General features: G+C 67.9%; 46 protein-coding genes and 1 pseudogene (2 of these 47 only partly in view). 29 read left to right on the top strand and 18 right to left on the bottom strand.

From position 1 onward, the window contains the following. Window positions 1-835 carry the 3' portion of an SPFH domain-containing protein gene (locus tag G6N67_RS30395; protein WP_036441676.1) on the top strand. Its footprint begins 395 nt before the window's first position, so 835 of the gene's 1,230 nt are visible here — the last part of the coding sequence; its start codon lies beyond the left edge, outside the window; its stop codon occupies window positions 833-835. A gap of 15 nt (window positions 836-850) precedes the next feature. Here G6N67_RS30395 and G6N67_RS30400 read toward each other — a convergent pair whose 3' ends face one another. Then, window positions 851-1,603 (bottom strand): TVP38/TMEM64 family protein, encoded by a 753-nt coding sequence (locus G6N67_RS30400; RefSeq protein WP_036441680.1) that lies wholly within the window; start codon window positions 1,601-1,603, stop codon window positions 851-853. Window positions 1,604-1,752: 149 nt separating this feature from the next. On the opposite strand from G6N67_RS30400, the gene mutA reads away from it, so the two are divergent. From mutA to G6N67_RS30455, 11 genes are all read left to right on the top strand, one after another. Continuing rightward, window positions 1,753-3,615, top strand: a complete 1,863-nt coding sequence (gene mutA, locus G6N67_RS30405; protein ID WP_179976764.1) for a methylmalonyl-CoA mutase small subunit — start codon at window positions 1,753-1,755, stop codon at window positions 3,613-3,615. A gap of 1 nt (window position 3,616) precedes the next feature. Beyond that, entirely contained in the window at window positions 3,617-5,866 is a 2,250-nt protein-coding gene (scpA, locus tag G6N67_RS30410; protein ID WP_036441682.1) for a methylmalonyl-CoA mutase, read from the top strand. Continuing rightward, window positions 5,866-6,855, top strand: a complete 990-nt coding sequence (meaB, locus tag G6N67_RS30415) for a methylmalonyl Co-A mutase-associated GTPase MeaB (protein ID WP_036441685.1) — start codon at window positions 5,866-5,868, stop codon at window positions 6,853-6,855. Before scpA ends, meaB begins: the two co-directional genes overlap by 1 nt. 5 nt (window positions 6,856-6,860) lie before the next feature. After that, entirely contained in the window at window positions 6,861-7,193 is a 333-nt protein-coding gene (locus tag G6N67_RS30420; protein ID WP_230023798.1) for a DUF4333 domain-containing protein, read from the top strand. 74 nt (window positions 7,194-7,267) lie between these two features. Beyond that, window positions 7,268-8,536: an esterase/beta-lactamase LipL gene (lipL, locus tag G6N67_RS30425; protein WP_036441691.1), complete on the top strand. Its 1,269-nt coding sequence runs from the start codon at window positions 7,268-7,270 to the stop codon at window positions 8,534-8,536. Between the two features lie 900 nt (window positions 8,537-9,436). Beyond that, entirely contained in the window at window positions 9,437-15,712 is a 6,276-nt protein-coding gene (pks2, locus tag G6N67_RS30430) for a sulfolipid-1 biosynthesis phthioceranic/hydroxyphthioceranic acid synthase (RefSeq protein ID WP_036441694.1), read from the top strand. Window positions 15,713-15,740: 28 nt separating this feature from the next. Further along, window positions 15,741-17,192, top strand: a complete 1,452-nt coding sequence (locus G6N67_RS30435) for a condensation domain-containing protein (protein ID WP_036441697.1) — start codon at window positions 15,741-15,743, stop codon at window positions 17,190-17,192. Between the two features lie 3 nt (window positions 17,193-17,195). Continuing rightward, on the top strand, window positions 17,196-18,611 hold the full coding sequence (locus G6N67_RS30440; protein ID WP_036441700.1) for a condensation domain-containing protein: 1,416 nt from the start codon (window positions 17,196-17,198) through the stop codon (window positions 18,609-18,611). Between the two features lie 2 nt (window positions 18,612-18,613). After that, window positions 18,614-19,963 (top strand): WS/DGAT/MGAT family O-acyltransferase, encoded by a 1,350-nt coding sequence (locus tag G6N67_RS30445; protein ID WP_235684073.1) that lies wholly within the window; start codon window positions 18,614-18,616, stop codon window positions 19,961-19,963. 100 nt (window positions 19,964-20,063) lie between these two features. Next, window positions 20,064-21,812 carry an AMP-binding protein gene (locus G6N67_RS30450; RefSeq protein WP_036441706.1) on the top strand — a complete coding sequence of 583 codons (1,749 nt, stop codon included), beginning with the start codon at window positions 20,064-20,066 and terminating at the stop codon, window positions 21,810-21,812. Between the two features lie 2 nt (window positions 21,813-21,814). Further along, window positions 21,815-23,098, top strand: coding sequence for an Rv1490 family membrane protein (locus G6N67_RS30455; protein WP_131524854.1), 1,284 nt, complete (start codon window positions 21,815-21,817; stop codon window positions 23,096-23,098). A 16-nt stretch (window positions 23,099-23,114) separates the two neighbouring features. On the opposite strand, the gene G6N67_RS30460 is transcribed toward G6N67_RS30455, so the two are convergent. Together G6N67_RS30460 and G6N67_RS30465 are read right to left on the bottom strand one after the other, a co-directional pair. Then, a complete protein-coding gene (locus G6N67_RS30460; protein ID WP_163642345.1) occupies window positions 23,115-23,543 on the bottom strand; it encodes a hypothetical protein in 429 nt (142 codons plus the stop codon). A 50-nt stretch (window positions 23,544-23,593) separates the two neighbouring features. After that, window positions 23,594-24,304, bottom strand: a complete 711-nt coding sequence (locus G6N67_RS30465) for a GAP family protein (RefSeq protein ID WP_036442274.1) — start codon at window positions 24,302-24,304, stop codon at window positions 23,594-23,596. Between the two features lie 99 nt (window positions 24,305-24,403). Here G6N67_RS30465 and G6N67_RS30470 point away from each other — a divergent pair, with 99 nt between their 5' ends. After that, window positions 24,404-25,732 (top strand): non-ribosomal peptide synthetase family protein, encoded by a 1,329-nt coding sequence (locus G6N67_RS30470; protein WP_229478293.1) that lies wholly within the window; start codon window positions 24,404-24,406, stop codon window positions 25,730-25,732. A gap of 11 nt (window positions 25,733-25,743) precedes the next feature. Here G6N67_RS30470 and G6N67_RS30475 read toward each other — a convergent pair whose 3' ends face one another. The 3 genes from G6N67_RS30475 to G6N67_RS30485 form a co-directional block, all read right to left on the bottom strand. After that, window positions 25,744-28,818 (bottom strand): MMPL/RND family transporter, encoded by a 3,075-nt coding sequence (locus G6N67_RS30475; RefSeq protein WP_063835199.1) that lies wholly within the window; start codon window positions 28,816-28,818, stop codon window positions 25,744-25,746. A gap of 179 nt (window positions 28,819-28,997) precedes the next feature. After that, a complete protein-coding gene (locus G6N67_RS30480) occupies window positions 28,998-29,732 on the bottom strand; it encodes a hypothetical protein (protein ID WP_036441711.1) in 735 nt (244 codons plus the stop codon). A gap of 45 nt (window positions 29,733-29,777) precedes the next feature. After that, window positions 29,778-30,134 carry a transcriptional regulator gene (locus G6N67_RS30485; RefSeq protein WP_036442280.1) on the bottom strand — a complete coding sequence of 119 codons (357 nt, stop codon included), beginning with the start codon at window positions 30,132-30,134 and terminating at the stop codon, window positions 29,778-29,780. A 135-nt stretch (window positions 30,135-30,269) separates the two neighbouring features. Here G6N67_RS30485 and G6N67_RS30490 point away from each other — a divergent pair, with 135 nt between their 5' ends. Then, on the top strand, window positions 30,270-30,863 hold the full coding sequence (locus tag G6N67_RS30490) for a hypothetical protein (protein ID WP_131524855.1): 594 nt from the start codon (window positions 30,270-30,272) through the stop codon (window positions 30,861-30,863). 6 nt (window positions 30,864-30,869) lie between these two features. On the opposite strand, the gene G6N67_RS30495 is transcribed toward G6N67_RS30490, so the two are convergent. Then, window positions 30,870-32,273, bottom strand: coding sequence for a type II NADH:quinone oxidoreductase NdhA (locus tag G6N67_RS30495; RefSeq protein WP_036442284.1), 1,404 nt, complete (start codon window positions 32,271-32,273; stop codon window positions 30,870-30,872). A 338-nt stretch (window positions 32,274-32,611) separates the two neighbouring features. Between G6N67_RS30495 and ileS the strand changes: the two genes are divergently transcribed. After that, window positions 32,612-35,734 carry an isoleucine--tRNA ligase gene (ileS, locus tag G6N67_RS30500; protein ID WP_036441713.1) on the top strand — a complete coding sequence of 1,041 codons (3,123 nt, stop codon included), beginning with the start codon at window positions 32,612-32,614 and terminating at the stop codon, window positions 35,732-35,734. Between the two features lie 69 nt (window positions 35,735-35,803). Here ileS and G6N67_RS30505 read toward each other — a convergent pair whose 3' ends face one another. Beyond that, window positions 35,804-36,031 carry an RNA-binding S4 domain-containing protein gene (locus G6N67_RS30505; RefSeq protein ID WP_036441716.1) on the bottom strand — a complete coding sequence of 76 codons (228 nt, stop codon included), beginning with the start codon at window positions 36,029-36,031 and terminating at the stop codon, window positions 35,804-35,806. 68 nt (window positions 36,032-36,099) lie between these two features. Here G6N67_RS30505 and G6N67_RS30510 point away from each other — a divergent pair, with 68 nt between their 5' ends. Continuing rightward, window positions 36,100-37,425, top strand: a complete 1,326-nt coding sequence (locus G6N67_RS30510) for a DNA polymerase IV (protein ID WP_051579262.1) — start codon at window positions 36,100-36,102, stop codon at window positions 37,423-37,425. Here G6N67_RS30510 and G6N67_RS30515 read toward each other — a convergent pair. Both G6N67_RS30515 and G6N67_RS30520 read right to left on the bottom strand, forming a co-directional pair. Beyond that, complete coding sequence (locus tag G6N67_RS30515) at window positions 37,407-37,868, bottom strand: hypothetical protein (RefSeq protein WP_036442286.1); 462 nt, start codon at window positions 37,866-37,868, stop codon at window positions 37,407-37,409. The genes G6N67_RS30510 and G6N67_RS30515 overlap by 19 nt on opposite strands. Before the next feature lie 22 nt (window positions 37,869-37,890). Then, window positions 37,891-38,847 (bottom strand): asparaginase, encoded by a 957-nt coding sequence (locus G6N67_RS30520; RefSeq protein ID WP_036442288.1) that lies wholly within the window; start codon window positions 38,845-38,847, stop codon window positions 37,891-37,893. A 57-nt stretch (window positions 38,848-38,904) separates the two neighbouring features. Here G6N67_RS30520 and lspA point away from each other — a divergent pair, with 57 nt between their 5' ends. From lspA to dnaE, 7 genes are all read left to right on the top strand, one after another. After that, the gene (gene lspA / locus G6N67_RS30525; RefSeq protein WP_036441723.1) at window positions 38,905-39,600 is read left to right on the top strand and encodes a signal peptidase II; all 696 of its coding nucleotides are present in this window, start codon (window positions 38,905-38,907) and stop codon (window positions 39,598-39,600) included. 14 nt (window positions 39,601-39,614) lie between these two features. Further along, window positions 39,615-40,523 carry an RluA family pseudouridine synthase gene (locus G6N67_RS30530; protein ID WP_179976765.1) on the top strand — a complete coding sequence of 303 codons (909 nt, stop codon included), beginning with the start codon at window positions 39,615-39,617 and terminating at the stop codon, window positions 40,521-40,523. 26 nt (window positions 40,524-40,549) lie between these two features. Further along, window positions 40,550-41,458 (top strand): EamA family transporter RarD, encoded by a 909-nt coding sequence (gene rarD, locus G6N67_RS30535; protein ID WP_179976884.1) that lies wholly within the window; start codon window positions 40,550-40,552, stop codon window positions 41,456-41,458. A 30-nt stretch (window positions 41,459-41,488) separates the two neighbouring features. Continuing rightward, window positions 41,489-41,866 carry a YciI family protein gene (locus G6N67_RS30540; RefSeq protein ID WP_036441732.1) on the top strand — a complete coding sequence of 126 codons (378 nt, stop codon included), beginning with the start codon at window positions 41,489-41,491 and terminating at the stop codon, window positions 41,864-41,866. A 59-nt stretch (window positions 41,867-41,925) separates the two neighbouring features. Beyond that, a complete protein-coding gene (locus G6N67_RS30545) occupies window positions 41,926-43,089 on the top strand; it encodes an RNA polymerase sigma factor (protein WP_036442289.1) in 1,164 nt (387 codons plus the stop codon). Between the two features lie 58 nt (window positions 43,090-43,147). Further along, complete coding sequence (locus tag G6N67_RS30550; protein ID WP_036441735.1) at window positions 43,148-43,795, top strand: TetR/AcrR family transcriptional regulator; 648 nt, start codon at window positions 43,148-43,150, stop codon at window positions 43,793-43,795. A 69-nt stretch (window positions 43,796-43,864) separates the two neighbouring features. Beyond that, a complete protein-coding gene (gene dnaE / locus G6N67_RS30555) occupies window positions 43,865-47,410 on the top strand; it encodes a DNA polymerase III subunit alpha (protein WP_036441738.1) in 3,546 nt (1,181 codons plus the stop codon). 14 nt (window positions 47,411-47,424) lie between these two features. Here dnaE and G6N67_RS30560 read toward each other — a convergent pair. Then, window positions 47,425-47,856: pseudogene (locus G6N67_RS30560) on the bottom strand (PPOX class F420-dependent oxidoreductase); the annotation flags it as partial. 54 nt (window positions 47,857-47,910) lie between these two features. Between G6N67_RS30560 and G6N67_RS30565 the strand changes: the two are divergent. Next, the gene (locus G6N67_RS30565; protein WP_036441743.1) at window positions 47,911-48,300 is read left to right on the top strand and encodes a MerR family transcriptional regulator; all 390 of its coding nucleotides are present in this window, start codon (window positions 47,911-47,913) and stop codon (window positions 48,298-48,300) included. Here the strand turns inward: G6N67_RS30565 and G6N67_RS30570 are convergent. From G6N67_RS30570 to G6N67_RS30585, 4 genes are all read right to left on the bottom strand, one after another. Further along, the gene (locus G6N67_RS30570) at window positions 48,279-49,217 is read right to left on the bottom strand and encodes an LLM class flavin-dependent oxidoreductase (protein ID WP_036441746.1); all 939 of its coding nucleotides are present in this window, start codon (window positions 49,215-49,217) and stop codon (window positions 48,279-48,281) included. The genes G6N67_RS30565 and G6N67_RS30570 overlap by 22 nt on opposite strands. Before the next feature lie 61 nt (window positions 49,218-49,278). Continuing rightward, window positions 49,279-50,112 (bottom strand): class I SAM-dependent methyltransferase, encoded by an 834-nt coding sequence (locus G6N67_RS30575; RefSeq protein ID WP_036442291.1) that lies wholly within the window; start codon window positions 50,110-50,112, stop codon window positions 49,279-49,281. An 88-nt stretch (window positions 50,113-50,200) separates the two neighbouring features. Further along, complete coding sequence (locus G6N67_RS30580; protein WP_051579263.1) at window positions 50,201-51,526, bottom strand: MFS transporter; 1,326 nt, start codon at window positions 51,524-51,526, stop codon at window positions 50,201-50,203. Window positions 51,527-51,549: 23 nt separating this feature from the next. Beyond that, on the bottom strand, window positions 51,550-52,350 hold the full coding sequence (locus G6N67_RS30585; protein ID WP_036441752.1) for an IclR family transcriptional regulator: 801 nt from the start codon (window positions 52,348-52,350) through the stop codon (window positions 51,550-51,552). A 58-nt stretch (window positions 52,351-52,408) separates the two neighbouring features. On the opposite strand from G6N67_RS30585, the gene G6N67_RS30590 reads away from it, so the two are divergent. The 3 genes from G6N67_RS30590 (at window position 52,409) to G6N67_RS30600 (ending at window position 55,029) form a co-directional block, all read left to right on the top strand. After that, window positions 52,409-53,602: a mandelate racemase/muconate lactonizing enzyme family protein gene (locus G6N67_RS30590; protein WP_051579264.1), complete on the top strand. Its 1,194-nt coding sequence runs from the start codon at window positions 52,409-52,411 to the stop codon at window positions 53,600-53,602. A gap of 3 nt (window positions 53,603-53,605) precedes the next feature. Then, the gene (locus G6N67_RS30595; protein WP_036441755.1) at window positions 53,606-54,517 is read left to right on the top strand and encodes a dihydrodipicolinate synthase family protein; all 912 of its coding nucleotides are present in this window, start codon (window positions 53,606-53,608) and stop codon (window positions 54,515-54,517) included. Between the two features lie 107 nt (window positions 54,518-54,624). After that, complete coding sequence (locus G6N67_RS30600) at window positions 54,625-55,029, top strand: SRPBCC family protein (RefSeq protein ID WP_036441758.1); 405 nt, start codon at window positions 54,625-54,627, stop codon at window positions 55,027-55,029. Here the strand turns inward: G6N67_RS30600 and G6N67_RS30605 are convergent. Continuing rightward, a complete protein-coding gene (locus G6N67_RS30605) occupies window positions 55,023-55,253 on the bottom strand; it encodes a hypothetical protein (protein ID WP_036441760.1) in 231 nt (76 codons plus the stop codon). The two genes, G6N67_RS30600 and G6N67_RS30605, sit on opposite strands and share 7 nt — an antisense overlap. Before the next feature lie 80 nt (window positions 55,254-55,333). Next, window positions 55,334-55,774, bottom strand: coding sequence for a lipoprotein LpqH (locus G6N67_RS30610; protein ID WP_051579265.1), 441 nt, complete (start codon window positions 55,772-55,774; stop codon window positions 55,334-55,336). Window positions 55,775-55,871: 97 nt separating this feature from the next. Between G6N67_RS30610 and G6N67_RS30615 the strand changes: the two genes are divergently transcribed. Both G6N67_RS30615 and ilvA read left to right on the top strand, forming a co-directional pair. Continuing rightward, complete coding sequence (locus G6N67_RS30615; protein ID WP_036441762.1) at window positions 55,872-56,309, top strand: nitroreductase family deazaflavin-dependent oxidoreductase; 438 nt, start codon at window positions 55,872-55,874, stop codon at window positions 56,307-56,309. A 28-nt stretch (window positions 56,310-56,337) separates the two neighbouring features. Then, the gene (ilvA, locus tag G6N67_RS30620) at window positions 56,338-57,615 is read left to right on the top strand and encodes a threonine ammonia-lyase IlvA (protein WP_036441765.1); all 1,278 of its coding nucleotides are present in this window, start codon (window positions 56,338-56,340) and stop codon (window positions 57,613-57,615) included. Here ilvA and treZ read toward each other — a convergent pair. After that, window positions 57,603-57,671: the end of a malto-oligosyltrehalose trehalohydrolase gene (treZ, locus tag G6N67_RS30625; RefSeq protein WP_036441768.1), read on the bottom strand. 1,665 nt of this gene lie beyond the right edge of the window; the window shows 69 of its 1,734 coding nt (coding positions 1,666-1,734); the start codon falls outside the window, past its right edge — the gene reads right to left on this strand; the stop codon is at window positions 57,603-57,605. The two genes, ilvA and treZ, sit on opposite strands and share 13 nt — an antisense overlap.

Genomic DNA, 57,671 nt, shown 5'->3' on the forward strand with positions numbered 1-57,671 from the left:
GCAGACGCTGACGTCGCGTGACTCGATCAACGCCCAGTTGCGTGGCGTGCTCGACGAGGCCACCGGCAGGTGGGGCCTGCGGGTCGCGCGCGTCGAACTGCGCAGCATCGACCCGCCGCCGTCGATCCAGGAGTCGATGGAAAAGCAGATGAAGGCCGACCGCGACAAGCGTGCCATGATCCTGACCGCAGAGGGTGTGCGCGAGTCGTCCATCAAGCAGGCCGAAGGTCAGAAGCAGTCGCAGATCCTGGCCGCAGAGGGCGCCAAGCAGGCCGCGATCCTGGCCGCCGAGGCCGACCGGCAGTCCCGCATGCTGCGGGCCCAGGGTGAACGTGCGGCGCAGTACCTGCAGGCGCAAGGCCAGGCCAAGGCCATCGAGAAGACCTTCGCCGCGATCAAGGCCGGCCGCCCGACCCCGGAGATGCTGGCCTACCAGTATCTGCAGACCCTGCCGCAGATGGCCAAGGGCGAGGCCAACAAGGTGTGGCTGGTGCCCAGCGACTTCGGTGCGGCGTTGCAGGGGTTCACCAAGTTGCTCGGGGCACCGGGAGAAGACGGCGTGTTCCGGTACACGCCGTCGCCCGTCGAGGAGGACTTGCCGAAGCCCGAGGACGACAGCGACGAGGTCGCCGAGTGGTTCTCCACCGAGACCGATCCGGCCATCGCTCAGGCCGTGGCGAAGGCCGAGGCTGAGGCGCGGTCGACGACCCCGCCGCTGGGCGCGCCGCAGGCACAGCAGCCGCTCGGTACCGGTGTTCCGGTACCACCGGCACAGCCACCGCTGGGCAGCGCGATACCGCCCGAGCAGTGGCCGGGTGGCGCGCACCGCGCATAGCGCGGTCGCGTCGGTCTAGCAGTCCAGCGGCGCGGGCGCCTCGTCCCGGCCGTTGGCGGCCGCGGCCGCGCGGCGCTTGTCACGGCGGTGCAAGCGCTCCTCGTACACCAGGCCCGCGATGCCGAGCGCGGCCGTGCAGGCCGACACCACGAACAGCGACGGACTGATGTTGCCGGTCAGCGCATCGCCCAGGATGACGACGGCGGCCGTGCCCGGCAACAGCCCGATCACGGTCGCGACGGTGTAGGGAACCAGTCGCACCGACGACGCGCCTGCCGCGTAGTTCAGAACCGAGAACGGAACCGCCGGAATCAGTCGCATCGAGATGACCACCGGCCAGCCGCGCTGGCGCAGCCGGGCGTCGAGGGTGTCGACGCGTGGGTGGCGCACGAGCCGGCTCAGCTGCCAGCCCGCGGCGCGGATCAGCAACAACGCGATGACCGCGCTGCCGGTGCTGGCCACCACGGCGATGCCCACGCCGAGTGCCGGGCCGAACAGCAGACCCGCAGCGAGCGTGAATGCCGTGCGGGGAAACGGGAACACCGTCACCAGGAGGTGAGCGCCGAGGAATGCCAGCGGAAACCACGGGCCTACCGACGTGGCCCAGTCGCGCAATTGCATGGCAGTCGGCAACGGCACGAGAAGCGCGATTGCGACGAGAATCACAATGGCGGCCAGGATCGCGATGATGCGGCGTGGTGGCAGCTGCGATGCCGTCGCGATTACCGCAGCGCGTACGGTGCGCAGGGTGCTGACGACGGGTTTCACGTTTATCCAGACTACGGGGCCCGGTCCGACAAAGCCGTTCATGTGCCCGTCTGGGGCGCCGTGAGTCGGGTGCCCGGCGGCCGACCCCGTGATGGCGATCATTTAGCCTGAGGGTCGAGTAGGTAGGTCACACGCTGCGATAACAGGAGATGCGGGTGTCGTTACAGGGGTCCAGTGCGGTCGAGTCCGACCGCGAGAAGTGGCGGACGGCAGTCGCCGGGGTATTGGCCAAGAGCACTCGGCGAGATCCCGCGGATCTGCCCGCAGAGCCTGAGCGGCTCCTGGATTCGGCCACCTACGAGGGTTTTCCCATCCGGCCGCTGTACACGAGCCTTGACGCACACCCCGAGCAGGCGCTTCCGGGCCAGTGGCCCTACGTGCGGGGTGGCGACGCGCTGCGTGACGTGAAGTCCGGCTGGAAGGTCGCCGAGGCTTTCCCGATCGTGCCCGGCGCGGGCGTCGAGATCGTCAACGGCGCAATGTTGGTCGCGCTCACGGAAGGTGTGAGCGCTCTTGCGTTGCGGGTCGGTGGCGACGACGGAGTTTCCGCGGCCGAGCTGGACCGGGTTTTCGACGGGGTCTTCCTCGATCTGGTGCCCGTGATCTTCAGCAGCGCGGGAGCCGACTATCCCGCCACCGTGGACGCAGTACTGGCGCTGCTGGGCAACCTCGATGCCGATCAGCGCTCGCGCCTGTCGGTGGACCTGGGAGCCGACCCGGTCACCGCGCCGCTGTCGGGTTTGCCTGCGGCCGAGGTATCCGACGTGGTGGCCGCCGCGGCGAAACTGACCGGCTATGCGGGCCGGGTACGGGCGATCACGGTCGACGGGCCTGCGTTCCACAACGCGGGAGCGAGCGCAGCGTGGGAGCTGGCCGGCGCGATCGCCGCGGCCGTCGACTATCTGCGGGTGCTCACCGAGGGCGGCATCGCAGGCCCGGACGCCCTGCGGCAGATCAGCTTCCGGTTCGCCACCGACGACGATCAGTTCATGAGCATCGCGAAACTGCGTGCCGGACGCCAACTGTGGGCCAGGGTCGCCGACGTCGTGGGTGCGCCCGAAGCCGGCGCGGCCACGGTGCACGCCGTGACCTCCCTGCCCATGATGGCGCAGCGCGATCCGTGGGTGAACATGCTGCGGACCACGCTCGCTGCCTTCTCAGCAGGGGTCGGGGGCGCCGACACCGTGCTGGTGCATCCGTTCGACGTCGCGATCCCGGGCGGACTCGACGGTACGTCGGTCAGTTTCGCGCGGCGCATCGCCCGCAACACCCAGCTGCTGTTGTTGGAGGAGTCGCACATCGGGCAGGTGCTGGATCCGGCGGGCGGGTCGTGGTTCGTCGAGGATCTGACCACGCAGCTCGCGCGGCAGGCCTGGTCGCACTTCCAGGACATCGAATCGCGTGGCGGCTTCGTGGCGGCCCGCGATTACGTGGCAGCGCAGATCGCCGAGGTGGGCCAGCGGCGCGCCGACGACATCGCGCACCGGCGCACGTCGATCACGGGCGTCAACGAGTACCCGAATCTCGCCGAACAGCCGTTACCCCAGACGCATTCGGCTGCCGCGGTCGCGCGCTACGCCGCCGGTTTCGAAGCGCTGCGGGACCGCTCCGATGCGTACCTGGCCGGGACCGGGGCGCGGCCCCGCGTGCTGCTGCTGCCGCTGGGGCCGCTCGCCGAGCACAACATCCGCACGACGTTCGCGTCGAACCTGTTGGCCTCGGGGGGAATCGAGGCGATCAACCCCGGCACGGTAGACGCGTCGGGTATCGCGGCCGCCGTCGCCGAGGCGGGCTCGCCGAGTGTCGCGGTGCTGTGCGGCACCGACGCCCGCTACGGCACCGAGGCAGCGGCCGTCGTCGCGGCCGCGCGGGCCGCCGGGGTCGGCCAGGTGCTTCTCGCCGGCCCGGAAAAGGCCGTGGCGGACGCTGATTCGAAACCTGACGGGTATCTGACCGCGAAGATCAACGCGGTGGAAGCGTTGTCCAACCTGCTCACCGGACTGGGGGCCTGACATGACCGCAACAACCGGCATCGGAAGTTTCGCCGACGTACCCCTGCAGGACAACGGCGCCGGAGACCCGGTCGCACCGGCCGCGGTCGACGCACACGTCGCGGCGGCCGCCGCGGCCCACGGCTACAGCCCGGACCAATTGACGTGGACCACACCGGAAGGCATCGACGTCAAGCCCGTCTATGTCGCGGCCGACCGGGCCGCGGCAGCCGATGCCGGCTACGCGCTCGACAGCTTCCCCGGCGCACCGCCGTTCGTCCGCGGGCCCTATCCCACGATGTACGTCAACCAGCCGTGGACCATCCGGCAGTACGCGGGTTTCTCGACGGCCGCCGAATCCAATGCGTTCTACCGGCGCAACCTCGCGGCAGGTCAGAAGGGCCTGTCGGTGGCGTTCGACCTGGCAACCCACCGTGGCTACGACTCCGACCATCCGCGTGTCCAGGGCGACGTCGGAATGGCCGGTGTGGCAATCGATTCCATCCTCGACATGCGCCAGCTGTTCGACGGCATCGACCTGTCGGCGGTTTCGGTATCGATGACCATGAACGGCGCGGTGCTGCCGATCCTGGCGTTGTACGTGGTGGCCGCCGAGGAGCAGGGCGTGCCGCCCGAGAAGCTGGCCGGGACCATCCAGAACGACATCCTCAAAGAGTTCATGGTCCGCAACACCTACATCTACCCGCCCAAGGCGTCGATGCGGATCATCTCCGACATCTTCGGTTACACCAGCACCAAGATGCCGAAGTTCAACTCGATCTCGATCTCCGGCTACCACATCCAGGAAGCCGGTGCGACAGCCGATTTGGAGCTCGCCTACACCCTGGCCGACGGCGTCGAGTACATCAAGGCCGGCCTGGACGCGGGTCTGGACATCGACAAGTTCGCGCCGCGGCTGTCCTTCTTCTGGGGCATCGGCATGAACTTCTTCATGGAGGTCGCCAAGCTGCGGGCCGGACGGCTGCTGTGGAGCGAGCTGGTGGCCGAATTCGCGCCGAAGAGCGACAAATCGCTGTCGCTGCGCACCCACTCGCAGACCTCGGGGTGGTCGCTGACCGCGCAGGACGTGTTCAACAACGTGGCCCGCACGTGCATCGAGGCGATGGCCGCCACGCAGGGCCACACCCAGTCGCTGCACACCAACGCCCTCGACGAGGCGCTCGCGCTGCCCACCGACTTCTCGGCCCGCATCGCCCGCAACACCCAGCTGCTCCTGCAGCAGGAGTCCGGCACCACCCGCCCGATCGACCCGTGGGGCGGCTCGTACTACGTCGAATGGCTGACGCACCAGCTCGCCGAGCGGGCGCGGGCCCACATCAAGGAAGTCGCCGAACACGGCGGCATGGCGCAGGCCATCAGCGACGGCATCCCGAAGCTGCGGATCGAAGAGGCCGCCGCGCGCACCCAGGCGCGCATCGACTCCGGTGCGCAGACCGTGATCGGCGTCAACAAGTACCAGGTCGACGAGGACCAGGAGATCGAGGTTCTCAAGGTCGAGAACAGCCGGGTACGGGCCGAGCAGCTCGCCAAGCTGCAGCAGCTGCGGGCCGATCGCGACGAGGCTGCCACGCAGGCTGCGCTGGCCGAACTGAGCCGCGCGGCAGAGGCATCGGGTCCGGCCGGTGAAGACGGGCTGGGCAACAACCTGCTCGCGCTGGCCATCAACGCCGCCCGGGCCAAGGCCACCGTCGGGGAGATCTCCGATGCGCTGGAGAAGGTGTACGGCCGCCACGAGGCCGAGATCCGCACCATCGCGGGCGTCTACCGCGACGAGGTAGGAAGTAGCGGCAACGTGAGCACCGCAACGGAATTGGTGGAGAAGTTCGCCGAGGCGGACGGGCGCCGGCCGCGCATCCTGGTGGCCAAGATGGGCCAGGACGGGCACGACCGCGGCCAGAAGGTGATCGCCACGGCATTCGCCGACATCGGTTTCGACGTCGACGTGGGCTCGCTGTTCTCCACGCCAGAGGAGGTGGCGCGCCAGGCCGCCGACAACGACGTGCACGTGGTGGGGGTGTCGTCGCTGGCCGCCGGGCACCTCACGCTCGTGCCCGCGCTGCGCGACGCGCTCGCCGAGGTGGGCCGGCCCGACATCATGATCGTGGTGGGCGGCGTGATCCCGCCGGGCGACTTCGACGAGTTGTATGAGGCAGGCGCGACCGCGATCTTCCCGCCCGGCACCGTGATCGCCGAGGCCGCCATCGGGCTGTTGCGCAAGCTCGCCGACCGGCTCGGGTACCAGCTGAGCTAGTGGCACCCACCGTCGGAGAACTCGCCGCGGGGATCCGGGCCGGCGACCGTGCGGCGCTGGCCCGCGCGATCACGCTGGTCGAGTCGACCAGGGCGGATCACCGTGATCAGGCCCAGCAACTGCTGCTCGAGCTCATGCCCGACGCGGGCAGAGCGCAGCACGTCGGCATCACGGGCGTGCCGGGCGTGGGGAAGTCCACCACGATCGAAGCGCTCGGGATGTACCTCATCGAGCGGGGCCACCGGGTGGCGGTGCTCGCGGTCGACCCGTCGTCCACGCGGACCGGCGGGTCGATCCTCGGCGACAAGACGCGCATGGCCCGGCTGGCGGTGCACCCCGATGCCTACATCAGGCCGTCGCCGACCTCGGGCACCCTGGGCGGCGTGGCCAAGGCCACCCGGGAGACCGTCGTGCTGCTTGAGGCGGCGGGCTACGACGTGATCCTGGTCGAGACGGTCGGGGTGGGGCAGTCCGAGGTCACGGTGTCGAACATGGTGGACACCTTCGTATTTCTCACACTCGCCCGTACGGGCGACCAGTTGCAGGGCATCAAGAAGGGTGTGCTCGAGCTCGCCGATGTCATCGTGGTGAACAAGGCCGACGGCGAGCACGCGCTGGAGGCCAAGAAGGCCGCGCGGGAGCTGACGGGTGCGATCCGGCTCATCTATCCGCGGGAAACACTTTGGCGCCCACCGGTTCTCACCATGAGTGCGCTGGCGGGCCATGGCCTTGAAGAGCTGTGGGACACGGTGCTCAAGCATCGCAAGGTGCTCACCGAGGCGGGGGAGTTCGAGGCCAGGCGCCGCGCTCAGCAGGTCGACTGGACCTGGTCGATGGTGCGGGACACCGTGCTCGACCGGGTGCTGTCGCACCCTGCGGTCCGCAGCATCCGGGACGACGTGGAACGCCAGGTTCGCGAAGGTGAACTGACGCCTGCCCTGGCGGCACAGCAGCTTCTCGATGCGGCAACCGAAAGGGACGACGGATGACGAATATGACGGCCAGAGTGCTGTGCGGTGCGGCCGGAACGGCCCTGACCGCGGTACTGCTCGCGGGTTGCGGCGGAGCGGCCAAGGTCGACAACGCGACCGTGGTGAGCAAGACGGACCTGCAGAAACAGGCCAAGGAGAAGCTGCAGGCCGCGGCGAAGAAGAAGGCCAAGTCCGTCGTGTGCGAGGACGGCATCGAAGGCACCGTCGGTGCGACCCAGAAGTGCGTGCTGACCGGCACAGACGGCAAGAAGTGGGCCGTCACGGCCACGGTCACCGCGGTCAAGGACGGCAAGGCGACCATCGATTTCAAGACCGCCAAGGATCCCATCCAGTGACGTTCGGGCCGAGCGGGCCTAACGGATAGGTAACACATGGAAAATTTGCCGGGGTTCCAGGTAAATTCGACTGTGTGACGTATGTGCACACGCGGGATCGCAACGGGGCGGTCCCACATCGCGTTCAGGGCGCGGCCGACGAGAACTTCGCCTGCACCGTCCGCGCGTTTGCGCAGCTGTTTCCCGGGCGACGCTTCGGCGGTGGTGCGCTGGCCATCTACCAGGACGGCGACCCCGTCGTCGACGTCTGGACCGGATATTCCGACCGGGCGGGCACCGAGTACTGGACGGCCGATACCGGTGCGATGGTCTTCTCGGCGACCAAGGGAATGGCCTCGACCATCATCCATCGGCTGGTGGACCGTGGCCTGCTGGATTACGACACGCCCGTGTGTGCGTACTGGCCCGAGTTCGGCGAGAACGGCAAGGCCGGCATCACGGTCCGGCAGGTCATGGCGCACGAGGCCGGGCTGTCCCAACTCAACGGTGTCAGCAAGGCCGAACTGCTCGACCACCGGCTCATGGAACGGCGGATCGCGGCGGCGCCGGTCAACTCGCTGTTGTTCGGCAGGTCGGCCTATCACGCACTGACGTACGGGTGGCTGCTGTCCGGCCTGGCCCGGGCCGTCACGGGTCAGGACATGCGCGAGCTGTTCCGCACCGAACTGGCGAACCCGTTGCGCACCGACGGCATTCACCTCGGGCGCCCGCCCGCCGGCGCACCGACCCGGGCCGCCGAGATCCTCGGTCCGCAGCGGCGCTGGCCGAACCAGATCTTCGATTTCGTGGCCCCCAGGATCGCGGCCCTGCCCTTTTCGGGCGCGTTCGGTTCGATGTACTTCCCCGGCGTGATGTCGCTCGTACAGGGCGATACGCCGTTCCTCGACTCGGAGATCCCCGCGGCCAACGGGGTGGCCACCGCGCGGGCGCTCGCCCGGATGTACGGCGCGATCGCCAACCACGGGCAGTTCCGCGGCGCCGAGTTCCTGTCGGAGCGCACGGTGGCCGGCCTCACCGGTCGCCCGCATCTGCGCCCCGATCGGAATCTGGTGGTGCCGTTGGCTTTCCATCTCGGCTATCACGCGGTGCCGTTCGGCGTGATGCCCGGTTTCGGTCATGTCGGCCTCGGCGGCTCGGTCGGCTGGGCCGATCCGGCGAGTGGGCTGGCCATCGGCTTCGTGCACAACCGGCTGTTGACTCCGATGGTGTTCGACATGGCGGCGTTCGTCGCGCTCAATGCCGTGATCCGCAACGACGTGGCCCGCGCCCGCAGGCGCGGTTACGCCCCGGTGCCCGATCTCGGGGCAGCACCGTACGAACTGTCCAAGCCGGTCGCCGGCTAGTCCCGCCCCGGACAACGCAACTCGTCGGGCACTGCCGGAGTGATTTATCTCACTCGCGCGCCGGCCTGGGTGCTGGATGACAGATGGCTCCGTGCAGATTCCCTGTTGAGGGGTGCGATTTGCCGTGCCCGTAAATTGCCTGTCTCGGTGCGTTCACGCAATCGTGGTGGTGGCGCGCTGCTGCCGACTCGTCGCGATGGTGGTAGGGCGGACGGGCCGTGACGCCGACGTTGCCGGGACGGGCCGTTCGCGTCGCGTCGGCACAGGTCATTTGCGACCGCAATGAGCCGGCGGGGGTTGCGGGCGCAAAACGTGAATATAGTTTGTCAGGTTAATGAAATAGCCATTCAGCGCTATTTCCCGAAACTTCGAGACAGTTTTGGAAATGTTTGCGCGGTAGCTGCTGGCAAACTTTCTGTGCCGTTGCTATGGGGTCGCTGAGGCCTATGTGGGAATGGTCGTTCAAACGGTTTGGATTCAAGGTGGGAGAAACCCCGCAACGCCATCCGGTTGGTGTAGGGTGAGCGCCCGCGGGCGCGCGCGAGAGGTGGCTGGGGATCCGGATGGGTGCGTTATATGCAAGTGCGACAACGGCTTTAGGTAGCCCTGTAGGCCTGCCTGATACGTGCTAGGGTGGCGCGACGCGGATCTGGGAGCCCGGGTGTGTCCGGCCCGTTAACCTGTAGTAAGTGGCTCATTACCATTTCTGCGATCGGATGTTTCCAACATTGTTGTTGGGCGGGACGCTACGCTACGCACGCGAGTTGGCAACAACTCAAACTGGATGAGGGGATCCGGTAGCGTGCGTCGGCGGCGACGCAGCGCGCATTCTTTTTTCGCGCTTTAGCCGTGCCAGCGATGCGTTGTACAACGCCTGATCGAGAGAGGTCTTGAGCCGACATGGCTGATGCTCCAGTCACCCCCGTCGCCGTGATCGGCATGGCATGCCGGCTACCTGGGGGAATCGACTCACCGGCCAAGCTGTGGGACGCATTGCTGCGGGGTGACGACCTGGTCACCGAGATCCCCCTGGAGCGATGGGACGCCGACGAGTTCTACGACCCCGAGCCGGGCGTCGCGGGCCGGTCGGTGTCGAAGTGGGGCGGCTTCCTCGACGACGTTGGCGGATTCGACGCGGACTTCTTCGGGATCGGTGAGCGCGAGGCCATCGTGATCGATCCGCAGCAGCGGTTGCTGCTCGAGACGTCCTGGGAAGCGCTCGAGCACGCGGGCGTCGATCCGGCCACCGTGGCCGATTCCCTGACCGGCGTCTTCGTCGGGATGACCTACGCCGACTACCAACTGCTCGCCGCCGATGCGCGGGTGCTCGACGGGCCTTACGGCTTCACGGGCAGCAATTTCAGCCTGGCATCGGGACGCATCGCCTACGCGCTCGGCGCGCGCGGACCGGCCTACACGGTTGATTCGGCGTGCTCGTCGGGACTGCTCGCGATCCACAACGCCTGCCGCAGTCTCGGTGACGGCGAAAGCGACCTCGCGCTGGCGGGCGGCGTCCACATCGTGCTCGAACCGCGCAAGATGGCCTCCGGTTCGGCGCAGGGCATGCTGTCACCGACGGGCCGCTGCCATGCGTTCGATGTCGCAGCGGACGGCTTCGTATCCGGCGAAGGCTGCGCGGTGGTACTGCTGAAGCGTCTGCCCGATGCAGTGCGCGACGGAGATCGCGTGCTCGCGGTCATTCGCGGCACGGCGGCCAACCAGGACGGGCGCACCGTGAACATCGCGACCCCGTCGCGCGACGCGCAGGTCGCGGTCTATCGGGCCGCGCTCGCGGCGGCAGCCACCGATCCCACCACCATCGGCATGATCGAGGCCCACGGGACAGGTACCCCAGTCGGCGATCCGATCGAATATGCCGGCTTGGCAGACGTTTACGGCACCACGGGCCCGTGCGCGCTCGGCTCGGCGAAGACGAACTTCGGCCACACCCAGTCGGCTTCGGGCGTGGTCAGCCTCATCAAGGCGGTGCTGGCGCTGCAGGAGGCCGTGATTCCACCGAGCCTGCACTTCGAGCGGTTGCCCGACCAGATGGCCGCGATCGACACAAATCTGTTCGTGCCGCGCGAGAACGTGCCGTGGCCTGCCGTCGACGGACATCCCAGGCGCGCCGCGGTGTCGTCATACGGCCTGTCGGGCACCAACGTACACGCGGTGCTCGAGCAGGCGCCCGCCCAGGCGCTCGCCGCGACGTTCGTCGAGGGACGTGACGTCGCGGGTTCGGCCGGCGCCGGGGCCAAGCTGTTCGCCGTGTCCTCGACGTCGGCCGACGCGCTGCGCGAGAGCGCGCGCAGGCTGGCCGACTGGGTCGCCGAGGCGGATCTGCGTGGCCGTGGACTGGCCGATCTCGGATATACGCTGGCCCGTCGCCGCGGCCACCGCGACGTTCGCACGTCCGTATTGGCAGCCACGCCAGACGAACTCGTCGAGGCGCTACGCGAAGTAGCCGACGGTGACAGTCCGTACCAGCCTGCTGCCGCGGGAGGGCGCGGACCGGTGTGGGTGTTCTCCGGCCAGGGCTCGCAGTGGGCCGCGATGGGCGCATCGCTGCTGGCCACCGAACCGGTGTTCGCCGCGACCGTGGCCGAGCTGGAACCGCTCATCGCCCGCGAGTCCGGATTTTCGGTGACAGAGGCGATGTCGGCACCCGAGGTGGTGACCGGCATCGACCGGGTGCAACCGAGCGTCTTCGCGATGCAGATCGCGCTGGCCGCGACGATGAAGGCCCACGGAGTGCGTCCGGGTGCCGTGATAGGTCACTCGATGGGGGAGGCCGCCGCGGCCGTCGTAGCGGGTGCGCTCTCGATCGAGGACGGCGTGAAGGTGATCTGCCGCCGTTCGCGGCTCATGGCCCGGGTCGCGGGAGCCGGTGCCATGGCGTCAGTGGAACTGCCTGCCGCACAGGTGCTTTCCGAACTCGCGGCCCAGGGGATCGGCGACGTCGTGCTGGCCGTGGTCGCCTCGCCCGAGTCCACCGTGGTGGGCGGAGCCACGGACTCGATCCGCAGGCTCGTGGCCGGGTGGGAGAAACGCGGCGTGATGGCCCGCGAGGTCGCGGTGGACGTCGCTTCCCATACGCCCCAGGTCGAGCCGGTCCTGGAGGACTTGATCGACCAGCTCGCCGACCTGGATCCGATGGAGCCGACGGTTCCGTATTACTCGGCCACGCTCTACGACCCGCGTGACGAACCCATGTGGGACGGTGACTACTGGGCCGACAATCTGCGCTACACCGTGCGGTTTGCGGCAGCGGTGCAGGCCGCGCTCGAAGACGGGTACCGGGTGTTCGGCGAATTGGCGCCCCACCCGCTGCTCACCCACGCGGTCGAGCAGACGGCGCGCAGTCTCGACATGTCGACGGCCGTGCTCGCCGCAATGCGGCGCGACCAGCCGACCCCGTCCGGGCTCCTGGGCTTCGTCGGCGATGTGCACAACTCCGGTGCGGCAGTGGACTTTTCGGAGCTTTATCCCGATGGCCGACTGGTCGAGGCGCCGTTGCCGGCGTGGACGCACCGCACGCTGCTGCTCACGCGCGACGGTCACGATCAGCCGGGCCGCGGGGCCAACACCGTGGCGGTCCATCCCTTGCTCGGCGCGCACGTACGGCTCCCCGAGGACGAGGAACGGCACGTCTGGCAGGCCGATGTGGGCACCGCGGCGCAGCCCTGGCTCGACGATCACCGCGTGCACGACGTGGCGGCCATGCCGGGCGCGGCCTACTGCGAGATGGCACTGACGGTCGCCGCGAACGTGCTCGGCGACGGTGCCGAAGTGCACGATCTGACGTTCCACGACCTGCTGCTGCTCGACGAGCACACGGAGGTGTCCACGGTCGCCGCGGTGACCTCCGAAGGCGTTGCCGAACTCGGCATCGAATCGACCGCCGACGGTGAGCGGGTTCGCCGTGCGTCGGCACACCTGCGGGCCGCCCCCGGTGGTACGCCGCAGCCGTACGACATCGCCGCACTGCTTGCCGCACATCCGGACCGCACAGACGGCGCCGACCTACGAGAATCCTTCGCGGCGCACGGCATTCAATACGGCCCCGCGTTCGCGGGCCTGGCTGCGGCCGGAACCGGCCCCCGCACTTCGGTTTTCGCCGAGGTGGCGTTGCCGCCCGCGCTGCGCTCGCAGCAATCCGGCTACGCCGTGCACCCGGCCCTGCTCGATGCGTGCTTCCAGGCCGTGGCCGGTCACCCCGCGATCCGAGACGACTCAGCGGGCACGTTGCTGCTGCCGCTCGGTGTTCGGCGGATCCGCGCCACCGCCTCGACGCGGCAGGCGCAGTACTGTCTTGTGCGGATCGGCACGGTCAGCGATGCACTGGTGGAAGCGGACCTGGAGATCCTCGACGAACACGGCACCGTGCTCGTCACCGTCGAAGGTCTCCGGCTCGGTGCGCATGCCGGATCGGCACACCGCGATCACACACTGAACAGCCGGTTGCTGACCGTCAACTGGATCCAGCAGCGCGTGCCGGGGGTCGAGGACACCGAGCGCCGAGCGGTGCTGGTGATCGACACGGCAGCGTCGGGCGAACGGCTTTCGGGCCAGCTGGTGGCCGCGCTGGCCTCGTACGGCGTCGCCGCCGACACGACGGTGTGGCCGTCCGATGCCGCCGCCGACACCGACGCTCAGGAGGCGCTCGCAGGACGGTTGGCGCGGGAGAACATCGGTGCCGTCGTGGTATTCGCGGGATCCGACGCTTCCGGCGCGGCTCCGCACGGTGCCGACCAGGTGCGGCGCCTCGTGCACATCGCGCGTCAACTGCCGGAGGCGACCGGTGCGCCGCGCCTGTACGTGGTGACCCGCAATGCCCAGCGCGTCGTCGCGGGCGACGCGCCCGATCTCGCGCAGGCCGGATTGCGCGGCCTGGTGCGGGTGATCGGAGTGGAGCATCCGCACCTGCACCCGACCCTGATCGACATCGACGGCGACACCGACGCCGAACAGTTGGCGGCTCACGTGTTGTCGGGTTCCGAGGAAGACGAGACGGCATGGCGCGCCGGTGTGCACTACGCCGCGCGCCTCAACCTCGGCCCGCTCGGAGCCGACGACTTCCGGTCCACCGTGGTCGACCATCAGCACGACGGGGTGCGGCTGCAGATCCGCACGCCGGGCGACCTGCAATCGCTCGAACTGGCCGCGGTCGACCGCGTGGAACCCGGTCCCGGTCAGATCGAGGTCGCGGTGCGGGCGTCGAACCTGAACTTCGCCGACGTCCTGGTGGCCCTCGGTCGCTATCCGAGCTTCGAAGGGCGCATGCCCCAGCTCGGAGCCGACTATGCCGGCGAGGTCGTGGCCGTCGGGCCGGGGGTGACCGAGCATCAGGTCGGCGATCAGGTCGCGGGAATCTCGACCAACGGCGCGTGGGCCACCTACATCACGTGTGACGCAAACCTCGCGGTCACCTTGCCGTCGGCCCTGACCGCCGGGCAGGCCGCCGCTGTCCCCAGCGCGCACGCGACCGCGTGGTACAGCCTGCACAACCTGGCCAGGATCTCGGCGCGGGACAAGGTTCTGATCCACTCGGCCACCGGCGGGGTCGGCCAGGCCGCCATCGCGATCGCCCGTGCCGCGGGCGCCGAGATCTTTGCCACCGCAGGCAGCCCGAAGCGGCGAGAACTGTTGCGCGGTATGGGGATAACTCATGTCTACGACTCACGCACCACGGACTTCGCCGATCAGATCCGCAGGGACACCGACGGTTACGGCGTCGACATCGTGCTCAACTCCCTGCCCGGGGCGGCTCAGCGCGCGGGCCTGGAACTGCTGTCCTTCGGCGGGCGCTTCGTGGAGATCGGCAAACGCGACATCTACGGCGACACCCGGCTGGGGCTGTTCCCGTTCCGGCGCAACCTGGCCTTCTACGCCGTCGACCTGGCGTTGTTGACACTCACCGATCCGAACACCGTGCGCGACCTGCTGACCACGGTTTACGAGCAGATCGCCGACGGCGTGCTACCGGTGCCCGAGACCACGCATTTCCCGCTGGCCGACGGTGCCACCGCCATCCGGGTCATGGGCGGAGCCGAGCACACCGGGAAGCTGGTGTTGGACATCCCGCGCAGCGGCCACGGGCCCGCGGTGGTGCCGCCGTCGGAGGCGAACCCTTTCCGGCCCGATGGCGCCTATGTGGTCACCGGGGGTCTCGGCGGGCTCGGATTGTTCCTGGCCGAGAAGATGGCCGAGGCGGGTTGCGGCCGCATCGTCGTCAACGGCCGGTCGGCGCCGGGGCCCCACGCCCAGGCGGTGCTGCGCCGGATTCGCTCGCACGGCACCGAGGTCGAGGTGGAGCGCGGTGACATCGCCGACCCCGCGACCGCCCGGCGCTTGGTCGAGGCCTCGACGGCCACCGGGCTGCCGGTGCGCGGTGTGCTGCACGCGGCCGCGGTGGTCGAGGATGCCACGCTGAGCGCCATCACCGATGCCCTCGTCGAGCGCGACTGGTCACCAAAAGTGCACGGCGCGTGGAATCTTCACGAAGCCACGGCCGGGCAACCGCTCGACTGGTTCTGCTCCTTCTCGTCGGCCGCGGCATTGGTCGGATCACCCGGTCAGGGGGCGTACGCGGCGGCCAACAGTTGGCTGGACGCTTTCGCGCACTGGCGCCGGGCCCAGGGCTTGCCCGCGACGTCGATCGCCTGGGGCGCGTGGTCGGAGATCGGGCAGGGCCGCCACCTGGCGCAGGACCAGGCGATGGCGATCCATCCCGAGGACGGGGCCTATGCATTCGACATTTTGCTCCGGCATGACCGCGCTCACACCGGATACGCGCCGGTGGCAGGTGCGCCGTGGCTCGCGTCGTTCGCGCAGACCCGGCCGTTCGCCGAGGCGTTCCGCAACCTCGACAACGGGCGCGCGGGCGCCAGCCAGTTCCTGGCCGAATTGCGCGCGCTGCCGATGGAGGAATGGTCGACGCGGCTGCGGAGGCTGATCTCCGATGCGATCAGCCTGATCCTGCGCCGCTCGGTCGACGTCGACCGCCCACTGTCGGAATACGGGCTGGATTCGCTCGGCAACCTCGAACTGCGTACCCGCATCGAGACCGAGACGGGCATCCGGATCAGCCCGATGGGCATCACCACCATCCGCGCACTCGCCGACAGCCTGACCGACACGCTGGCGGCCGAAGTGACCGCCTCGACGCCGGCATGACCGTCCGGAAGCAGAGCTAGGAGACGATATGGTTGCCTTCGAAGCAATCCACGACTGGGTCGACGCCCCAGGCACGGTTGTCTCGTGGGAGCCCTCGGCGGCGACACTCGCGAAGGTCGCCGAGGCCCCGGTCAGCCCGGTGCCCGTGAGCTATCAGCAGGCCCAGCATCTGCACGCCTACCGCGATCACGTCGCGCACGGCCGGACCATGGCCCGGCTCAACATCCCGGCGTGGAACATCGCAGGCCAGTGCGACATCCGTGCGATGACCCACGTCATCAACGCCTATGTCCGCCGCCACGACACCTATCACAGCCGGTTCGAAACCGATGGTTCGGGCGGTTTCACCCGCCGTACCCTGGCCAGGGCCCGTGACATCAAGTTCGTCCCGAAAACGTTGGGGGAGATGGATTCCGAGGACTGGCGAAGATACCTGCTCGACACGCCGGACCCCTTGCAGTGGGACTGCTTCCGCTTCGGGATCATCCAGCGATCAGATCACTTCACGTTCTACCTGAGCGTTGATCATGTCCACGCCGATGCCATGTTCATGGGTGCGCTGTTCGTCGAGATTCACATGATGTACGCGGCCCTGGTCGGCGGAGGCGCACCGTTGCAGCTTCCGGAGGCGGGCAGCTATCACGACTACTGCGTGCGGCAGCGCGAGTACACCTCCGGGCTGACGCTCGATTCACCCGAGGTGCGGGCGTGGATCGAGTTCGCCGAGCACAACTCCGGTACCTTGCCGAGGTTCCCGCTTCCGCTCGGTGACGATGCCGGCGCCTGCGGCGGAGCCCTGCTCACCGTGCAGTTGCTCGACGACGATCAAACCGATCGCTTCGAGGCCGTGTGCCATGCCGAGGGCACCCGGTTCAGCGGCGGCGTGTTCGCCTGTGCCGCAATGGCCGAACACAAGCTCACCGGTGCAGACACATACCACGTGATCACCCCGACGACGACCCGCAGAACACCCGCCGAGTACATGACCACGGGCTGGTTCACCGGACTCGTGCCGATCAGCGTTGCGGCGGCGGGACAGTCGTTCGGCGCGATCGCGCGCGCCGCACAGGCGTCCTTCGATTCGCGCATCGAGCTGGCGAACGTACCCTTCGAACGCATCCTGGAGCTCGGCGCCGAGGCCGGAGTACGTGCACCCGCATCGGGTGTCGCGATGCTGTCCTACCTCGACGCGGGGCTGCCTCCGCTGTCTCCCGCGATCATCGCCGAATGGAACCAGCTCAACGGGCGCGTGTACAGCGACGTCGGAGACGCGCATCAGATCGGGATGTGGGTGAACCGGCTGGGCCGGGGCACCACAGTCACGGTGGCCCACCCCAACAATGCGACGGCCCGGCAGTCTGCGTTGCGCTACACCGAGGCGATGAAGGCCGAGTACCTCGACGTGGTGGCCGCCCGAGTGAGCGCCGCTTCCAGCAGTCGGGTGCCCGCGCTCGCGGCACTCGGCGCGACGGTGAGTTGATCGGTGGCACAGGAGATTCGATCAGTGGCGGTGCTCGACGGTGCGCGGGACGATTCGGCGACCGATGCAGTGCAGGACAACCGCCTCGCGCTCACCGACCAGGCCATGTTCTTGGCGCTGCGCGCGACGGGCGAGGAGTCGTTGGCGCAGTTGGTGTGGGTGTACGAGCATGCCGTGAACGCCGACGCGGTGCGAACGTTCCACGCAAACCTGGGGTTCGGGTTGTTCGGCCGGCGCATCGAAACCTCACCACTGCCGTTCGGCAGGCATCGCTGGGTCGCGGCAACGGGCCCGGCCGCTCCGCTGGATATCGAGGAAATCACCCGCCCGAGAACCGAACTCATGGACTGGGCAGACGAGCGTGCGGGCCTGCCGCTCGACCCGGAGACCGGCCCCGGCTGGCGATTGGGAATGTTGCCGATGACCGACGGGTCCACCGCGATCAGTCTCGAGATATCGCACTGCCTCACCGACGGCATGGGCGCCGTGCTCACGATCACCGACGCGATCAAAGGCATCCGGCGCGATCTCGGATACCCACCGCTGAGGTCTCGCACGAGGGCGCGGGCGCTGAGAACCGATGCGCGCGAAAGCCTTCAGGGACTGCCCGAAGTCGCGCGCACACTGGCCAGGACGATACGGCTGGCATATCGGCGTCGCCATGACATCGCGCGCTCGGCCCCGCCACCGCCCTTGCCGTACGACGGCAATCCGGATGCCGAGGTGTTGGTTCCCGCTGTCACGGTGTTCGTCGACCTCGCGGAATGGGACAGCCGCGCGGCGGCCCTGCGGGGCAATTCGCATTCGCTGCTCGCCGGGTTCGCAGCGCGGCTCGGTGCTCGCCTCGGGCGCCGGCGGGTCGGGGACGGCAGGGTGAGCCTGCTGATCCCGATCGCGGACCGGGCCGAGGGGGATACGCGCGCCAACGCGGTGTCGCTCGACGGCATCGCGGTCGACCCGGAGCCGGTCACCACGGACCTGACCGGTGCCCGGGCGGCGATCCGGGCCGGCTTCCAGCGGCGCCGGGACGAACCCGACGAGGCGCTGCAACTGCTGCCGCTGATTCCGTTCATCCCAAAGGTGGCGGTGCAACGCGGTGCCGACGTGTTGTTCGGGTTCGCCGATCTTCCGGTGTCCTGCACCAATCTCGGTGATGTCGACCCGATCATGGGCCGCGTCGACGGCACCGATGCCGAGTACCTGATGCTGCGGGGCGTCAACGGGCGCATCCCGCGCAGGCTGCTCGAACAGCGGCGCGGGCTGCTGACGGTCGCGTCCGGGCGGATCGGTGGTCTCATCTCGATCACCGTCGTGGGCTACGAGCCCGGTGCGGTCAACACCAAGGAGAGTCTGCACGGCCACGTGTCCGAGGTACTGGCCGAATTCGGGGTGACCGGCATCCGGCAGGCCGGAGCATGACGATGCGGCACGACAATCGGCTTGCCCATCTGGACCAGGCGATGTTCGATGCGATGCGGGCCGGCAACCGCGCGCAACTCATGCAATGCCTGTGGATCTATGAACACCCGGTGGATCTCGATGCCCTGCAACGCTTCCATCACCATCTCAACGGCACGTTCGCGGGCCGGCTCATCGAACGGTCACCCCTGCCGTTCGGCAGGCACCGGTGGGTGTCGGGTCGCGGCACGGAGTGCGCCATGGTCGTCGAGTCACCTCGCTCGCGCGACGACCTGAGCGATTGGACCGACGAGCAGGCCGCGTTGCCGATCGATCCCGAACACGGGCCCGGCTGGCGACTTGCCGTGCTTCCCATGACCGACGGAGCGAGCGCAGTCAGCCTGGTGGCATCGCACTGCATGGCCGACGGTGTGGCGGGCATAGTCTCGGTGATCTGCGCGGCCAAGGGTGAATCGCTGAACTTCGGGTATCCCGCGCCGCGGCACCGGTCGGTGCGGGCCGGGATGCGCGCCGCCAGAACGGATCTCGCCGCGACCGCTCGTGACATGCCGGAAGTGTTGCGCACCATCGGCGCTGCGGTGAGACTCCTCGTCCGGCGCAGGCATGAGCTCGCGCGTCCGGCTCCTGCCGTAGGCAGCATGACGGGTGCCGGCAGTGCGCGCATCGTGACGGTCCCGGCCATATCGCTGTTCCTGGACGTCGACGACTGGGATTCCTGCGCGAAAGCGCTTGGCGGTAACACCTATTCGCTGCTCGCCGGATTCGCCGCGCGACTCGGTGCCCGCATGGGCCGGTGCGGCGGCGAGGGCGGCGCGGTCAACCTGCTGCTGGCACTGAGCGACCGCGGTCTGGACGACACCCGCGCAAACGCGATGACCATCGGCAATGTCGGGGTGGATCCCACGGTGGTGACGTCCGACCTGTCAACGGCGCGCGCGGCGATCCGGGCCGCCATCCAGGCGCGGCGCGAGACGCGAGACGAATCGGAACTGTTCCTGCCGCTCATCCCGTTCGTGCCCCGGCGGGCCATGACGCGGTTGTCGGATGCGTTCGTGGGCGCAGCGGGCCTTCCGGTGTCCTGCTCGAACATGGGAGAGCTGGATCCGGCGTTCAGCAGGGCGGACGGAACCGACGCCGAGTTCGTCGTGATGCGGGGAATCGACCAGAACGTCGTCGAGCGCGACATCGTGCGGGCCGGCGGGCATCTGGTCCTGGTCTCGGGGCGGCTGGGGGCGAAGATCTCGATCTCCGTCGTCGGGTACCAGCCCGGAGCCGAGAACTCGAAGGCCTGGCTCCGCGGGCTGGCCGCCCAGGTGCTGAGCGAATTCGACCTCTCCGGGGTGATCGTCTGATCATCGCCGAACCATTCGCCGCGGCGCATCGTCACGGTGTGGAGCTCACTACGCCGGCTGAACTGCGACCGCATTCCGTCGAGCACGAAAGGTATTGCACGTGACCGCATCTTCTTTGACTGCCGTGCTGCGCGAACGCGCCAGCGTGCAGCCGAACGAACCCGCGTTTACCCATATCGACTACGACCGCGACTGGGACGGCGTCGAAGAGACGCTGACCTGGGCCCAGATGTACCGCCGCGTGAAGAACCTCGCCGTCGGGCTGCGCGAACACGCGTCGGTGGGGGACCGGGCCCTGATCCTGGCCCCGCAGAGCCTCGAATACGTCGTGGCCTTCCTCGGTGCGATGGAAGCGGGGCTCATCGCCGTGCCGCTGTCGACACCGATGGCCGGCGCGCACGACGAACGGCTCAATGCCGTGATGCGCGACGCCGGGCCCACGGTGCTCCTCACCACCTCGGCCGTCGCGAGCGACGTTGCGGCATATGCCCATGCCGGTGACGGCGGCATCGCGCCCGCCGTCGTCGAGGTGGACACCCTCGACCTCGACGCCCGCAGCAGCGGACGGCTCAACCGGGAAACCCTGCCGGACACGGCCTATCTGCAGTACACGTCGGGGTCGACGCGCACGCCGGCCGGCGTGATGGTGTCGAATCGCAATCTGACGGCCAACTTCGAGCAGATGATGGGCGGCTTCTACTCGGATTACGACCGCGTTCCGCCCGCAGACTCCACGGTGGTGTCGTGGTTGCCCTTCTACCACGACATGGGCTTGCTGCTCGGCGTGTGCGCGCCGATTCTCGGCGGTTGGCGCACGATCGTGATGAGTCCCTTGGCATTTCTGGCGCGGCCTGCCCGGTGGATGCAGCAGGTCGGCAGCCATCCGCACGCGCTGACCGCGGCACCCAACTTCGCGTTCGACCTCGCGGCGGCCCGCACCACCGACGACGATCTGGCCGGATGTGATTTCGCCGATGTGCTGAGCATCATGAGCGGAGCCGAACGCGTCCACGACGTCACGGTGCGCCGCTTCGCGGATCGCTTCGCGCGCTTCAATCTCCGCGCGGCGGTGATCCGTCCGTCGTACGGTCTCGCAGAGGCAACGTTGTACGTCGCGACCCGCAGCCCCGGACAACCGCCGCTCGTCGCGCAGTTCGAGCCGGAGAAGCTCTCGGCCGGGCACGCCGAGCGGTGCACCGCGGGCACCGCGTTGATCAGCTACGGAACCCCGGATTCACCGTTGGTACGCATCGTCGAACCCGAACTTCACACCGAGTGCCCCGCGGGCACGATCGGCGAGATCTGGGTGCACGGTGAGAACGTGTCGGCCGGGTACTGGAACAAGCCCGAGGAGACCGAGAACACGTTCGGCGGCCGGATCCGCAATGCGCCTGCCGACCTGCCGGGCGAACAGTGGTTGCGTACCGGCGATCTGGGCTTCATCTCGGAAGATGAGCTGTTCATCATTGGCCGGATGAAGGATCTGTTGATCATCCGCGGACGCAATCACTATCCCGACGACATCGAGGCGTCGGTGCAGACGATCACCCGTGGCCGGGTGGCAGCCGTGGCCGTACCCGATGACGCGACCGAAGCGTTGGTCGTGATCGCTGAGGTCAAGAGCAAGGGCCTGGACGCCGCCGACATCGCCGAGCACTGGCAGACCGTGAGAGGTGAGGTGGCGTCGGCTGTTTCGACTGGGCACGGCGTTTCGGTCGCCGATGTCGTGCTCGTCGCGCCCGGCTCGATCCCGATCACCACGAGCGGCAAGACCAGACGCTCGGCATCGGTCCAGATGTACCGCGACGGCAGCTTCACGCGCGTCGACGCCAAAGTACCCGTCGGCTAGTGGTGGGATCCACGCCAGACCAACTGCTCCGGCACCCCACGGTTCCCGGTCCCGGGCCGGGCGCGCGCCGCGGCCGTGTCGTCGGCTATGCCGGTGTCGCGTTGCTCATCGCGGTATGGACGGCGGCGTTCGTCTACGTCGCCGCCGCGGTCGTCCCCGTCGACCACTACCTGATCTCGTACTACGCCGTCGACTACCGGTTCGGTTTCACGCGGCGCGGTCTGGCCGGTGAGGTGGTCGGAAATGTCGCTGACGCCGGGTTTTTCACCAAAGCCGTGCTCATGCGGTGGATCTCGACGGCCGTCTACCTGCTGGGCCTCGGCGCGCTCGCGGTGAGGCTGCTCATGAAGCGGCGCTCCGAACGCCGGTTCATGGTCGCGCTGCTGCTGGCCGTCCTGCCGTTCGGGGTGCCGTACGCGGTGTACTCGGCCCGCCCGGATCTGTTCGGGGCAGTGGCACTGATCGCCCTGTGCATCGCGCTGACCGCGGTGTCGCGGCCGCGGTCGGTCATGTTGTGCTGCGGGCTGTTCGGGGCTGTCATTGCGGTGCTTGCCTTGATGCACGAGGGCATCGCGCTGGAGTTCGGACTCGGCGCGATCCTGGCGGTCCTGGTGCTCGCGCGAGGGCTGACGGTATCCGCGCAGCGCATGTGCGCCGCCCTGGCCGTCGGCCCGGGCCTCGTCGTCGTGCTCGCGGTGGCGGCCTTGGCCGATCACGACGTGAGCGAAAAGGTGTGTGCGACAGTCCCGCACCGCATGATGGAAACCCCGTTCGCGTCGATCAAGTCGGCTCCGGAACTCTTCGACTACATCGCAGGCACCACGCACAGCCTCGAGGACTACCACGACTGGGTGTGCGGTTGGTACCTCTCGACCTTCGACCACAGTGTCGCCGACGGGGTCAGGGAGGTCGCCGCGGTCGGATTGCCTGCGCTGGTCGGATCCTTCGTGTTGGGCGTGCTGGGCGTTGCCGCCACCGTGCGGGCGGTGAGCTTTTTCTCCGGCGTGTCCGTGCGCAGTTTCGTGGGTGAGCTGCGTGGCCGGTTCGCATTGCCCGCCGCCGGCGCGCTGTTGCTTCTGCCGTTGTTCGTCACCGGGGTCGACTGGACGCGCTGGCTTGTGGTCTTCGCGTTCGACGTGGTGGTGGTCTACGTCCTCTACGCGAGCCGGCGTCCCGAGATCGACGAGGCCCCGTCGACACGCGAAGTGCGGCTGCTGCCACTGGTGATGCTCGGATTCATGATGATCCCGCTCGGCCTGACTCCCGGCGGCGGCCCCACGAGATAGCTTGTCGCCCAGGCCGTCAGAACGGCCACGGGGGCGGTGGCAAACCGGGTGGCGGCGGAGGCGGCGGCAACCCCGGTGGTGGCGGAGGCGGGGGCAGATCCTGCGGCGACGGCAGCTGGGGTGGCGGAGGCAACCCGACACCGGGCAACGCCGGCAGCGGAAGTCCAGGCGGGCCCACCGATACCGGGACGCTCACCTGGACCGGAGCCGGCCACTCGGCGGGCACGGGGCCAGGTTCGGGAATCGGGCCCACCTGTGCCAGCAGGTGCTGAACCTCCGGCGTACACGTGGGGCACTGCAACATGGGTGCCTCGTGCTGGTCACGGTTCTCGGCGTTGTCGTTCACCGCGGGATCGGCGGCGGCGACGCCGCAGCCGAGCGCGCAGACCGCGACGCCCACCGTGGCGACCGCAGCCGTATTCAGCAGCCTGTGCCGGAAATTCACCGAGTGCTCCCTCGATCGGAATGTCGTTCGATCATAGAGGTTTCCAGCGCTTACAGGCCGGTCACCCCGACCGCGATGAGTACCGTTCCTGCGAGCGCGAGGACAAGCGCCACATCGCGCCTGGTGCGGGCGTGGACCCAGGCCCGCATCGCCTCGAGCCGCGCGCGGGTGGCTGCAGGCGCCACCAGAAAGCTGGCGATGGGAATGGCGACCACGGTGTTGGCCACCGCGACGAACGTGACGAGCAGGCCGACCTGATCCGCCGGTGTGATCCCGGAGGTCGCGATGAGCACCAGCAGCGCCAGATAGTCGATGGAGGGCAAGGCAATTGCCACGCCCATCGCGCCCGAGAACCACGGGGAGCCGCCTCGCACGAGACCCTTGACCCGGGATGCCACGAACTCGACGGTGCGCGACCCTGCTTGCGGCGGTGGGCCGCCGGCACCCGCCATGGCGACCTCGGGGGACCGCGAGAACTGGCCGAGCGGAACCTTGCTGGCCAACACCGCGGCTGCGAGGAGCGCGAGCACGCCGAACCCGATTTGTACCTTGGCGCTGCTGAATTCGGGGCGTCCCAGCAGTCCGGGACGCACCACGAACAACACCATCAAACCCGCCGTCATGCTCATGAGGAAGCTGCCGGACAGGAACGCGAGCAGTTGCAGCGCGGGCCTCGGCCTGCCGAGTGCCACCGTGATCAGGCCGAGCCGGATCGGCTCGAAGTTCACCGCGATGGCGAGGCCCAGCACGGTGATCCACACACCACCGGACCTTACTCGAAAGCGCCGGTCGCCGGTCCGGCTCCGAGACGCCTACAGGCACCGGGTCACCGGGGTTGGGCGGCGATCTACCATGCCGACGTGGACAACACCCTCGCGTATATGGATCAAGGGTCGTTCCTGGGGCTGCGGGCGCTCGGGCGTGCACCGATCATGCAGTTCACCTGGGTCTACCCGGAGGGTGTCGACATGGCGGGTTTGCGGCGATTCCACGGCGATCTCGGTTCCGGTCTGCTGGGGCGCCGTATCGAACGGTCCCCATTGCCGTTCGGCAGACATCGCTGGATTTCGTCGAGCGGTCCCGCCGACATCGCCGTTGCCGCCTCGGCGCGCCCGCGCGCCGAACTCACCGCGTGGGCCGACGAGCGCATCGTCGTACCCGTCGATCCCGAACACGGGCCCGCGTGGCATCTGAGCGTCCTGCCGCTGACCGACGGGGGAGATGCGGTCACCCTGGTGGTGTCGCACTCGGTTGCCGACGCGCTGGGTCTGACTCTCACGATCGCCGATGCTGTGCAAGGAGTCCGGCGCGACCTCGGGTATCCGCCGCCCGGTTCCGTCTCGCGCACGCGGGCGCTGTTGCGCGACGTCCGGGAGGCCGCCCGGAGCCTGCCCGACGTCGCACGAGCGGCGCGCGCCACGGCACGCGTGGCCCGCGAGCAGAAGGACGATCTGGCCGCATCCTCCAAGTCGGCGGCCCCGGCCACCCGACGGGGCGCCTGTGATCCGGTCATCCCGCCGACCGTCACAGCCTACGTCGATCTGGTGGACTGGGATGCCTGCGTGAAAAATCTTGGCGGCACCAGCAATTCGCTTTTCGCCGGGTTCGCTGCCCGGCTCGGGCAGCTGCTCGGCCGAGTCGACGCGGACGGGCTGGCCATGCTGTCGTATCCGGTGAGCGACCGCACCGAGGGCGACACCCGCGCCAACGCGCTCAATACCGTCACCGCGATCGTCGACCCGGGCCGGGCCACCACCGACCTGACCGCCATCCGCACCGAGCTCAGGCGCGTGCTCACCGATCTGGGCAGTCAGCCGGACGCCAACCTGGCACCGTTGCCGTTGACCCCGTACGTACCGAAGTTCATGGTGCGCCGCCTGGAACGCATGGTCCTGAAGGTCGGAAGCCCGATCGGCTGTTCCAACCTCGGGGAGTTGCCCGCGGCCGCAAACCGGCCGGACGGCACCGACGCCGGCCATCTGTCGTTCCGTCTGGTCGAGCCGGGCATCACTGAAGCAGAATTGGAAAATCTTGGGGGCCTGCTCTATTCGGCCTCGGGACGCGTTCACGGACGGATATTCCTCACCGTGTCGGCGTGGACGGTGGGTGCACCCAACACCCGCGAAGCGCTGCACGACGCGGTGCGGCGCGCGCTCGCCGATTTCGGACTGTGCGCGACGTTCGATTGATCCTGGGCGCGTCAGTCCGCGACGCTCGCCAATTCTGGCTCAGGATCCGGTTTTTCGGCCTTCTTTTCGGGCGCTTTGGCTTCCGGTTGCCACCGGGACGGCCACCAGTTGAACTTGCCGACCAGGACGGCCATGGCCGGGACAGTGGTGGTGCGCACCAGGAAGGTGTCGAGCAGGATGCCCACCCCGATGATGAAGCCGGCCTGCACCAGCGTGCTGATGCTCGCGAACAGCATTCCGAACATCGACGCGGTGAAGATCAGGCCGGCAGCGGTGATGACGCCGCCGGTCGCGCCCACGGTTCGGATCACCGCGGTGCGCAAGCCGTGCGGCGATTCTTCGCGGATCCGCGAGATCAGCAACAGGTTGTAGTCGGCGCCGACCGCCACCAGGATGATGAACGTCAGTCCGGGCACGCTCCAGTGCAACTCCTGGCCCAGGAGGAATTGGAACAGCAGGACACCGATGCCCAGCGCCGACAGGTACGAGATCACCACCGAGGCAATCAGATAGAGCGGCGCGACCAGCGCACGCAGCAGGATCACCAGGATGAAGAACACCACGGCGACGGTCACCAGGATGATGAACCTGATGTCGGCGTTGTAGTACTCGCGGGTGTCGCGGAGCGAGACCGAGTATCCGGTCATCGAGATCTTCGCGTCGGCCAGGGTCGTGTTGGGTTGTGCGTCGCGCGCGACGTCGAGGATCGCGTCGATCTGATCCATGGCCTCGGTGCCGAACGGGTTGAGCTTGGTCTGGATCATGTACCGCACGGTATGGCCGTCCGGGGAGAAGAACAGCGCCGCAGCCTTTTTGAAGTCGTCGGTGGCCAGGAACTGCGGGGGGACGTAGAAGCCCGACATCGACGGCGTCGTCGCCTCGTTGCGCATCGCGAGGAGGAACGCCGACGCGTCGCCCAGGCCGCCGCCCATCTTCTTGGTCTCGGTCACCAGCAGTGTCACACCGTCAGCAACCTGCCTGCTCGCGTCGGCGAGTGTGTCCGCGTGCTGCTGAAGCGTCGCCAGCTGCTGCCGCATGCTCGACGGGTCGTCCAGCCCCGCCGAACGCAGCGCCTTGGCAGCCGTGTCGAACGCCCCGCGCAAGCCGTCGGTGGTCGATCCGAGAGTCTGTGAACCTTCGGTCTTCTTGAGCTGTTTGGCCAGCTCTGAGATGCTCGCCAGGGTGCCGTCGTCGCCCGCGTCGACCAGGCGCTGCAACTGGATGCGGGTGTTGCGGCACGACGCGTCCGCGTCGCAGATCGGGCTCTCGTTGAGTGCGAGTAGGACCGGACGCGCTTGCTGGACGGAACCCGCGGCGTCGTCGAGGGTGACCCCGAGGGAGTCGCCCAGCGCCCGCATCGCGGTGACGAGCTTTGCCGCACTGTCGAATTCGTTGAGGGCCTTGTCGCCGCCGAACTGCTGCTGCATGGTGGTCAACGCGTCGATCAGCCCGCTCACGGTGGCGGCTGCCTGGCTGAGTTGGCCGCGCACTCCGCCGAGCGCGTCCGCGATCTGGTCGGCCCCGTTGGCCAGCTTGTCCATGTCGCCACCGCGCTCGGAGACCAGCGACGACGCGTCGTCGAGTTTGGATCCGACTTCTCCGGCCTGGAACGACAACCTCGCCTGTTCGAGCGATTCTCCCGTGGGGCGCGTGATGCCTCGCACCGCCTCGATGTCGGGCAGTTGGCTGATCCGGTGGGCCATCTGTTCGAGGTCGGCGAGTTCCTGCGGGCCCCGCAGATCATGCGGTGATTCGACCAGCAGATATTGGGGCAGGCTCGAATTCACCGGGAAGTGCGCGGCGATCGCGTCATAGCCCTGCAGGCTCTCGACCGAGCCGGGCAGCGCCTTGCGGTCGTCGTAGTTGTAGCTGGCCAGGCCCGCACAACTGGCGAGTACCACGAGCAGCATGAGGCTCGCGATCAGGTTGCTGCGCGGATTGCGCACGATACGGATTCCCGACCGGCGCCACAGCGTGTCGGTGAGACTGCGGCGGGGCGAGATCCATCCGCGGCGACCGGCCAGCGTGAGCACCGCGGGCAGGAACGTCATCGCGGCCATACAGCCGATCGCGATGGCGACCGCGAGCGCGACCCCGACGGACGAGAAGATCGTCAGTTTGGTGAACACCATCCCGATGAACGTGATGGCCACGGTGGCTGCCGATGCCACGATCACGGGGCCGATCGACTTCAACGCGCTCTTGACGGATTCGTCGGAAGTCTGCCCCTGGCGCAGGAAGTCGTGATAGCGGCTGATCAGGAACACCGCGTAGTCGGTTCCGGTGCCCGCCAGCATCGCGGTGAGAAACACGATGGTCTGGCCGGACACCGGCAGGCCGAGACTGCCCAGGGCGGCGACGACACCCTGCGCCGTCGCGAGCGAAACGCCGATGGTCAGCAGCGGCAGGATCATCGTCAGCGGGTTGCGGTAGATGATCAGCAGGATCGTGAGGAGCATGGCGACCGTGGCGATCTCGATGTGCACGCGGTCGCGCTCGCCGACTTCGGCGAGGTCGGCCAGCGTCGCAGCCGGGCCTGTCACATGGGCGCTCACACCGGATCCGGCCACGGTCTCCTTGACCACCCTGACGACGTTCGACGTCGCGGTGTAGGACTGGGGTGAGCCCAGTTCGCCCGTCAGGCTGACCGGCAGCAACCAGGCCTTGCCGTCCTGACTGGTCATGACCTGACGCAGGGGCGGCGTCGTGATGAAATCCTGCATTGTCACGACGCTCGCGGTGTCGGCGCGCAGCTTGTCGACGAGGCTGCGGTACACGTTCTCGTCTGTGCCGTCGAGCCCGTTGTCGTCGCTGAGCACGACCAACAGGATGTTGTCCGAGCCGGATTCGTGAAACGCCCGCGACATCTGTTGCGCGGCAACCGACCCGGGCGCGTCCGCGGGCAGCATGGCCGGCGGGGTCTTCTGGGCGAGCTCGGTGAGCGACGGGAACATCGGCGGCAGCGCGGCGGCGAGCACCACCCAGCACGCGATCACCAGCCAGGGCCACCGAACGGCGACACCGCCCAACCGATGGAACGTGCCGCTGTCGGGGTTGTCCGCGGGCCCGTGCAGGCGCCGCAACAACTGTGCTGCCCTACTGATCCTGCATGTCCTTACCTTCTCCGCAACCGAGCACGCGGACGGCCGTTGTCTCGTACCCGGCCCGGCGGGCCGATGGTTTCAGTGCGGCCAGTGTAAGCGGTGCCCCGGCGCGGGCGGTCGCCCTCACCGTGCGGGTGCGGGCGCCTGTGGACCTGCTGTGCTCAGCGCCGGCTCGAAGCCAGCCACTTGGTCTTGATCCGCCAGGAATGCGCTGCGGCGAGGGCGAACACGGCGCCGCATGTGCACGCGAAAATCCAGACGAACTTGCCGTTTTCGTACGGTTGCAGCTCGGGCACCAAGGCCGTGGTGATACGCACGGCGCAAGCCAGCATGCCGCTCAGCGACGCGATCAGGTAGATGTTGGCGATCCGGCGGGATCGCGGGTCACCGCGCAGCACCAGCATGGCCCGGGCGCCGTAGCCGAGCAGGTACACCAGCGTGCCGCACAGCATGATCCAGTAGACGCTGAGCCAGAAATCGGTGGGCACCTGGAAGAAGTCGGCCTTGTAGATGTCGGATCCGTTGCCCAGCCAGAAGGCCGCGAGCAGCAGCGGGATGCACAGCGTGGCGGGCCGTTCGATGTACTGCTTGAAGGAGCGCTGCATGGCGTCGTCGCTCTGCAGCCGGCCCAGCGTGTTGTAGACGATGGCCGACGCCGCGACGATGTAGCAGTCGTGGCCGATGTAGTCCTCGAGGTTCCACTTCCCGGTGAGGTCGTAGAGCACCTGTCCGATGGTCTCTGACGCAAACGGCGACATCAGCAACACCGCGAGGCCTTGCAGCGCGATGTTGAGGGTGGCCGCCACTTCCCACCGGCAGGTCCAGGTGACGCGCCGGATCCACAGGCTCCAGACGATGCACAGGAGCGTGATTGTGATGAGTATTGCAACTGACATGAGAACTTGCCTCGACCCCGACCTTGAATGACCCAGATGTAACGGTTAGAGCGGTGGCGAGTCCGGCCGAACGGCCCACGTGGTGAGCTTCTTCGGGCGGACCCTGGTCGTGGTGGGCTCGACGGCGGCCACGGTGACAGACGCCGACTCCACGTAGTGCCATACCTCTTGGCGGCTCATCAACCCGAACCTGATCTGCAGGTCGGGATAGCTGAGGTGAAACCGGTCGGCAACCTGGCGCAATTCTTCTGCGTTCGGATAGTCGCTCTCTTTGATCCGCCGGTAGTAGGTACTGCTCGACACTCCGAGGGCGGTGTATATCGCCTTGGCGTCGACGTCGCCGTCAAGCAGGTAGTCCAGGAGCGCTTTGAGCTGCCTGCCGTTCTCATCGGTGCGTGGCACGTGTCCCACGATAAACCGATATTCGCCCGCGGGCACACTCATCCGCATTTGCCAGTACACCTTTTTTATTGACACGCCCGTCACGATTTTGGGAGTAGTCTCCCATTTCTGGGACACCGCGCTACTGTGAACAACATGGCTGCTCCATTACTGGCCGAATCGCCGGGGACAATTTCGGATCGTTCGTTCGCTGGGAACGACTGGCTCGTGGATTACGTGGTGACCGATCCACCCCGGCCCACCGATATGGCCACGCTCTTGTTCGAGCTCGACGGTGTCATCGAAGCCGACCTTGCGGGTGCGCAGGTCGCGCTGGGCGGCACTGATCAAGATTTTTTGCTGGCCGCGCTCGGCCGGACCATTGCACGGACCATCGGTGATGGCGTCCTGGCCGTCGAAGTGGCGGACGGAACCGGGCAATACCGGGTGGCGAACCTGCCGTGCGACTCGCGCCGCGATGTGCCGGGGGACGAGTTGCTGGCGGGCGCGCAACGCGCACTGGCCGATGCGGGGCGCGCTCCGGGTGGCGCCGACGTCCGCTTTGCTGTCGGGGCCGATGGCACAGCCGGGCAACCGGACGCCGGGCATCGCCTGACGCTGCAGGTGCACCGCGCTTGCTACGCCGTGCACCTGGACTGGCGCTACGACACCCGCAGCTTCGACCGCAACACCATCCGCGAACTGGCCGAGCAGTTTGCGTTCGCGCTGATCGAGGTCACCTCGGGGTAGCGCTGCTCATCCGGAGCGGTCGGCGGCCTCGGCGCGTTCGGCTTCCTCGGCAGCGGCCAGTGCCTCCTGCTGTTGATTCTGCAGTGCGTCCATGGCAAGCCTGGCGTAGATCATCTGACTGGTGATGGCCATCTGGCCGCGACCTCGGCCCATGAAGCTGATGGTCCACGCGATGATCGTGGTGAACCGGTTCTTGTGGCCGACGAGGTAGTACAGGTGCAGCACGAGCCACGACAGCCACGCGATGAAGCCGCCGAACTCCAGCTTGCCGACCTTGGCGACGGCGTCGAAGCGCGACACCGTCGCCATGCTGCCCTTGTCGAAGTACTTGAAGGGCGCCCTGGCGGCGGGGTCGTCCTGGCCCTGCACTGCGCGCTTGATGATGTCGGTCGCGTACTTCGCACCCTGAATCGCGCCCTGCGCCATCCCGGGAACGCCCGGGACCGACATCAGGTCGCCCACCACGAAAACGTACGGGTGCCCCTTGACCGTCAGATCGGGCTCGACGACCACCCGTCCGGCCCGGTCGACCTCGGTGCCTTCGGCCTGATCGGCGAGCATCTTGCCGAGCGGGCTGGCCTGCACGCCCGCCGACCACACCTTGCACGCGCATTCGATCCGGCGCTCGGTGCCGTCCTTGTCCTTGACCGTGATGCCGTGATAGTCGACGTTGCTCACCATCGCGTTGAGCTGCACCTCGACACCGAGCTTCTCCAGCCGGCGCTGCGCCTTGCGGCCCAGCTTCTCACCCATCGGGGGCAGCACCGCGGGAGCGCCCTCGATGAGGATGACGCGGCAGTCCTGGGGCTCGATCGTGCGGAACGCGCCCGCCAGGGTCCGCTCCGCCAGCTCGGCGATCTGCCCTGCCAACTCGACACCGGTCGGCCCGCCGCCCACCACCACGAACGTCAACCGGCGCCGGCGTTCGGCGGGATCGGTGGCGACTTCGGCGGCTTCGAACGCACCGAGGATGCGGCCACGAAGCTCGAGCGCGTCGTCGATGGTCTTCATGCCGGGCGCGAACGTCGCGAAATGGTCGTTGCCGAAGTAGGACTGCTGCGCGCCCGCGGCGACGATCAGGCTGTCGAACGGGATCGCGGTGTGCATCTTCATGAGCTTCGCGCTCACCGTCCCCGCGGTCAGATCGATCGACTCGACCTCACCGAGGCGCACCGCGACGTTCTTCTGCTTGCGCAGCACCAGGCGGGTCGTCGGCGCGATCTCGCCTTCCGAAAGGATGCCGGTGGCGACCTGGTAGAGCAGCGGCTGAAACAGGTGACTGGTGGTGCGGGAGATCAAGGTGATGTCCACGTCGGCACGTTTGAGGGCCTTGGCCGCGGCCAATCCACCGAATCCCGATCCGATGATCACGACGCGGTGGCGCGTGCCAGTGGTCGACGGTGCAGTCATGGTGCCCTCCCCTTGATCCATGGCGGGTTGAGCGTATCCCGTTCGCTGGGGTGGCGGGCTGTCGAAGCGATTTGCGGGTGTCATTAGAATTGACGCATCGGCGCTGATCCGGCCATCACCGGGGAGCCTTCGGAAGAACAGTCGCAGCGCCTTCGGCCGCTGCGGCCCAGTAGAACCGGACGGGTGGGCCCGTGATCGCCTGAGAAGTTGAGCGGCACCCAGATCCTGGGTGCAAGCGGGGTGGTACCGCGGCGCTCGCGCACCTGCGCGTCGTCGTCCCCGTGCCTCGAACGACGTTGCGCCTCGGAAAGGCGCAACACAGGCACAGGAGACAACACGTGAGCGCCTACCCCAAGCCCGCCGCACCGAACTTCCCGGAGCGCGAACTTGAGGTGCTGGACTACTGGGCCAGCGACGACACCTTCCGCGCCAGCGTCGCCCGCCGCGACGGCGCACCGGAGTACGTGTTCTACGACGGCCCGCCTTTCGCCAACGGCCTGCCACACTACGGCCATCTCCTGACCGGCTACGTCAAGGACATCGTGCCGCGGTACCGCACCATGCGCGGCTACAAGGTGGAGCGCAGGTTCGGCTGGGACACCCACGGCTTGCCCGCCGAACTCGAAGTGCAGCGCCAGCTGGGCATCGCCGACAAGGCCCAGATCGAAGAAATGGGCATCGAGAAGTTCAACGAGGCCTGCCGCGCGTCGGTGCTCAAATACACCGACGAGTGGCGTGACTACGTCACCCGGCAGGCCCGCTGGGTGGACTTCGACAACGACTACAAGACCCTGGATCCCACCTTCATGGAGTCGGTGATCTGGGCGTTCAAGCAGTTGTGGGACAAGGGCCTGGCCTACGAGGGCAATCGCGTGCTGCCGTACTGCTGGAACGACGAAACCCCGTTGTCCAACCATGAGCTGCGGATGGACGACGACGTGTACCAGAGTCGCCAGGATCCGGCGGTGACCGTCGGGTTCACGGTGACCGACGGTCCGCTCAAGGGCGCGCACCTGCTGATCTGGACCACGACGCCGTGGACGCTGCCGTCCAACCAGGCCGTCGCCGTCAACCCCGACATCGAATACGTCCTGGTGCAGGGCCTCGACGGGCGGCGCTATGTGCTGGCCAAGGCCCGGCTGGCGGCCTACGCCCGCGAACTGGGGGAGGAGCCGGAGGTGTTGGGCGCCTACACCGGCCGGGATCTGCTGGGTACGCACTACCTGCCGCCGTTCCCGTACTTCATGGGTTCGCCCAACGCTTTTCAGGTGCTTGCCGCCGACTTCGTCAGCACCGAGGACGGCACGGGCATCGTGCACATGGCCCCGGCCTACGGCGAGGACGACAAGGCCACGGCCGACACCGCCGACATCGTCGCGGTCACACCGGTCGACTCGAAAGGCCGGTTCGACGCATCGGTGCCCGATTACGTGGGTCAGCATGTCTTCGAAGCCAATCCGCAGATCATCCGCGACCTCAAGAACGGCACCGGTTCGGCGGCGGCCAACGGCGCGGTGCTGCTGCGCCACGAAACCTACGAGCACTCGTACCCGCACTGCTGGCGGTGCCGTAACCCGTTGATCTACCGCGCGGTGTCGTCGTGGTTCATCAAGGTCACCGAGTTCCGGGACCGGATGGTCGAGCTCAACCAGCAGATCACCTGGTACCCCGAGCACGTCAAGGACGGCCAGTTCGGCAAATGGCTCTCCAATGCCCGGGACTGGTCGGTGTCGCGAAATCGATACTGGGGCAGCCCTATTCCGGTATGGAAGTCCGACGATCCGGCATATCCGCGGATCGACGTCTACGGCAGCCTCGACGAGCTCGAGCGGGATTTCGGCGTGCGCCCGACCGATCTGCACCGGCCGTTCATCGACCAGTTGACCCGGCCCAACCCTGACGACCCGACCGGCAAGTCGACCATGCGGCGCATCGAAGACGTGTTCGACGTGTGGTTCGACTCCGGGTCGATGCCCTACGCGCAGGTGCACTACCCGTTCGAGAACCAGCAGTGGTTCGACGGGACCGACGGTGAGGATGCCCATTTCCCCGGCGATTTCATCGTCGAGTACATCGGGCAGACCCGGGGCTGGTTCTACACCATGCACGTGCTGGCCACTGCGCTGTTCGACAAGCCGGCGTTCAAAACCTGTGTGGCGCACGGGATCGTGCTCGGCAACGACGGCCAGAAGATGAGCAAGTCGCTGCGCAACTATCCCGATGTCAGCGAGGTGTTCGACCGCGACGGCTCCGACGCCATGCGCTGGTTCCTGATGGCGTCGCCGATCCTGCGCGGCGGCAACCTCATCGTGACCGAGCAGGGCATCCGCGAAGGTGTGCGGCAGGTGCTGCTGCCGCTGTGGAACGCCTACAGCTTCCTGGCGCTGTACGCGCCGAAGAAGGGCACGTGGCGGACCGATTCGCCGAATGTCCTGGACCGCTACATCCTGGCCAAGCTCGCGCAGTTGCGCGACGATCTGACGGCGTCGCTGGATGTGTGCGACATCTCGGGAGCGTGCGACGAGCTGCGGCAGTTCACCGAGGCGTTGACCAATTGGTATGTGCGCCGGTCGCGTTCGCGGTTCTGGGACGAGGACGCCGACGCCATCGACACCCTGCACACGGTCCTCGAGGTGACCAGCCGACTGGCCGCTCCACTGCTGCCGCTGGCCACCGAGGTGATCTGGCGCGGCCTGACCGGCGAGCGGTCGGTGCACCTGACCGACTGGCCCGAGGCGGATGTGCTGCCCAAGGATCCCGCCCTGGTGGCCGCGATGGACCAGGTCCGTGAGGTGTGTTCGGTCGGGTCGTCGTTGCGCAAGGCCAAGAAGTTGCGGGTCCGCCTGCCGTTGCCGAAACTGACTGTCGCAGTGGAAAACCCGTCCGCCCTCGAGCCGTTCGCCGATCTGATCGCCGACGAGCTCAACGTCAAGGCCGTCGAGCTGACCGACGACATCGACACCTACGGCAAGTTCGAACTCGCGGTCAACGCCCGGGTCGCCGGTCCGCGGGTCGGCAAGGACGTCCAGGTCGCCATCAAGGCCGTCAAGGCGGGCGAAGGCGTGGTCAACCCCGACGGCACGCTCACCGCGGGCTCCGTGGTGCTGCAGCCCGAGGAGTACACCGCCAAACTGGTCGCCGCCGATCCGGAATGGACCGCGGCGCTGCCCGACGGTGCGGGGCTGGTGGTGCTGGACGGCACGGTCACCGAGGAACTCGAGGCCGAGGGCTGGGCCAAGGACCGCATCCGCGAACTTCAGGAGCTGCGCAAGTCGACGGGGCTTGACGTGTCCGACCGCATCACGGTGCGGGCGTCGGTACCTGCGGAGTTCGAGGCCTGGGCACGCACTCACCGTGATCTCATCGCAGGCGAAATCCTGGCCACCAGCTTCGAATTCGGTGAGGTCACCGACGGTGCCGAGATCGGCGACGGCGTCCGGGTGGCTCTCGCGAGGGCGTGATTTCGCGCGAGTCTGAGTCTGTGTGCGAGATTTCAGAACTTTTTGGCACACAAGCTCAGGCTCGCCGTATCAGCCCGCGCTGACCACCCGGGCCTTCCGGCCGGCCAGGCTGACCTCGTCACCGTGGTGCAGCTGGCGGCCCCGGCGGGTCTCGACCTCGCCGTTGACCTGCACGAGGCCCTCGGCGATCACCGCCTTGGCGTCGGCGCCGGTGTCGATCAGGTTTGCCAGCTTGAGAAACTGGCCAAGCCGGATGGCAGCATCCCGGATCGGCACCTCGTCGACGTCGTCAGCCATGCCGTCAACGATGTCACGTCACCGGCTGCCAATAGCATTCGAGTGTGCGTTGGGTTCTTCATCTCGACATGGACGCGTTCTTCGCGTCCGTCGAGCAGCTGACCCGGCCCACGCTTCGCGGACGCCCGGTACTGGTCGGTGGACTCGGTGGCCGCGGCGTCGTCGCCGGGGCGAGTTATGAGGCGCGCCGGTACGGTGCCAGGTCGGCCATGCCGATGCATCAGGCGCGCAGGCTCGTGGGTGCCCCGGCCGTGGTGCTGCCGCCGCGCGGCGCCGTCTACAGCGTGGCCAGCCGCCGGGCCCTCGACACGGTCCGCACGATCGTTCCGGTGCTGGAGCAGTTGTCGTTCGACGAGGCGTTCGGCGAACCCGCGGAACTCGTCGGCGCGGACGCTTCGGACGTCGAGGCGTTCTGCCAGCGGCTGCGCGCCGCGGTGCGGGAGCAGACCGGTCTGGTGGCTTCGGTGGGTGCCGGCTCGGGCAAGCAGATCGCCAAGATCGCCTCGGGTCTTGCCAAGCCGGACGGGATCCGGGTGGTGCGCCGCGACGAGGAGCCCCGCCTGCTCGACGGGTTGCCGGTGCGCCGGCTGTGGGGCATCGGTCCGGTCGCTGAGGAGAAACTGCACCGGCTGGGTATCGAGACGGTCGGGGCATTCGCCGCGTTGTCGGATGCGGAGGTGGCCAGCGTGCTGGGCCCGACGGTCGGCGGGGCGCTGCACCGCCTCGCGCGCGGCATCGACGACCGGCCGGTGGCCGAACGTGCCGAAGCCAAGCAGATCAGCGCGGAGTCGACGTTCCCCGAGGATCTCACCACGCTTTCCCAGCTGCGGGACGCCGTCGGGCCGATCGGTGAGCACGCACACCGCCGCTTGCTCAAGGACGGCCGCGGCGCGCGGACGGTCACCGTCAAGCTCAAGAAGTCGGACATGAGCACGTTGACCCGGTCGGCCACCTTGCCCTACGCGACGACCGAGGCGGCCACCCTGGTCGGCACGGCCCGCCGGTTGCTGCTGGACCCTGTCGAAGTCGGGCCGATACGCCTTGTCGGCGTTGGCTTTTCGGGCCTGTCCGAGGTTCAGCAGGAGTCGCTGTTCCCTGATCTGGATCAGCCGGAAGAGGTTTCGGACGTCCATCAACCGGTGTCCGCCGATCCGGTGGTGGGTACGGCGTGGCGCATCGGCGACGACGTCACCCATCCCGAGCACGGGTACGGCTGGATCCAAGGCACGGGTCACGGCGTGATGACCGTGCGGTTCGAGACCCGTGCGAGTGGTCCCGGCCCGGCGCGCACGTTCAGCGTCGACACGCCGGGGATCGCGAGGGCCAACGCGGTCGACAGCCTGGACTGGGCCGATTATCTCGCCGACCTGGTCGACTACCAGAGCACTCCATAGGTGCTGGACAGGATGAAACCGTGCTGCCCGTACGTCTTGCACGTGACGGTGCCCTGGTAACCGACTCCGCAACTGGCACCCCAGTTCTCGAGCCGGTGCCCCTCGGGCAGCACATCGACGTCGCGCGTGAACGATTCGGTGTCGGACTGCCGGTACGAGGCAGGCACCCCGCTGGTGACGACGGTCTGGTTGGTGCCCGGCGGTGCGTCGATCGGCACCGCGTCGCACCCGACCGGGCCGCCGTTGGGCCCGATCCCGCAGTGCCGCCCGTCGGGTGTCTTGAAGAAGACGCCGTAGAAGTCTGTCGGCGAGCTGAAATGGCCTTGCGCGATCGGGTAGGAGTCGATGTCGTCGGCTCCGGCAGGCGGCTCAGCAGCGGCCTGCGGGGCAGCGGCGAGGGTCAGTAGGCCGGCCGCGGCAAACAGCGCGATGCGGTAGGGCATGCCTTCCATTCAACCGGCTGCGTCAACCCCACTTTTCGATCACGCCGCGCACGGGTGCACCGGCCGCAAGCGCGGCCATCAGCAGAACCCTGCCCTGAGCAGGACGGATATTGGGCAGCACGTGTGCGCCGGCCTCGACGAGCTGGTGCGCGGGCCCGTACGCCGCCCGGATCACACCATCCTGAACCCGGCTGGACACCGCGACGACGATGCCCTCGCGGCAATGTCTGCGCACCGCCTCGATCACCGCGGCACCCGCGTTGCCGGAGCCCACCGCGGCGACGACGATGCCTCTCGCGCCCGCAGCCACGCAGGCATCGATCGCGGCGCCGTCGGCACCCGGGTACGCGGCCACGATGTCGACCCGCGGCGCCGTCGCAGCGTCCAGCCGGCCGAGGTAGGGGTGAGACTTGGCGGATCGTCGCACGAACCCGTGCCTGCTGACTTCGCCGATCCGGACCCCGGAGAAGCCGTTGAGGTCACTCGTGGAGACCTTGCGCAGGCCGAGTGGCTGGAACACCTCCCCGGCGAAGCTCACCAGCACCCCGAGTCCGCCGGCGGCCGGGCTGGCGGCGACGGTGACCGCGTCGCGCAGATTGCCGGGCCCGTCGGCGTCGGGAGCGTCGGAACTGTGCTGCGCTCCGGTAAGCACCACCGGCGCGGTACCCGAGTAGTTCAGATCGAGCCACAGCGCGGTCTCCTCGAGCGTGTCGGTGCCGTGCGTGATCACCACGCCGTCGGCCGTCGAGGCCGCGTCGGCGGCCGCCGACGCGATCCTGCCCCAATCCGGCGGGGTCAACTGAGCGCTGTCGACCGCCAGCAGGTCGATCACCTCGGTGTCGGCTTCGATGTCGAGACCCGCGGTGAGCTCGACTCCGGTGCGGGTCGGATGGCGGATGCCGGCACTGTCGGTGCTGGTCGCTATCGTGCCGCCGGTGGTGATCACCACGATGCGCGCAGGCTTGGGCACGGGCTGGATCACAGGCTCGGTCACGGTCGAAATTGTCCCGCATGGACTCTTTGGGATGATGGGGGAGTGACTGATGAAACGCCAGGCCCGGCGGAGCCGGTGACCGACGCCCCCGGGGACACGGAATCCCCAGCCTCACCCCGGCGCCGGCTACGCCTGCTGCTCACGGTCGCCGGCGTGGTGCTGTTTCTCGACATCGTGACCAAGGTGCTCGCGGTGCGCCTGCTGACGCCGGGCCAACCGGTGTCGATCATCGGCGACACCGTGACCTGGACCCTGGTGCGGAATTCCGGCGCGGCGTTCTCGATGGCGACCGGCTACACCTGGGTGTTGACCCTGATCGCGACCGGCGTGGTGATCGGCATCATCTGGATGGGCCGCCGGCTGGTGTCGCCGTGGTGGGCGATCGGGCTCGGCATGATCCTCGGCGGTGCGACCGGCAACCTGGTCGACCGCTTCTTCCGCTCACCCGGGCCGCTGCGCGGCCACGTGGTCGACTTCTTCTCGGTCGGTTGGTGGCCGGTGTTCAACGTGGCCGACCCGTCGGTGGTCGGCGGAGCGATCCTGTTGGTGGCGTTGTCTCTGTTCGGCTTCGACTTCGACACCGTCGGCAGGCGCAGGCCGGACGCGGACGCCGCCGCTGCCGACACAAAGCCGGCCGGCAAGCCGGAATCCGACGTCCCGGCCGATCCGTCCGGCGACACCAAGGCTGCCGAGGCAGACGAATCGAGCCCGGTCGGCCGCCAGGCCGATCCGTCATAGTGACCACCCGGTCGATGCCGGTCCCCGAAGGACTGGCCGGTATGCGGGTCGACGCCGGGTTGGCCCGGCTGTTGGGGTTGTCGCGGACCGTCGTCGCGGCCATCGCAGAGGACGGCGGCGTCGACCTCGACGGTGTCCCGGCGGGCAAGTCGGACAAGCTGGTGGCCGGGGCGTGGCTGGAGGTGCGGCTGCCCGAGGCGCCGGCCCCGGTCGAGAACACCCCGGTCGACATCGAAGGCATGGACATCCTGTACTCCGACGCCGACATCGTCGCGGTCGACAAGCCGCCCGGGGTCGCGGCCCACGCGACGGTCGGCTGGCACGGCCCGACGGTGCTCGGGGGCCTGGCCGCGGCGGGGTTCCGGATCAGCACCTCGGGCATCCACGAACGCCAGGGCATCGTGCACCGGCTCGACGTCGGGACGTCCGGGGTCATGGTCGTGGCGCTTTCGGAGCGGGCGTACACGGTGCTCAAGCGGGCGTTCAAGCAGCGCACCGTCGAAAAGCGCTACCACGCGTTGGTGCAGGGACACCCGGACCCGTCGAGCGGCACGATCGACGCGCCGATCGGCAGGCACCGCGGGCACGACTGGAAGTTCGCGGTCACCGAGGGCGGTCGCCACAGCATCACGCACTACGACACGCTGGAGGCGTTCCAGGCCGCGAGCCTGCTCGACATCGAACTCGAAACCGGGCGCACGCACCAGATCCGCGTGCACTTCGCCGCGCTGCACCATCCGTGCTGCGGTGACATCACCTACGGCGCGGATCCGACGCTGGCGAAGAAGCTCGACCTGGAACGGCAGTGGCTGCACGCGAGATCGCTGGCGTTCGCGCATCCCGCCGACGGCCGACGCATCGAGATCATCAGCCCGTATCCGGACGATCTGCAGCACGCGCTCGACGTCCTGCGCCGGCACTGATCGTGAGCGAGGCATCCCGGTCAGGAATCTTCTACGGCGCAGGCGCCTACATCTGGTGGGGTCTGTGTCCGGGGTTCTTCCTGCTGTTGCTACCCGCGGGCGCGCTGGAGATCCTCGCGCACCGCATCGTGTGGAGCTCGGTCTTTCTGCTGCTTGTGCTGGCCGTGGCGCGCCGGCTCGGCGATCTGAGGCGCTTGACGCTGCGCACGTGGTTGCAGTTGGCCGCCGCGGCGGCGTTGATCTCCGTCAACTGGGGTACCTACATCTTCGCGGTGACCAACGGCCACGTCGTCGACGCGGCGCTCGGGTACTTCATCAACCCTCTGGTCAGCGTCGCGCTCGGGGTACTGGTGTTCCGGGAGCGCATCAACCGGTGGCAGTCGGCGGCGTTGGGGCTCGCGGTGGTGGCCGTGGCGATCCTGACCGCCGAGGTCGGGGAGCCGCCGTACATCGCGGTGATCCTCGCGTTGTCCTTCGGTGTGTACGGGTTGGTCAAGAAGGTGGTGGCGGCCGATCCGCGCGTGAGCGTCGCCGTCGAGACGCTGCTGGCCTTTCCGCTGGCGGCCGGATACCTGGTGACACTGCAGGTGCTGGGCGACGGGCACTTCCTCGACCACGGTGTCGGACATGCGGCGTTGTTACTGCTGGCGGGTCCGGTCACGGCGATCCCGCTGCTGCTGTTCGCTGCCGCGGCGCAGCGGCTGCCCATGGTGACGTTGGGTTTGCTGTTCTACCTCAATCCCGGGCTGCAGATGGCATTCGGCGTGCTGGTCGGCCACGAAGCCATGCCGGTCGGGCGGTGGATCGGCTTCGCGCTGATCTGGCTGGCGCTGGTGGTCATGACGCTCGACGCCGTGCGCACGGCGCGGCGAAAAAATTCGGCGGGACCGTCCGAATGTGTCGATCTGACGGAGCCCGAATCGTCATCCCGGTGACAAGCTGACACCTGAACACCGGGAGGAACCGTGCAGTACTGCCTGCTCATGCATTATCAGGAGGGCCCGGAGGCCGGGCTGACCGACGAGGACATGGAGCCGGCCCGCGCGGCGTTCGCCCGCTACGCCGACGACCTCGACGCGGCAGGTGTGTTGATCGGCACGCAGGTGCTCCAATCAGCCGCTGCGTCAACGACTTACACCGCGCGCAACGGCGCGCCGGAAATCCAGGACGGGCCGTTCGCCGATACCAGAGAGCGGCTCGGTGGGGTCTTCGTGATCGACGTGGCCGACCTCGACGCGGCGCTGTCGTGGGCCCGACGATGCCCGGCCGCGCAATGGGGAGCGGTGGAGATCAGGCCGGTCGCGGTGACCTACCGCAGCGGGCAGGGGTGGTACGCGCCCTGAACGCGGCGAGCGCTGTCGGCCTGCGGGTCGCGGAGATCACCCGCGACTCGTACGGTCGGCTGCTCGCGGTCCTGGCGGCCGGGAGCCACGACATCGCGGCTGCCGAGGACGCCTTGGCCGATGCGCTGGAACGCGCCCTGGTCCGGTGGCCGCACGACGGTGTTCCGGCCAACCCCGAGGCGTGGATCGTGACCGTGGCGCGCAACAGATTGCGGGATCTGTGGAAGTCCTCGGCCTATCGGTTCGCCCGGCCGCTGCCTGCCGATTTCGACGACCCCGCCGAGTCCGACGTTCCCGAGGTTCCGGACCGCCGGCTCGAACTGCTGTTGGTCTGCGCGCATCCCGCGATCGCCGCCGACATTCGGACGCCACTCATGCTGCAGACCGTGCTCGGGGTGGATGCCGGCGCCATCGCCGCGGCGTTCGCGGTCGCTCCCGCCAGCATGGCGCAGCGTCTGGTACGGGCCAAACGGCGGATCCGGGACGCCGGAATCGGATTCGTCGTTCCAGAGCGCGACGATCTCACGGAGCGGTTGCCCGCGGTGCTCGAGGCCGTCTACGGGGCCTACTCGATCGACTGGCAACTCACGCCGGAGGGTGCGCCGATCGAATCGCTGTCGGCCGAGGCGTTGCACCTGGCCCTGATCGTCGCCGAGTTGCTGCCCGACGAGCCCGAGGCGCTGGGCTTGGCCGCGTTGATCTGTCTGTGTGAGGCCCGCCGACCGGCCCGCCGCGACGCGCACGGGCGGTTCGTTCCGCTCGACCAGCAGGATGCGACGCAATGGGATCGCCGCCTGATCGACCGGGGCGAGGGCCTGCTGACACGCGCGCACGGCTTCGGCAGGCCCGGCCGGTTCCAGTACGAGGCGGCTATCCAGTCCGCACACTGCGCTCGCGATGTGCCGCCGGACACCCTCCGTGCACTGCATCGCGCGCTGATGCGGGTCGCGCCCTCGCTGGGGGCCGCGGTCGCCCTCGCGGTTCTCGACGGCGAGATCGACGGCCCGCAGGCGGGGTTGCGAAGCCTGGACTCGATCGACGACCCGGCGATGGGTCGTTTTCAGCCGGGTTGGGTCGCGCGCGCTCACCTTTCGGCGGCGGCAGGCCGGACCGCCGACGCGCGCGCCGCGTACCGGCGCGCTGTCGAAATGACGGGCGATGCCGCAATCGCGGCGCACCTGCGTCGGCAGCTGGTTGCGCTCGGTGCCGGCCCCATCGTGTGACCGAGTTTGCGGCGGGTAACGGTTGACCGAGGTATAGCTATGTCATACCGTTTGCCGCATGACCGAGCTACCGGGTGTGAAAGCGGGCCGTCGCGGCCCCGGGCGCCCGGTGTCCGCCGATTCTGCCGGCACACGGGCCAACATCGTGCGGGCCGGCCGCGAGGTGGTCAACGAGCGGGGTTATGCGGCGACGACATTCCAGGCGATCGCCAAGCGGACCGGGTTGAGCCGACCGACGCTGAACTACTACTTCCCCAGCCGTGAGGCCCTGTTCGAAGCGCTGGTCGCGGAGGCGCATGTGGTCGTCGACGCCTGCATCGAAGAGGCCAATCAGCATGACTCCCCGGTGAATCGCCTTCGGGCGTTCATGCTCGGGCTGCTCGCGGCGGGCCGCGAGGATCCGTCGCTCGCCGCGTTTTTGACCAGCGCCCGGCTGGAGGCGCAGCGCCACCCGGTGCTGCCGGTGGACACCGCGGCGACCACCGCGGCATTCCTGGCCGACGCCACCGCCGAGGCCGTCGCGCGCCGCGAACTGCCGCCCCATGTCGAGCCGGGGCCGCTCGCCGAACTGCTGCACGCGATCCTGTGGGGAATCGGGGCCTGCGCGGGTTCGGAAGCCGGTGCCGCAAACTTCCGTGCGGTAGCCAAGCAACTTGAGTTGATGTTCGATTACGGGTTGCTGGCCGACGGCGCTGATTCGCGCTGACGGCGTGGCGGAGACACGCAGCCCGACACGCCGAGAACTGTCGGTGGGCAGCAATAGACTGGCGTGCCTATGAGCGGTTCATCTTCGCGGTCCTTCGTGCACCTGCATAACCACACCGAATACTCGATGCTCGACGGCGCCGCGAAGATCACTCCGATGCTGGCCGAGGCGCAGCGCCTCGGCATGTCGGCGATCGGCATGACCGACCACGGAAACATGTTCGGCGCCAGTGAGTTCTACAACTCGGCGACCAAGGCCGGCATCAAGCCGATCATCGGCGTCGAGGCCTACATCGCGCCCGGCTCCCGGTTCGACACCAAGCGCGTTCAATGGGGCGATCCGAGCCAGAAGAGCGACGACGTCTCGGGTAGCGGCGCCTACACCCACATGACCATGGTCGCCGAGACCGCCACCGGCCTGCGCAACCTGTTCAAGCTGTCGTCGCTGGCATCGTTCGAAGGTCAGCTCGGCAAGTGGTCGCGCATGGATGCCGAGCTCATCGCCGAGCACGCCGAGGGCATCATCGCGACCACCGGCTGCCCGTCCGGCGAGGTGCAGACCCGGCTGCGGCTCGGTCATCGGCAGGAGGCGCTGGAAGCGGCGGCCAAGTGGCGCGACATCTTCGGCCCGGACAATTTCTTCCTCGAGCTCATGGACCACGGCCTCGACATCGAGCGCCGGGTCCGCGAGGGTCTGCTCGAAATCGGGCAGAAGCTCAAGATCCCGCCGCTGGCGACCAACGACTGCCACTACGTGACGCGCGAGGCCTCGCAGAATCACGAGGCGCTGCTGTGCATCCAGACCGGCAAGACCCTGTCCGACCCGAACCGGTTCAAGTTCGACGGAGACGGCTACTTCCTCAAGTCCGCCGAGGAAATGCGCGCCCTGTGGGACGCTCAGGTGCCCGGTGCGTGTGATTCGACGGTGCTCATCGGCGAGCGCGTGCAGTCCTACGCCGACGTGTGGACGCCGACCGACCGGATGCCGGTGTTCCCGGTGCCCGACGGACACGACCAGGCTTCCTGGCTGACACACGAGGTGACGGCGGGGCTGCAACGGCGGTTCCGGGGCGGTCCCGTGCCCCCCGAGTACACCGAACGGGCGAGCTATGAGATCAAGGTCATCTGCGACAAAGGCTTCCCGTCCTACTTCCTGATCGTCGCCGACCTGATCAACTACGCGCGCTCGGTCGACATCCGGGTTGGGCCGGGCCGCGGTTCGGCCGCCGGGTCACTGGTGGCCTACGCACTGGGCATCACCAACATCGACCCGATTCCGCACGGCCTGCTGTTCGAACGCTTCCTCAACCCGGAACGCCCGTCGGCCCCCGATATCGACATCGACTTCGACGATCGTCGCCGGGGCGAGATGCTGCGGTACGCGGCCAACAAGTGGGGCAGCGACCGGGTCGCCCAGGTCATCACCTTCGGCACCATCAAGACCAAAGCGGCGCTGAAGGATTCGGCCCGCGTGCACTACGGCCAGCCGGGCTTCGCGATCGCCGACCGGATCACCAAGGCACTGCCGCCGCCCATCATGGCGAAGGACATCCCGCTGTCGGGCATCACCGATCCGAACCACGAGCGGTACAAGGAAGCCGCGGAAGTCCGCACGCTGATCGACACCGACCCCGATGTGCGGACCATCTACGAGACGGCCCGCGGGCTCGAGGGCCTGGTCCGCAACGCGGGTGTGCACGCGTGTGCGGTGATCATGAGCTCCGAGCCGCTCGTCGACGCGATCCCGCTGTGGAAACGACCACAGGACGGCGCGATCATCACGGGCTGGGACTATCCGTCGTGCGAGGCCATCGGCCTGCTGAAGATGGACTTCCTTGGCCTGCGGAACCTGACGATCATCGGTGACTGCATCGACAACATCAAGGCCAACCGCGGCATCGACCTGGACCTCGAAACGTTGCCGTTCGACGACCCGGCGGCATACGAACTGCTGGGCCGTGGCGACACGCTCGGTGTGTTCCAGCTCGACGGTGGCCCCATGCGCGATCTGCTGCGCCGCATGCAGCCCACCGGGTTCAACGACATCGTGGCCGTGCTGGCGCTGTACCGTCCCGGCCCCATGGGCATGAACGCCCACAACGACTACGCCGACCGCAAGAACGGCCGGCAGGCCATCAAGCCGATCCACCCCGAACTCGAAGAGCCGCTCAAGGACATCCTCGCCGAGACCTACGGCCTTATCGTCTACCAAGAGCAGATCATGTTCATCGCGCAGAAGGTCGCCTCCTACACCATGGGCAAGGCCGATGCGCTGCGTAAGGCCATGGGTAAGAAGAAGCTGGAGGTGCTCGAGGCCGAGTACAAGGGCTTCAAGGAGGGCATGACGGCCAACGGCTTCTCCGAAGGTGCGGTGAAGGCGTTGTGGGACACCATCCTTCCGTTCGCCGGCTACGCATTCAACAAGTCGCACGCGGCCGGGTACGGGCTGGTGTCGTACTGGACCGCGTACCTCAAGGCGAACTACCCGGCCGAGTACATGGCCGGCCTGCTGACGTCTGTCGGTGACGACAAGGACAAGGCCGCGGTCTACCTCGCCGACTGCCGCAGGCTCGGCATCACGGTGCTCCCGCCGGACGTCAACGAGTCCGTGCAGAACTTCGCCTCGGTGGGCGACGACATCCGGTTCGGCCTCGGCGCGATCCGGAACGTCGGTGCCAACGTCGTTGCGTCACTGATCAATACGCGCACCGAGAAGGGCAAGTACACCGACTTCTCCGACTACCTGAACAAGATCGACATCGCGGCCTGCAACAAGAAGGTCACCGAGTCGCTGATCAAGGCGGGCGCGTTCGATTCGCTCGGCCATCCGCGCAAGGGCCTGTTCCTGGTCCACACCGACGCCGTGGACTCGGTGCTCGGCACCAAGAAGGCCGAGGCGATGGGGCAGTTCGACCTGTTCGGCGGGGGTGACGACACTGGCACCGACGCGGTTTTCACCATCAAAGTGCCCGACGAAGAGTGGGAGGACAAGCACAAGCTCGCACTCGAACGCGAGATGCTGGGCCTCTACGTGTCGGGGCACCCGCTCAACGGTGTCGCGCACCTGCTGGCCAATCAGGTCGACACCCAGATCCCGGCGATCCTGGACGGCGATGTCGCCAATGACGCCCAGGTGCTCGTCGGCGGCATCCTCGCCTCGGTCAACCGGCGGGTCAACAAGAACGGATTGCCCTGGGCCTCAGCGCAATTGGAAGACCTCACGGGTGGCATCGAGGTGTTGTTCTTCCCGCAGACCTACTCGCTGTTCGGTGCCGAGATCGCCGACGACGTGGTGGTGCTCGTCAAAGCCAAGGTCGCCGCGCGCGACGACCGGATCGCGCTGATCGCCCACGAACTGGTGGTGCCCGACTTCACCAGCGCCCAGGCCGACCGGCCGCTTGCGGTCAGCCTGCCGACCCGGCAGTGCACCATCGACAAGGTCAGTGCGCTCAAATCGGTGTTGGCCAACCATCCGGGCACCGCGCAGGTGCACCTGCGCCTGATCAGCGGTGAGCGGATCACCACGCTCGAGCTCGATCAGTCGCTGCGCGTGACACCGTCGTCGGCGTTGATGGGCGACCTCAAGGCGCTGCTCGGGCCGGGCTGCCTCGGCTGACTCGGCTCGTCCAGCTCGATCCGGACGATGGCGCTGTCCGGCCAGACATCGCGCGTCCGGGCCCGCCGCAGCTTCTCGCGCAGCGGCAGGTCACGGTGCACATTGGTGACGCCGGGGATCTTCAGTAGCGGCACGATGTTCCACTGCCAGCCGTAGCGGCGGTGCAGTGCCCGGTTGGCCTGCTGTGCCTGCACGCCGGACAGGATCACCGCCCGCCCGTGCAGCGTGGTCGGCTCGGTGACACGGCCCCGGTAGTCGCACGCGACCAGTTCGACTTCCGGGTGCGCCGTCAGCCGTTTGGTCTTGGGGCCCACCTTCGTCCGGAACACGATCGCGCGCTCACCGTCGGTGGCGAACCAGATCGGGGTGTCGACGGGGGAGCCGTCGCGACGGAAGGTGCGCAGCTGCGCGTAGCGGGTTCGGGTCAGGGTGTCGGTGAATGGCATGCCCCGAGTCAACAACTTAGAGTTGACTCTAAGTCAAGCCTTGGGGAGTTAACGGTGAGTACGCGGTTGACCATCGGAGAGGTGGCCCGTCGGGCCGGTGTCGCGCAGACCACGCTGCGCTATTACGAACAGCTCGGTCTGCTCCCGGCCCCGGGCCGCGTGGGTGGGCAACGCCGATACCAGGAGTCGGTGCTGGTACGGCTCGAGGTGATCCGGCTGTGCAAGGCCGCCGGTTTCGCGCTCGACGACATCGCGGTGCTGATGGACGACGACACCCCTGGCCGGCCGGCCGCGCGTGCGCTCGCGCAGGCCAAGCTCTCCGAGATCGACGAGCAGATGACCGCGCTGACGCGCGCGAGGGCGATCATCGAATGGGGCATGCAGTGCACATGCCCGTCGATCGATGCGTGTACGTGCGGCATTCACCGGGCGATCCCGACCTGACGCAGCGCGGGCAGCAGGTGCTCGGCCAGCATCCGCGGATGGGGGTCGAGCGCGCCGATGCGCAGGATGAGGTGGCGCGCCCCGGCTTCGACATAGCGGGCCAGCCATTCCGCACATTCGTGCGCCGGTCCGCCGCAGTAGGCCTGGATCGAGCTCATCACGTCCAGCGGCTGCCGGTAGTAGGCCCGGGCGTACCTGTCGAGAGCGTCGTGGGCCCGCACACGGCTGTCGTCGATGTACACGGTCGCGTACATCGCCGGCGTGATCGGTCGCGTCGCGCGCTCGCTGATCCGGTTCCAGGCGCGTGCGTACGCGTCGGCGTCGGGAAGGTACGGCAGCCAGCCGTCGTAGCCGTCGACCACCCGCTTGATGACGCGCTCGGTGTCGCCGCCGGCCAGCCACAGCGGTGGGCCGCCGGGCCGCGCCGGTGGAAGCGCTCCGCCGAGGTCGTCGATCTGCCAGATGCTGCCGCTGAATCCACCCCCGGTGGTCCAGGCCCGGCGACACAGTGCGACCGTCTCGTCGAGACGGCGGGCCCGGTCGCCGAACGGCGTTGCCAGCGCCTCGAATTCGGCCCGGCTCTCCGGTGTCGGAGCACCCGAACCGAGTCCGAGGATCAGGCGGCCACCGCTGAGCTGGTCGACGGTGGCGGCCTGCGCGGCGGTCAACAGGGGATGGCGCAGCGGGCCGACGAGCGCAGCGGTGCCCAGCGTGATCCGCTCGGTGACCGCGGCGATCGCCCCGAGCAGCGACAGCGGCTCGACCCGGGTACGGGCCAGCACGGAGTCGCCGGTCCACACCGAATCGAAACCGTAATGCTCAGCAGCCCTGGCGTATTCGAGTATCGCGGCGGCGTCGTGCCGCCCGGTCATCGCGGTTTCGCGACTCGGCAGCATGATCCCGATGAGCACAGTCATGCCCCGACGATGGCGTGTGCGGCAAGGCCTGTCGATTACCTGGCAGGTAAGCGAACCCGGATCAGAACGCGTACCGCAGGATCCGCGCCTTGCGCGCGGTGGCCTTGGTCAGCCCGGACAGCCGCGTGGCGACGCGAAGCCAGCCGGGAAAGCGGTCCACTTCGGGTTGATGTGCCAGGCTCGACTCCTCGACCAGCCGCAACCGCGGACTCCACGTCTGAGGATGCCGGGCATCCTTGAAACCGGGGTAACCCCATTGGCTTCCGACGTCCTTGTACATCTTCTGCGGGTAGAACTTGAGCGCTGCCCGGCTGACCCACCCGATCCTGCCGTAGTCGTTGAACGCCACCTCGCCGGAGGTGAAATGGTCGGTGATCCTCCGGAAGATACCTGCGATGACCGGTTCGGTGAGGAAGGCGAACAGGCCGTCGGCCACCACGAAAGTGGGCCGGTCGGAGGGGATGGGGTCGGTCCAGTCGGGATCGACCAGCGAAGCGGCGACCGTATGGGCCTGCGGGAGCGGCGGCAGCACGTGGTCGCGCAACACGCTGATCCCCGGCAGGTCGACGCTGTACCAGTCCACGGTCGCGACGGGAGCCACGCGATGCACGGCGCTGTCGAGCCCCGCACCCAAATCCACGACAACGGCGTCGGGATGACGGGTGACGAATGCCCGGATCCGGTCGTCGAGCATCTTTGCGCGCAGCGCCGTCTGACACACCACGCTCGTCTGGACGCCCAGCCCCGAGAAGTCGTAGTCGAGCCGTGCCACTGTCTCGTCGGCGAGTGTGTCGCCGAGGATCGGGCGCGCCCACCGGCTGTCGAGTGCCCTGGCGTACAGAGTCAGAAAGGCCGTTTCCTCGACCGGTGTCAGGCCCGTCGTCGCAATACCCACACGCCCGACCATACACCTGACCTGCCGCTGAACAGATCGGCGAAAACGTTTACCGCCCTTGCGATCACGGGATTCGGGCGCCGACCGCTCAGGCCGTCACGTCGACTTCGGCTTTCGGGCCGGTGGTCTCCTTGACCCAGACGATCACCGTGGTGAGGGTGATCGCGGCGGCGAACATGAGGTAGAAGGCGGGCGCCGGCGTGTATCCCGATGTCGCCGTGAGCCAGGCGGCGATGTAGGGAGCCGTGCCGCCCAGCAGGCTGACCACGATGTTGTAGGGGATCGCGATCGCACCGGTGCGGATCCGCGACGGGAAGAGCTCGGCCATGCTCGCGTTGACCGCACCGTCATACGCGGCGAGCGGAATGCCCAAGGCGACCATCGCGAGCACCGCGAGCATGGCGTTGCCCAGGGTCATCAGCGCAAGCGCCGGCCAGGCCAGCACGATCAGACCGGCTGCGCCGAGGATCATCACCGGCTTACGGCCGACCTTGTCCGACAACAGCCCCGCCACCGGGATGACCACCGCGACGACCGCCATACAGATCGTCGACGCCGTGAACGCTTCAGCCGCACTGAAATGCAGGGTGCGGCTGAGGTGGCTGACCATATACGTCTGCAGCACCCAGTGCGCCACCCCTTTGAGGACGATCACCCCACCCAGGATCAGCATTGCTCTGCGTCCGGTCCGGAACGTCTCTCTCAGTGGCGATGCGGCGACTTCCCCTGATCGCTCCAACCGGATGAACTCGGGTGTGTCGTCGAGCCTCATGCGCAGATAGAGTCCGGCGATGCCGAGCGGTAGCGCGATCAGAAATGGTATACGCCAAGCGAATTCGGTCAGCTGGTCGTCACCGAAGATCAAGGTGAGGATCAGCGCAAGACCTGCGCCCGCTACGAACGCGACGAATCCGATGCTGGCCCCGAAGCTTGTGTAGAAGCCGCGTCGGTTTCGTGGTGCGTATTCGAAGAGAAGCCCGACGGAACTGGAGGTTTCGCCGCCGGCGGCGAAACCCTGCACGAGGCGCGCCACGACCAACAAGATCGGTGCCAGTGCGCCGATGCTCGCATAGGTGGGTAGCACGCCGATCGCGAACGTCGCCAACGAGGTCACGATGACCGTGATCGCCAGAACGCGGTTGCGGCCGATGCGATCTGCGAGTGGTCCGAAGTAGAGCGCACCGAGCGGTCGGATCGCAAAGCCGACGGCGAAGATCGCGAACGTCGAGAGAATCGCGGACGTCGGGTCGCCCTCGGCGAAGAAGTTGGCGGCAATGACCGACGACAGCGTCCCGTAGATGCCGATGTCGAACCATTCGACGAAGTTGCCGATGGTGCCTGCTACCAGCACTCTCCGGGACGGGGTCGTCGCGGCTCCAGCGGTGCCGGTGCTCAGCGTCGTGGGGCTTGGCATGTGGTGAACTCCATTGTTCGGCGTCACGGACGTGACGGGACTGTCGGGACATGCCCCAGGTAGCCGAGGCCTGTGCTGACCGAGTCGGCCGCTTCGATGACGATTGCGCCGAGGTCGGTCTCACGTTCGGGCAGGCTGATCGCGGACAGGGCGCCCGAGACGGACAGCGCCGCCACGATGCCGCCGGTGTGGTCACGGACCGGGGCGGCGATGCATGCCCGGCCGAGCGCGAGCTCTTCGACCTCGATCGCATATCCTCGTGCCGCGCAACGCTGTAGGTCGTCGTCGAGGGCATCGTGATCGGTGATGGTTCGCGCGGTGTATGACGTCAGCGGACCCGCGCCGAGCAGTTCGATTCGTTCTGCGCGGGGGATCTCGAGTAGCAGACATTTGCCCATCGCCGTCGCGTACAGCGGATTGCGTTGTCCCAGTAGCGAGTACGACTTGTGCGCCAGCGGCCCCTCCACGTTCTGCAGATAAAACAGGGCGTCGCCGCGGCGCACCGCCACATTGGCGCCGAGTCCGAGCTCCCAGGCCAGGCGCTGGGTGATCGCCCGGGACTGCCGGTAGACCGGTTCGTTGTTGAGCGCGACCCCGGCCATCGCGATCACGGCCGGGCCGAGTTCGTAGAGCTGGCTGACCGGATCGCGCCTGACCAGCTCGACCGACTCCAGCGTCGCCAGCAGTCGGGACGCCGTCGAAAGACCGAGGTCCAACGCCGACGCGACGTCCGAGACGCGGAGGGCCGGGCTTCTCCCGGTGAAGAGCCGCAACACGGCTGCCGCTCGTTCGACGCTCTGGTTCCCGCTCTTCTCGACTGCCATATCGCAAATATTGGCAGCGACTTGCAACATATGCAAGCGTCTTGCACATTTGTGGGCGATGGACGAGACAAGATGGGAGTCGCCGGTGCGCATCGCCGACGTGACGACGTATGTGGTGAAGCAACGCGGGGACCGGGCGTACCTCGGCACCCTCGATGACGGGACGGAGCTCACCGCCGATCGCGGCTACGTCGTTCGGCAGCCGTGGCGCAGCCTCTACTCGGGCCGGTTCGAGACGATGCTCGTTGCGATCCGCACCGACGACGGGCACGTTGGATGGGGCGAAGCGCTTGCGCCGGTCGGCCCGGAAATCGCAGCCGCTGTCGTCGAACGGCTCCTTGTAGGGCAGTTGATCGGCGAGGATCCACGACAGGTCCACCCGCTCTGGGAGCGGCTGCGCAATCTGATGCGCGAGCGGGGACATCTGGGAGGGCATCAGGCCGATGCGTTGGCTGCTGTCGACATCGCACTGTGGGATCTGCACGGCAAGGTCACCGGGCTGTCGGTCAGCGAGCTGCTGGGCGGGGCGCATCGCGAGCGGGTGCCGGCCTACGTCTCGGGGTTGCCCGAGCCGACCGACCCGGCCCGGGCTGCCTTGGCGGCTCGGTGGGAGTCGGCCGGAGCCCAGATGGTCAAGCTTGCGTTGGGCAAGGGGATCGCGGCCGACCTCGCGACGTTCGATGCGGTCGCGGCGGCCGCACCCGGCCTCCGCATCGCGGTCGACGCGCACTGGGCCTACCGGGTCGGTGAGGCGGTCACGCTCGGACGCGAACTCGACGCACGGGGCGCGGTGTTCCTGGAGGCACCGCTGGCCCCCGAGGACGTCGACGGCCACCGTGAGCTGGCCGAGCGGACCACGACCCCGGTCGCGGTCGGTGAGGCGATGCGGCATCGATATGAGTTCGCCGACTGGCTCACCCGCCGTGCGCTGCGGCTCGCTCAACCTGACGTCGCGCGTACCGGGATCACCGAGGCTGTTGCGATCGCGCAGCTCGCATCGGCCTTCCATGTCCCGATCGCATTTCACCACTCGGTCGGTCTCGGGATCGCGCTCGCCGCGGGAATCCATGTCAGCGCCGCGACGGTCGACTGCCCCTTCTTCGAATTCCAGCCTGACACAGTGCCCGTCGCGCAGCGGATTCTGCGCACTCCGATCGATGCGGGCCCCACGGGCTTCGCGGTCCCCACCGGTCCCGGCCTTGGTATAGACGTCGACGTCGACGTGATCATCGATCTCGCAAAGGAGAACTGAGCAGTGCATCGCCCCAGCCCCGCCCCGACCGGCCTCGTTCCGATCCTGGCGACCCCGTTCACATCCGACGGCAGGCTTGATCTGCCGTCGCTGCGGTCGCTGGTCGAGTTCCAGATCCGCTGCGGCGTAGACGGTCTCGCAGTCTTCGGCATGGCCAGCGAGGGGTTCGCGCTGACGCGCGCCGAGCGGAGCGTGATCCTGCGAGAAGTTCGCACGATTGTCGGGCCAGACCTGCCGCTGGTAGCCGGGGTCAACGCCACCAGCACCGTCACAGCAGTCGAGCTCGCGGCTGAGGCAGTCGAGAGCGGTGCGGACCACCTGATGGTGCTGCCGCCCTATCTGACGGTGCCGTCGTCGCAACAGATACCGGAATTCTTCGCCGACGTCGCGGCCGAAGCCGGCGCGCCCATCATGGTGCAGGACGCGCCCGGAGTCACCGGGGTGAGCATCGCCGTAGAGCAGATCGTCAAGCTGGCTACGGTGCCGGAAATCGCGTCCGTGAAGGTCGAGGCGCCGCCGACGCCGGTCAAGATCGCTGACGTGGCGGCCGCGGCGCCCGAGGATTTCGCGGTCCTCGGTGGTCAGAATGCGCAGGATCTCATCGAGGAATACGACAACGGCGCGGTCGGCACGATGCCGGCCTGCGAGTTCTCGGACCACCTCCGCGTCATCCTCGACGACCTGGCGGCGGGCCGACGCGCGGATGCGCGAGCCGGGTTCGCTCGGTTGCAGCCGCTGATCCGGTTGGGCGTGCGCCCCGGCCAGGCGTGGGCTGTGCACAAAGAGGTTCTGCTGCGACGTGGCATCATCAACTCGGCGAGGGTGCGGCTGCCGGCCCGGCCGCTCGACAGCGTCACGCGCACAGCACTCGACGAGGTGCTCGCCGAACTGGCCATGTTCCCTCAGAAGCGGTAGCGACAGCTGGCTGAAAATGGTTAGCGCCCTTGCGATCACGGATTCGCTTAGCGCGCGTACGACAGGTGTGGGCGCCCGGCGAGTGGCGGCGGCCTACGGTGGGAACCATGCGTAGCAGACATGTGAGCGTCTGGATCGAGGCGGCGCCCGAGGCCGTGTACGCCTACGCCGCCGATCCGCACCACCTGGTGAACTGGGCTGCGGGACTGGCCGAGGGCGGTTTGCACCTCACTGCGCGCGGCTGGGTCGCGGAGTCGCCGATGGGTGAGGTCACGGTCGAATTCACGCCGCCGAACACGTTGGGCGTGCTCGATCACATGGTGCACCTGCCCTCGGGCGAGGCGGTCTACAACCCGATGCGGGTGCTGCCTGCCGGCGTCGACGCAACGTCGTGCGAGGTGGTCTTCACGGTCCGGCAGCGCCCAGGGGTGACCGAGGAACAGTTCGACGCTGATGTCGCCGCTGTCACTGCGGACCTTGAGACGCTGCGCGAGCTACTCGAAGGTCACTGATCGGAGGACCAGACGCTGCCCAGGCCCAGCCACACGACGGTGGCCGCCGCGGCAGCGGACAGCACGGCGGGTGCGGCACTCATGGTCGCCACGCCGACGACCACGAGAACCAGGGCACCGATCGCCAGGGCGATCAGCTTGTAGGTCGGCCAGGGCACCCCGGCGATGTCGACCTCATGATCGGCCCGGGAGGTGGCGTCGCGAAAGTTCCCGGCGGTGGTCATGTTCTGACGATAGCTCGCAACAAAGATTTCGGCTACCCGAAACACCGGATGAGGCTTGTCACTTTACCGGTCAAGACGGCTCAGCAGCGGGCTTCCATCCGGTACTCGACCTCGGCCGGTTTGGTGGGGCGATCTGCGAACGAGCCGTGCGCCGTACCGCTCACGCGGAACGTGGTGCCCTCGACGCGGGCCTCGGTATCCGGCGCGCCCTCGCCCGAACTGCCCGTGAACCCCGCGAGTTCGCGGATCCGCATGACCTTGGGTGTGACGGTCGCGCCGGTCTGGACGATCGCGGTGAATCCGGGCTCTTTCGGCAGCGTGTCGATGGTCCAGAACCAGTCGAGTTGCCGGCACTCCACCGAATAGGTCGTCGGCATCTCCTCGCCGTTGATGAATACCCGCGCGGTGTGGGAATCGGCCGGCGGAGTGCTGGCCGTCGCGCACGCCGACACCGCCAGCGCGGCGGCCGCAGCCGTTCGGGCCGCCACCCACCGCACACGCTCCTTCGCCAGGTGCCGCATGGGCGTTGTTTTCCCAGTTCCTGGCGGTTTCAACCCTCCGCGTGCCGATTTCCGCGGTTTCCCGTCCGGCCACGCCGAGCGCCCTAGGCTGGTTTGCATGCCACTCACCGGAGATTACGAACCAAGCACATCTGACTGGGCACGCGAGAACGCCGAGACCTACATGGCGTCCGGCGGTACGGCAGGCACCGAGCTCAACGGCAGGCCGGTGATCCTGCTGACCACCATCGGCGCCAAGACCGGCAAGATCCGCAAGACCCCGCTCATGCGCGTCGAGCACAACGGCGAATATGCGGTGGTGGCGTCGCTGGGCGGGGCGCCGAAGAACCCGGTCTGGTACTACAACGTCAAGAAGAATCCGCGCGTCGAACTGCAGGACGGAACCACGTCGGGTGACTACACCGCACGTGAGGTGTTCGGCGAAGAGAAGGCGCAGTGGTGGCAGCGTGCGGTGGCGGCCTTTCCCGACTACGCCGACTACCAGACCAAGACCGATCGCGAGATCCCGGTGTTTGTGCTCACCCCGGTGCAGTGAAACGCCTGGCCGGTGGCACTATTGACCGGTGACTGCCGAACTGAGCCCCCGTACGTCGGCGCCGCTGTGCGCGGCTGACATCGACGAGGCTGCGCGGCGAATTTCGGGCGTGGTCACCCGGAGCCCGCTGCAGATCAGCGATCGGCTGTCGGAGGCCACCGGCGCCACGGTCTACCTCAAACGGGAGGATCTGCAGGCGGTCCGGTCCTACAAGATCCGCGGCGCCTTCAATCTGATGGCCCAGCTGTCCGACGCGGAGATCGCGGCGGGCGTGGTGTGCTCGTCCGCGGGCAACCACGCCCAGGGCTTCGCACTGGCATGCCGGTCGATGGGCATCCACGGCCGAGTGTACGTCCCGGCCAAGACCCCAAAGCAGAAGCGCGACCGAATCCGCTACCACGGCCGTGAGTTCATCGAGTTGATCGCCGTCGGCGCGACCTACGATCAGGCCGCGCAGGCCGCCCTCGACGACGTCGCCCGCACCGGGGCCACGCTGGTACCTCCTTACGACGACCTGCGCACCATGGCGGGTCAGGGCACTATCGCGGCTGAGATGCTCGACCAGCTCGAGGACGAGCCCGATCTCGTGATCGTCCCGGTCGGAGGGGGCGGCTGCATCTCCGGCATCACCACCTACCTGGCCGAGCGCACGTCCAACACCGCGGTGCTCGGTGTGGAACCGGCGGGAGCGGCGTCGATGATCGCGGCGTTGTCGGCGGGCGAGCCCGTGACGTTGGAGCACGTGGACCAGTTCGTCGACGGCGCCGCGGTGGCCCGCGCCGGGGCGTTGCCATACGCCGCGCTCGCGGCGGCAGGCGACATGGTGTCGATCACGACGGTCGACGAGGGCGCGGTCTGCACCGCGATGCTCGATCTGTACCAGAACGAGGGCATCATCGCCGAGCCGGCGGGCGCGCTGTCGGTCGCGGCGTTGTTGGAGGCGGACATCGAGCCGGGTTCCACCGTGGTGTGCCTGATCTCCGGCGGCAACAACGACGTGTCCCGGTACAACGAGGTGCTCGAGCGCTCGCTGGTGCATCTCGGGCTCAAGCACTATTTCCTGGTCGATTTCCCGCAGGAACCCGGAGCCCTGCGCCGGTTCCTCGACGAAGTGCTGGGCCCCGGTGACGACATCACGCTGTTCGAGTACGTCAAGCGCAACAACCGGGAGACCGGTGAAGCGTTGTGCGGCGTGGAGTTGAGCTCGGCGGCCGACCTCGAGGGGCTGTTGGCGCGCATGGAAAACTCCGACATCCACGTCGAACTGCTGGAACCGGGGTCACCGACCTACCGCTATCTGACCTGATCGGTCCGCAGGATCGCGAAGGAGTGCCCGGCAAGGGTCGTCGCACCGGGTTCGAT

It is taken from the genome of Mycolicibacterium mageritense, assembly GCF_010727475.1.
GTDB lineage: Bacteria > Actinomycetota > Actinomycetes > Mycobacteriales > Mycobacteriaceae > Mycobacterium > Mycobacterium mageritense.

Bases quoted from the DNA above. Each gene is read 5' to 3' on its own strand.
- G6N67_RS30510 (WP_051579262.1), top strand. From the start codon at position 36,100: ATGGACGCGTTCTTCGCGTCCGTCGAGCAGCTGACCCGGCCCACGCTT.
- scpA (WP_036441682.1), top strand. From the start codon at position 3,617: ATGACCGCAACAACCGGCATCGGAAGTTTCGCCGACGTACCCCTGCAG.
- G6N67_RS30495 (WP_036442284.1), bottom strand. From the start codon at position 32,273: ATGACTGCACCGTCGACCACTGGCACGCGCCACCGCGTCGTGATCATC.
- G6N67_RS30580 (WP_051579263.1), bottom strand. From the start codon at position 51,526: ATGCCAAGCCCCACGACGCTGAGCACCGGCACCGCTGGAGCCGCGACG.
- G6N67_RS30590 (WP_051579264.1), top strand. From the start codon at position 52,409: ATGGACGAGACAAGATGGGAGTCGCCGGTGCGCATCGCCGACGTGACG.
- G6N67_RS30515 (WP_036442286.1), bottom strand. From the start codon at position 37,868: ATGCCCTACCGCATCGCGCTGTTTGCCGCGGCCGGCCTACTGACCCTC.
- G6N67_RS30550 (WP_036441735.1), top strand. From the start codon at position 43,148: ATGACCGAGCTACCGGGTGTGAAAGCGGGCCGTCGCGGCCCCGGGCGC.
- dnaE (WP_036441738.1), top strand. From the start codon at position 43,865: ATGAGCGGTTCATCTTCGCGGTCCTTCGTGCACCTGCATAACCACACC.
- G6N67_RS30445 (WP_235684073.1), top strand. From the start codon at position 18,614: ATGCGGCACGACAATCGGCTTGCCCATCTGGACCAGGCGATGTTCGAT.
- G6N67_RS30420 (WP_230023798.1), top strand. From the start codon at position 6,861: ATGACGGCCAGAGTGCTGTGCGGTGCGGCCGGAACGGCCCTGACCGCG.
- G6N67_RS30600 (WP_036441758.1), top strand. From the start codon at position 54,625: ATGCGTAGCAGACATGTGAGCGTCTGGATCGAGGCGGCGCCCGAGGCC.
- G6N67_RS30435 (WP_036441697.1), top strand. From the start codon at position 15,741: ATGGTTGCCTTCGAAGCAATCCACGACTGGGTCGACGCCCCAGGCACG.
- mutA (WP_179976764.1), top strand. From the start codon at position 1,753: ATGCGGGTGTCGTTACAGGGGTCCAGTGCGGTCGAGTCCGACCGCGAG.
- G6N67_RS30585 (WP_036441752.1), bottom strand. From the start codon at position 52,350: ATGGCAGTCGAGAAGAGCGGGAACCAGAGCGTCGAACGAGCGGCAGCC.
- G6N67_RS30570 (WP_036441746.1), bottom strand. From the start codon at position 49,217: ATGACTGTGCTCATCGGGATCATGCTGCCGAGTCGCGAAACCGCGATG.
- G6N67_RS30615 (WP_036441762.1), top strand. From the start codon at position 55,872: ATGCCACTCACCGGAGATTACGAACCAAGCACATCTGACTGGGCACGC.
- pks2 (WP_036441694.1), top strand. From the start codon at position 9,437: ATGGCTGATGCTCCAGTCACCCCCGTCGCCGTGATCGGCATGGCATGC.
- G6N67_RS30610 (WP_051579265.1), bottom strand. From the start codon at position 55,774: ATGCGGCACCTGGCGAAGGAGCGTGTGCGGTGGGTGGCGGCCCGAACG.
- G6N67_RS30505 (WP_036441716.1), bottom strand. From the start codon at position 36,031: ATGGCTGACGACGTCGACGAGGTGCCGATCCGGGATGCTGCCATCCGG.
- G6N67_RS30605 (WP_036441760.1), bottom strand. From the start codon at position 55,253: ATGACCACCGCCGGGAACTTTCGCGACGCCACCTCCCGGGCCGATCAT.
- G6N67_RS30530 (WP_179976765.1), top strand. From the start codon at position 39,615: ATGCCGGTCCCCGAAGGACTGGCCGGTATGCGGGTCGACGCCGGGTTG.
- G6N67_RS30490 (WP_131524855.1), top strand. From the start codon at position 30,270: ATGGCTGCTCCATTACTGGCCGAATCGCCGGGGACAATTTCGGATCGT.
- G6N67_RS30480 (WP_036441711.1), bottom strand. From the start codon at position 29,732: ATGTCAGTTGCAATACTCATCACAATCACGCTCCTGTGCATCGTCTGG.